This window comes from Burkholderia sp. Bp8986, assembly GCF_003854225.1.
Classification (GTDB): domain Bacteria; phylum Pseudomonadota; class Gammaproteobacteria; order Burkholderiales; family Burkholderiaceae; genus Burkholderia.
Map to the genome: position 1 here is coordinate 56,207 of NZ_QTQM01000009.1, position 57,130 is coordinate 113,336.

Sequence of the window (57,130 nt, forward strand, 5' to 3'; positions counted from 1 at the left end):
GTGCGCGCGGGCCGCGTGGCGCCTGATGAAGGCGCAAACGCCGCAGGGTGGCCGGATCATCAACAACGGCTCGATCTCCGCCTATACGCCGCGCCCGAACACGATCGCGTACACGGCCACCAAGCATGCGGTGGCCGGCATCACCAAGTCGCTCGCGCTCGACGGCCGTGCATACAACATCGCGTGCAGCCAGATCGACATCGGCAACGCGGCGACGTCGCTGACGGATCGCATGACGGAAGGCGTGCTGCAGGCCGACGGCCGCATGGCGCCCGAGGCGCGGATGGACGTCACGCATGTCGCGAATGCGGTCGTTCAGATGGCGACTCTTCCGCTGGACACGAACATCCTGAACATGACGATCATGGCGACGACGATGCCGTTCGTGGGACGGGGATAAAGCCCGGCGCCGCGCCGTTTCTGCCGCGCCGGGCCGCGATGCCGGGCACGTCGCCCGGCTGCCCGGCGCCGCTCGTCCTTGACAAGTTGCGTGTCGCAACTAATATTACTTGCGACACGCAACTTTCCCGGGCTCGCCATGGACCTCATCGATATTCCGTCGAAGACGCGCGAAGCGACGATCCTCGAGCTTCGGGACTTCTCGCGCAAACTGGTTCGCGAACTGGGTTTCATGCGGGCGACATTGGCCGACAGCGATCTGGCGCCGTCTGCCGTTCACGCCGTTCTCGAGATAGGCATGGCGCCCGGCATCAGCGCGAAGGATCTGGGCAGCATTCTGCGTCTGGATAAATCGAACGCGAGCAGGCAGCTTTCGCGGCTCGAAACGGCCGGCTTCGTGACGCGCCGCATCTCGCCCGACGATGCGCGTGCGACGCAGCTGTACCTGACTGCCGACGGGCAGAAACTGCGCAAGAAGATCGACCAGTTTGCGACACGTCAGGTGTCGAATGCGTTACGCCGGATGGTTCCGGCGGACCAGCAAACCCTCGTCCGCGCCCTCGCGCTTTATAGCGATGCGCTCGCGCAAGACAATGCCACCGACGCGCGCACGCCTAAAGCGGACACCACGCAGATCGTCGACGGCTACCAGCCCGGCTGTATCGGCGACATAGCAAGCCTTCACGCGCGGTTCTATTCGGAACACTGGGGGTTCGGCGCTTTCTTCGAGAAAAAGGTGGCGACCGAACTCGCGGAATTTGCCGGCACCCTGCCGGCCGAAGGCAAGGCTCTGTGGCTCCATGCCGAACACGGCCGCGCGCTCGCCTCGGTCGCGATAGACGGGAATAAAGCCACGGGAATCGCACATTTGCGGTGGTTCATCGTCGACGATGGATTGCGTGGCTTCGGGATCGGACGGGAACTGATGACGCGCGCCATGCATTTCGTCGATGAGCAGCAGTTCGACGAGACCTACCTGTGGACGTTCAAGGGGCTGGATTCGGCACACCACCTATATGAATCGTTCGGTTTTGCGCTGACCAGCGAATCGGAGGGCGCGCAATGGGGAACCAACGTCGTCGAGCAGCGCTTCAGCCGGCGGCGGCCAGGTCGATAAGTCGCCGCACGTTTCATCGATCGTGATAGATCGCGAGCCAGACCGACCGTTCTTCAGGATGCGTCCACGCGACACGATGCCGGCAATGCGGTTCGATCAGCACGTAATCGCCGGGGCGCATGTCGTGCAGCGTCGCGTCCGCTTCGAACTCGAGCACCGCGGCGCCTGACAGCAGCACGACCCATTCGGCACGCGAATCGTCGTACCAGAATCCATCGGGACTCGTGTGCCCCATCGACACGATCCGCTCGACGTTCAGGCGCGATCCCGCGACGAGCACGTCGACGCGCTCGTCGTCGCCGCGCGCACCTTCGAGGCTGAACAGGTTGCCGGTCTGGCGTTGCATGGTTCGACTCCGGGTCGGCCTTCGGCTGAAGGCGAATGACGCCAATGTAGCGCGAAGGCCGGCATCGCGGCGAACTTGTTTGCGGGTTCCGGCAAGCGCTGCATTCACGCGGCCGCCTCGGCGTCGATATCGCGCGCCGTCGGTTCATGACGCACGATCAGCAGGAACACGATCGGCGTGGCCGCGCTGACCGCGACGACCCAGAACATGTCCGTGCCGAGACGGGCCTGCAGGATCGGCAGCACGAACAGCGCGAGCGCCTGGCCGATCCCGCACAGCGAGCGTCCGAAGCCGACACCGGTGCCGCGGATCGCTGCCGGATAGGACAGCGTCGGATAGATCATCATCTGCGCACCCGGCCCGAAACCTTCGGCGAACAGCCATGTGCCGAGCATCAGCAGCACGAGGCCGATCGCGAGCGCGCCGTGCGGATGCCCCGCCAGCGCGAGCGCGACGAGTGCGACGAACTGCAGCGCGAAGCCCGCGATCGCGACGTGACGCGACGGATATCGATACGCGAGACGCATGCCCAGCAAGCCGCCCGTCAACGCGAACAGCACGTTCAGCGCAAGCGACGCCGCGATCGTCTCGAACACGCCCGCGCCGAGAAACTGCGACAGGATCGACGGCAGGAAGAACGCGATCGCCGTGTATTCGAACGGAATGCACAGGTTCATCACGCTGGCGACGATCGTTCGGCCGAGATACGGACGCTGGAACAGCACGCGAATCCGCACGGGCGGCGGGCTAGGCTCGCGCGGCGCGTCGTCCGCTTCATGGGCGTGAATGCCGTACGACTCGCGCAGGATGCGCGCGGCATTGGCCAGGTCGCCCTGGTTCGCGGCCCACAACGGCGATTCGTTCATGAAGCGATTCCGGACCAGGATGATGACGAGCGCCGGCACCGCGCCGAAGATCAGCGACGCCCGCCACAGCCAGCCCGCATGCTCGGCCGGCAGCAGGAAATACATGCCGAAGATCAGCAGGAAGCACACCGACGACGCCACGTACCACATCGGGCACCACGCAGCGAGCCGCGACGCCTTGTTGCCACGGCCGTTGAACTTCGAGAATTCCGCGAGAAACGCCATCGCGACGGGCAGGTCGATGCCGACCCCGAGCCCCATCACGAAGCGCGCGGCAATCAGCACCCAGACGTTCGGCGCGAGCCCGGCCGCGATCGCCGCGACGACGAAGAACAGCATGTCGGCCATGAACACCTGATAACGGCCGATCCTGTCGGTCAGCCATCCGCCGATCAGGCTGCCGAAGATCGTGCCGATCATGATCGCCGAGCCGACCAGCCCCGTCAGCGCGGGCGTCAGGCCGAATTCGCGCGCGACGTCGTCGATGCCGTACGACAGTGTCGTCAGGTCGTACGCGTCGAGAAACACGCCGCCGAGCGCGAGCAGCACGATCATCCGCGCGTGGCTGACGGAACTGTCCGTCGTATTGATCAGGCGCGCGACATCGCTCGCGGAGCGGATGGGCGCGGAAACCGGCGTGACTGCGCTCAGATCGATCGAACTCATCGCATTCCCTTGTTCGCCGCATGGCCGGCGATGTCCACATGGAGACAGGAACCCGACACGTGCATGCACGCTCGCCATCACATGAAAAGTGGATGCTGGAGCGTCGACACACAGGCATTCGGGTTCCGGAAGCGACGATTCTGTTCCCGCGATCCGGCATTCCCAACCGATATAAACCGATAAATTATTCGGTGTACGTCATAAAGTTTCGCGGCCGCGTACGCCTGGCAGGCACGCGCAGGTGCAATCGCGACCGCGGCGGGCTCGAGGCAATTCGAGCGCGGCCACGCGCCTGCACGTCGCGCCAAGCGTCATGCCGGCGGCTGAAACGCGACGACCTTGTTCCGGCCGGTCGCCTTCGCGTAGTACAACGCTTCGTCGGCAGCCTTGATCACGGCCTCGGCCTCGGCATCGTGCTCGGGCGTCCAGCTCGCCAGGCCGATACTGGCCGTGACGTGCCCGTGTTCGCTGCCGGCGTGTTCGAGCGGCAGCTCGTCGATCGCCGCGCGAATCCGCTCGGCAATCTGGGCGGCACCCGTCTCGGCGGTATCGGGGAGCAGCACGACGAATTCCTCTCCGCCATAGCGGGCTGCGGTGTCGGCCGGCCGGCGAATGTTGTCGCCGATGCAGCGCGCAACCGCAGCCAGCGCATCGTCTCCCGCCTGGTGGCCGTAGGTATCGTTGTAGGCCTTGAAGCGGTCGACATCGACGAACAGCAACGAGAACACCGATCGCGCGCGCCGCGCGCGACGCCATTCGCGGTCCAGCACTTCCGCGAAGCTGCGGCGATTGTTCAGGCCGGTGAGACCGTCGGTGCGGGCGAGCAGCACGAGTTCCGACTCGGCGCGCATCCGGCGCCGGAGTTGCGTGCCGAGCATGAAGGACACCCCGATGAACGCGGCGCCGAACGTCGCCACCAGCGCGCCGATCGTCACGGCGCGGTGCCGCCAGGCCGCATAGATATCCTGCTCCGCTTCCGCGACCATGATGATCAGCGGGAGCTTGGGTAGATGTTTGAAGTAATAGAGACGGCGCACCCCGTCGATCGACGACGTTTCAGAGAACGAGCCCTCTGGCGCGGTCTGGAATCGCCGGAAGGTCGCGGCTTTGCTGATGTTGCGCCCGATGGTATGCACGTCGTACGGCTGGCGCATCACCATCACGCCGTCGTTGCCGATCAGCGAGATCGAGCCGTGCTGTCCGAGCGACAGGCCGGCGAACAGTTGGTGGAAATACTCGAGGTTGACCGCAATGAGCACGACGCCGGCAAACGAGCCGTCCGGGTTCGAGATCCGCCGCGAGAGCCCGATGCTGGGCGAGCCTCTTCGCAGGCGCGATATGAACGGATCGCTGACGTAGAGCCCTGCGTCCGGATTGTCGCGGTGGATGGTGAAATACTTGCGATCGGCGAAATTGCCGTGACGCGGCTCGTCGCCGGCGGAATCGAGGACGATGTTGCCGCTGGCGTCGAGCACCAGCATCGAGCCGAGAAACTCTGCCGTCATGGCGTGATCGAACAGCACGGCGCGCCGCAAGCTCGCGGGCGCGGTCATCACGTCGTGACGTTGAAGCCCCGCGATGACAGCCTGCAGCGACAGGTCGTAGAGTTCGAAATTGCGTTCGATGTCACGCTCGGCGATCAGGCCGAGATTGCGGGAGGTTTCGCTCGCCCGCGCGAGCGCGTCGTTACGGCTCTGGAACAGCTGCAACACGCACAGACCCATGAGCGCGCACGCAATCACGATACCGATCACGACGATGGTATAGGGCGCCGTCGACCTGAATTGCATGTGTCTCCTCGATGATCACGCTCGTGCGCGGCGCACGACGCGATTACCTCATACTAAATAACGCGCGGGGACATATCAAGCGGGGTTGCCCCGGTCACCGCGCGGCATGGCGCACGATGCCGGGATGCTGCACAACCGTCCCTCACACATCCGGATCCGGAATTCGCGCCGACTGAATCACGACCAGCGTATCCCCCGCCTCGATCCGGCACGGCGGATCCTCGTAGAACGAATGGATCTTCCCGCAGCGATCGAGCCCGACGACGATCGCGCCCGGCACGACGTTCGTCATGCAGCCGATTTCGTGCGGCAATGCCTCGCGCTCCAGCAGCGTCGCGCGCCCGCGCGTCGACAGCATGTCGTTCACGAACGGCACGATGTAGCGGCTATGCACCGCATCCGCGAGCAGCAGCGCGCCGATCTTCGTCGACGACACGATCACGTCCGCGCCCGCCTGCCGCAGCTGCCGCTGATACAGGTTCTCCTGGATCCGCACGACGATCTTCGTCTCGGGCGCGATGCTGCGCACCGACAGCGTCAGCAGGATCGCGGTCGGGTCGTCGGTCACCGAGATGATCACGGCCTTCGCCGAGCGCACTTGCGCCTGCTGCAGCAGATCCTCGTGCGCGGGATCGCCGAGCAGCCCCGTCACGCCGAGCGACGTCGCTGCCTCGAGCGCCTGCTGCTGCGGGTCGATCACGATGACCGTCGACGGATCGATACCGCTCTCGAGCAGCTCGCGCACGGCGATCGACCCCGACAGGCCGTAGCCGCACACGACGATGTGATCGGACAGTTGCTTCTGCAGGCGTTTCATGCGGAATTCCTCGATGACGCGCTGGATCACGAACTGATACGCCGTGCCCAGGAAGATGAACCAGATGCCGATGCGGATCGGCACGATGAAGAACGCATCGATCAGACGCGCGCGCGCGGTGACCGGCACGATGTCGCCGTAGCCGACCGTCGCGACCGTGACCATCGTGAAGTACACGAGATCGGCGACGTTCATCGGCGTGCTCTTGGTCGAATCGCGCAGGCCGTCGCGATCGAGATACAGCACGAGAAACGCGAGCATGCACAGCACCACGACCGCGCCGAGACGGAACAGCAGCGTGCGCCGCGGCGACGTCGCGGGACGCGTGAACAGCGTGCGCGCACGCGGCGCCTGCCACGGATCGCGGGCACGACGCAGGCGTGAGCGCAACGAGCGGCGCTTGTCGGAGGGCGTTGCCAACGGGGAATCTCCTGAAGATTGCGGGCTCGATTCTACGACGGGAACACGCGGGCCCGTCCGCTACAGCATGCTGCGCGGCCGCACCATCGTCCCGTCGGCGAAACGCCCGGCGCGGAACGCCGCCAGGTCGAGCGACGGCGCGCCCGTATCGACCCATTCGGCCAGCAGCCGCCCGACGATCGGCCCCATCGCGAAGCCGTGCCCGCAGAAGCCGGTCGCGATCGCGAGCCCGGACGGCATGCCGGGCGCGTCGATCACCGGAATCCCGTCGGGCAGCACGTCGATCAGGCCGGCCCAGGCCTCGACGATCTGCGCGTCCTTCAGCGCGGGGAAGATCGCCTTCAGCTTCGCGAGCGCGCGCGGCGCATGCGCGCGATTCGGCTGCGGCTGCGGATCGCGCGGCTCGATCGGCCCGCCTCCGCCGCCGATGCGCGCGCAGGCATCGCGCCACGCGGCGCCATTCAGATGCAGCCGGAACTTCTCGCGCTGCGACCAGAATTCCGGCCAGAACAGGCTCAGGCCGCGCAGATGGCCGAGCGTCAGGTCGACGTCGACCTGCATGTCGTCGGCGAGATTGATCGCGCCGTTGCTGCGTTGCCGGATGCCGAGGCCGTGCCCCCAGATCGTCGACGCGGACACGTCGGGCAACACGTTGGTGCGCATGCAGGTGCCGCGCACGGCCTGCTGCGGCAGCCGGATGCCGACGCCGTCGAGCAGCCGGAAGCTGGTCGCGCCGGCCGCGCAGATCACGCGCCGCGTGCGGATCGTGCCGCGCTCGGTCACGACGCCGACGACCGCGCCGCCGGCCGTCTCGATCGCCGTCACGCCGCAGCCTTCGAAGAAACGCGCGCCGGCTTGCGTCGCGCGCGCCGCGAACGCGGCGGCCACGCGGCGCGGTTCGGCCTGCCCGTCGGTCGCCGTATACAGCCCGCCGAGCGTGCGCGCCTGCGTCGACAGCCCGGTCACGCGTTCGTCGATTTCCGCGCGCGTCAGCGTGCGCGTGTCGAGCCCGTGTTCGCGCGCAACGGCGAGCCACGCCTGGAACGACGCCCAGTCATCGTCGTTGTCGGCGATATAGAGGCAACCGCCCTGCCGCCATTCGAGGTCGAAGCCGAGCGCCTGCTCGAGCCCTTCCCAGATCCGCATGCCGGCCATCATCAGCGGCACTTCGGCGGACTCGCGGCCCTGCTGCCGCACGAAGCCCCATGCGCGCGTCGATTGCTGGCCGGCAATGCGCGACTTGTCGAGCACGACGGCCTTCAGGCCGCGCAGGCCGAGGTAGTAGGCGGCCGCGCAGCCCATGATGCCGGCGCCGGCGATCACGATGTCGGCTTCGGCCGGAAACGCCGTGTCGGCGTGCGTCAATGCGTCGTGCAGCGGATAGGTGGTCGTCATTGTTCTCTGTTGGCGTCGATACGCCGGCACACTCATCGGCGTTCGCGATGGCATGCGCCGGACAGGCGCCCGGATTGAGGATCGGGATGGCGAACGTGGGGGAAAGTCGATGAACGATCCGGTGCGCGGCCGCGGCCCCGCCATCGGTGACGGTTGCCCGTCGACCGTCCCTGTTTTTTCGCCTTGACGGCGCTATGTTACCGCGCGATAAACTGTATATCCATACAGTATTTCTTCAGCAGTAACATGATCCTCCCCCCATTCGATCCCCCGAAGCTGAACGACCTCACCGAATGGTGGACGAAGTGCACCTACGCCGACGTCCAGCGCCTGATCCTCGAGGTGCAGCACCTTCGTCTGACGCTGTGGGAACTGAAAGCGCACGTCGCGGATGCATCGCGCGGAATCCGCGTGCTCGATCCGGCCATGCTCGCGCACGGCTCCGCACTGAGACGGCTGACCTACCTGCTCGAAAAGGAAATCGAGCGCGCGAATCCGATCGGCCGCACGCGCGACGTGTATGCACCGTTTTCCGATGAATGGCGCGCGCGTGAAGCGCTGCGATGTGCATTGCGCGCGCAGCCCGAACCCGCGGAAACCGGCACGCTTCCCTGCACGATTCCGGAATTCCAGCGCATCACCTGGGCCGAGCTTCGCGATCGCTGGCGTCACCTGAGCGACAAGCAATCGAGCCGGCAGAACATCGAGCAACGCATGGTGCTCGAGATCGCGCGTCAGCGATCCGTGATCCTCGCGCGCGCGCGAAAACTCGTCGATGCCGCGATCGCCGAAGCGGCGGCGGAAGGCAAGCAGTTGTTCGCGCTCGATCAACTCAAGCGGCTGCTGTCCGTCGAGCGGGAAGACGGAGAGCCGTTCACGTATATGCCGGCGTAAGGCGATTCGAATTCGGCGGTCATTTTTCGAGGGTTCTTCGATGTCATTCGTGTTCCTGATCATGACGACATGACGATACTTTCCCGTGCAATGCGTCGGGCAGGCCATGCTTCATTGATCAATGCCGAAGGCGCGACGACCGCGAGGTCATCGCAACACAAGGACGTTATCGAAGATCGAAAGGCGCGGTTCGCGCCGGGACGATCCCGGTGCAACCGGTACCGGGGTGATCAGTGTGGATAGCTCAACCGACGCGTTTGCGTGCGCGCCGTGCGGTTGTACGGCTGAAGCCGCGCGAGCTGTTCGATCGACATCGTGACGACTTCGAGCACATGCCGTGCGATCTCGTCGTCCGTCATGCCGGCGTCGACGTACTGTTCGATGCTCATCGTTCGGGGCGGATGGCTGCCTGCGTCGTCGTCGACGATGTAAATCCTGGCGGTACGGTGCTCCGACGACAACATGAGCTGGACAGTTTTACCGAGAACGACGATCTGCATGCACAAAGTGGCCATTCGCTGCCTCCAATTGCGTTGCCTTCAATCGAGCATCGAACGATACCTCACAACCCGGGCGATGAATCTACTCGCTTCCCCGGATATTCGAAACCATCAGGAATCAATCGCGGGCCGGCTGTCCATCGCCTTCCGCGAACCTTTCTGCCGGGCGCGACGATCCGGGCGCGTCGCCATGCGGCAACGGCGCCACGCGGCAAAGGCGAGAAGGTGCGCGCGACCCCGCCGCGCCTCCGGGCGTCACTCGTAATTTTCGCTTTGAATGGGGGGCGCCCGTTCGGCGCCCTAATGGCTCACGGTGCATGCACCGGCCGGTCGAGCCGGCGCCCGTCGTGCCCGGGCAAACGACGCGCTACGCGTAGCGGCTCAACCAGGCTTCGGAGAATGCTTTCGCGTAGGCGACGGCGTCCGCTTCGGTATCGAATTCGCCCAGCTTGCGGAAAGCGGCCTCGCGGCTGAAACCCAGCTTCGTGACCTCGACCTGGGCGGCATATTTGCCGTCCTCCGTCACGCGCGGTTCGCAGTTCATTTCGTACCCGCGCATCACAAATTTCTTCTGCATCGCTTCAACACTATTTTGAGACGGGCGAATCGTAGCATGGGGTTCCGCCGCGTTCATGCGCGTGCCCGACCAGAGCATCCCCATCGGTTTCATTAGAGTAAGCCGTCGAACCATCCGCGTGTAAGATCCGGGGCCAGCTGGCCCGACACGGACGCCATGTAAAAATTTGTCGCCGACGCAGCGGCACGATGCCGCGCTTCGGGTCGCCGACACGCCCTGCTCTGGTGCATTTCGTCGGCAGTGCGGTGCGATTACGTGCCGCTCGGCGAGGAATCGTGTCCCGGCGTCTCGCGATCCGCGTCCGAAGGTTGCGAACGGGCCAGTGGTGCCTGACGCACGCCTGTGGATCTAGCGTAACGTCGTGACACACCTTTCACAGAAAGGCACCGATTGCGACATGGAATGACACTCGTTTTGCGGTAAAGTTATCTTTTCCGCGCGTGGCCGGTCGGCTCGCCCCTGGACGTCATAAAGACTGTCCGCCGAGACTGCCGCAAGGCGTCGTTCTGAACGTCACGATCCGTTCCCGTAGCATGACCACTGAAGCAATCACCACGGATTCCCTCGCGGTTGCCGAGCGCGTGCGCGAGCTGATGACCCGCAACGGCATCGGCAAGCGCCAGCAAACCACCGAGCTGTGCCGCATCCTCGACCTGAGCTTTTCGCAGGGTCACCGCAAGCTGCGCGGCAGCAGCCCCTGGACGCTCGCGCAAATCAAGAAAGTCGCCGAAGCCTACGGCGAGCCCGCCGCTCAACTGTTCGGCGCGCAGACGCTCGACCCCGGCATGGTCGGCGCCTATTCGCAGGAGGCCGTCCTGTACGCCGGCGTCGCTGAAATTCCGTGCACCGCCTGGATCGGCGCGCCGCTCGAAGCCGGCGCGCGCCCCGAGTTCGTCGCGTACGAACAGAACGGCCGCTGGCGCGTGCTGCGCCATACGGGCGTGCTGTATCAGAACGCGTACGACGTGCACAAGATCGAGATCTATCCGCGCCGCGCGGAGAGCGACAAGCTCGTCGTCGCGGTGATCGATCCCGATCGCGTCAGCGCGACCGAGTTGTGCCGCTATCTCGAGCGGCAGGGATTCTCGACGGCCGCGTTCGACGGCCTCGCACCGTTCGTCGACGCGCTGCAGGGCCAGGCGTTCGACGCGGTCGTCACCGAATGGCTGTTCGACGACAGCACGGCCGCCACCGCGATCAAGGCGGTGCGCACGTCCGACAATCCGGGCGCGCCGATCTTCGTGCTGACGGGCGACCTGCTCACCGGCCGCGCGAGCGAAGCGGACATCAGCGAAGTGATCCGCGCATTCGACGTCGTCTGCTACGAAAAACCCGCGCGCATGGCGATCCTCAGCGCCGACCTCGCGAAGCGGCTCGCACGCGGGTAATTCCCGCACGCCGTCTACCTCTTTCGCATGGCCGGCGCCCCTGCGGCGCGGCGGTCGTGAACAGGTTCCTCAGTACAATAGCCGGACCCCGTTCACGACCGGCATCCGCCGCCCGACTTCATGGCCCGCCTCATTCCCGACGACTGGAAAAGCCTCGCCGCCACCGGCGCGGCCGAACGCGAGCGCGAGACGCTTGCCGCCCTCGAACACGCGCTGCCGGACAACTACACCGTCTATCACGGCGTGCACTGGACGCGTGCCGACCAGGGTTTCTCGGTGTTCGGCGAAGCGGCGTTCGTCGTCGTGAGCCCGGCCGGCCGCGTGCTGCTGATCGAGCAGAAGGCCGGCTTCCTGCGCGAAACGCCGAAGGGGCTCGTGAAGGTCTACCTGCAGAAGGAGCGCAACGTCCCGATCCAGCTCGCGCGCACGCAGGAGACGCTGCACCGGCGGCTGACCGCCGCGCTCGGCGCGGGCGTCTATGGCGTCGAGGCGCTGCTGTACTGCCCCGACTACGCGATCCGCGAGACGGCGATCGCCGGCGTCGCGGCCGACCGCATCGTCGATGCGTCGCGCAAGGCGCAGCTCGCGCAGGTGATCCTGCAGATCCTGCCCGAGCACGACGAGCAGCTGCCGAACGCAGCGAAGCTGCATCACTTCCTCGCGGACGAACTGGCGCTCACGCCCGACACGAGCGCGCTCGTCGGGCAAGCCGGCACGCTCGTCACGCGGCTGTCGGGCGGGCTTGCCGAGTGGGCGCGCCAGCTCGAGTTCACGCCGTTCCGCTTGCGCGTGACGGGCACCGCGGGTTCGGGCAAGACGCAGCTCGCGGTGCAGGCGATGCGCGACGCGGTCGTGGCCGGCAAGCGCGTGCTCTACGTGTGTTTCAACCGGCCGCTCGCCGACTACATCGCGCGCATCGCGCCGCCCGGCGCGAAGATCGCGAACTACCATCAGCTGTGCGACTGGGTCGCCCGCGATGGCGGCTATACGCCCGACTTCGACACGCCCGGCGCGTTCGAGCGGCTCGAGGCGCGCTTCGCGCAAGCGCCGATTCCGGAACGCTGGCGCTTCGATGTGCTGATCGTCGACGAGGGACAGGACTTCCACGCGCCGTGGGCGGCGGCACTGGAGCGCCTGCTGGCGCCGGACGCCGCGTGGTGGTGGCTGGAAGACCCGCTGCAGAACCTCTATCTGCGCGAGCCCGTCGCGCTGCCCGGCTGGGTCACGCTGAAGGCGCTGACGAACTACCGCAGCCCGCGCGACCTGCTCGAATTCGTGCGCGACGTCGTCGGCCGCGTCGAGCCGCTCGCGGCCGAACTGCGCTCGGGCAGCCCGTTCGACGGTTCCGATCCGTCGGTGTCGTCATACGGGGAAGACGGCGCGTCGGGCGACGCACTCGCCGAAGCGTGCATCGACGCGACCAAGCGCGCGATCACGCACGCGCTGTCGCTCGGCTTCCGCAAGCAGGACATCGCGGTGCTGTCATATCGCGGCCGCGAAAGCTCGGTGCTCGCGCGGCTCGACCAGCTCGGCCCGCACCGGGTCAAGCGCTTCACCGGCAAGTACGACCTGTTCGGCAACCCTGAATATCGCGAAGGCGACGTGCTGCTCGATTCGATCTACCGCTTCAAGGGGCAGTCCGCGCCGTGCGTGATCCTCACCGAGATCGACTTCGACACGCTCGACGCGCGTGCGGCCCGCAAGCTGTTCGTCGGCGCGACGCGCGCGACGATGAAGCTGCTGCTCGTCGCGTCGGCGCGCGCGGCGGCGCAGCTTGCGGGTGGATGACGCGGCGGAACGCATGAACCGCAATTTCATTCACGGGAACGTGACTTATCGAAGCGTGATCGGGCTCGAACAAATACCGTCCTTCCACGATGCCGAACTCGTTACGATCGACCATCGTCCGACCGATCGAGAGTTACGCCTTCGATTCAGTCGAGTCGGCGGTGACGTCAACACCTTCCGCTTCACCGGCGTCATCTGCCAGCGAGTGTTCGATTTTGCAGAACAGAACGTCGTGTCACGCCTTCTGATTTCCCCTGCCTACCCGTTCTCGGCAGCGGAGGTGGGCCAGTGGTTGAAATGGATCAACAGCAGAGAAGATTTCGAGGCGGCGAATATCGACGAGTCTCTGGCAAATCAGTATCTGGCCGATTTCGCCGCAGGTCGAAAGGCTCTGTTCGTACTCGATCCATCATGCGGCGCAGAGGTCGCGGTCTTGTGCGAGGCGATCGGGTTCAGCGCTCATCCCGCCGTCTGAACATCAGACGGCGTCACGTCGACGGTGAAACATGTCGAGGTAACCACCGTTCCTCAAGCTACCCGAAACGCCCCCACCGCCCGCCGCAGCCCATCGGCCTGCTCCTCGAGCGAGGCCGCAGCCGCCGCCGCCTGCTCGACCAGCGCCGCGTTCTGCTGCGACACCTGATCCATCTGCGACACCGCGCGGTTCACCTGCTCGATCCCGTCGCGCTGCTCGTTCGACGCGGCCGCGATCTCGGTCATGATGCCCGTCACACGGCCGATCGCCTGCTGGATGTCCTGCATCGTCGCGCCGGCCACGCCGACCAGCCGCGACCCCGTCGCGACGCGCTCGACCGACTCGCCGATCAGCGTGCGGATCTCCTTCGCGGCCGACGCCGAGCGCTGCGCGAGCGTGCGCACCTCGCCCGCGACCACCGCGAAGCCGCGGCCCTGCTCGCCCGCACGCGCGGCTTCGACCGCCGCATTCAGCGCGAGGATGTTGGTCTGGAACGCGATGCCCTCGATCGTGCCGATGATGTCGGCCACCTTCTGCGAACTCTGGTCGATCTCGTTCATCGTGCCGATCACCTCGCCGACGACCGTCGCGCCGCGCGTCGCGATCTCGCTCGCGTTGTCCGCGCACGCCTGCGCCTCGACCGCGTGATCGGCGTTCTGCTTCACGGTCGCCGTCAGCTGTTCCATGCTCGCGGCCGTCTCCTGCAGCGCGGACGCCTGCTCCTCGGTACGCTGCGACAGGTCGGTGTTGCCGGCCGCGATCTGGTGCGTCGCGGTCGAGATCGCTTCGGAACCCTGGCTGACCTGGCGCACCGTATCGGCAAGGCTGCGCTGCATGCCCGTCACGCCCTTGACCAGCTCGGCCATCTCGTCACGCGACGACCAGCGCACTTCCGACGTCAGGTCGCCGTCCGACAGGCGGCGGAAATGCGACAGCAGGCGGTTCACCGGTTGCGTGATCGCGAAATGCAGGCCGACCGCGCAGCCGAGACACGCGGCGAGACCGAACGCGATGCCGGCGATCGCGCCCGCGCGCATCCAGCCGTAATAGGTCTGCGCGGTGTCGTAGACGTCCTTGCCGCGCGCGGCCTGGTACGCGTCGAGCGCGTCGGTCGCCTGCGTGAGCGCGACCGACAGCGGCGGCGCGACCGTCATCAGCAGGCGGTCGGCGTCGTCGCGGCGTCCCGCGCGGATCGCGTCGATCATCGGCTTCAACGCCTGTCCGATCAGCGCCTGGCGCGCGGCGTCGAGCCGGGTCGCGAGCGGGCCTTCGTCGCCGTCGTGCGGCATCGTCGCGTAGGTGCGCCACGCGGCGTCGGCTTTCGCGAGATAGCCCTCGGCCTTGTTGACGATCTCGGGCACTTCCGGCGCCTCCGGATGCAGCATCGCGCGGTCGAGCGTGGTGCGCACGATCGTCAGATTCAGGCTCGCGGCGGACAGCGCGGTCTTCGCGGCCAGCTCGCGCGTATAGGCTTCGTCGAGCGCGCGGTTCGAGCGCTGCATGCCGGTCAGGCCGATCAGGCCCGACACGACGAGCAGCACGGCGACGAGCCCGAGCGTGGAAAAAATCCGCGTACGGATCGAGAAACGGGAAAACAGGGCGTTCAGGTTCATGACGGGACGGGAGCGATAAAGGGTGCCGCGGCAATCGGTCCGCGGCACTCTGGATTACGGTTTGCCTGCAAAAAACTTGAGTCCGGTCCGCCGTCGGGCTGATCGCGATCAATTTTCCCGGCCGGCAATCTCCTGTTACCGATGCAACAAATCGAGGCCCGGCAGAAATTGACCAGGCAATAAATTATCTCTATATTTCGCTCAATTCCCTGCCATGGCAGATATCTCGATGAGAACCGATACCCTCCTTGCCCCGCCAGCCGCCGACGCGGCCCGCCGCGACGCGCCGACCGGGCTGATCGTCGCCGCGCTGCTGCTCGTCATGCTGCTGTCCGCGCTCGACCAGACGATCGTGTCGACCGCGCTGCCGACCATCGTCGGCGAGCTCGGCGGCCTCGACCAGTTGTCATGGGTCGTCACCGCGTACCTGCTGTCGTCGACGGTCGTGCTGCCGCTGTACGGCAAGCTCGGCGACCTGTACGGCCGCAAGATCGTGCTGCAGGCCGCGATCGTGCTGTTTCTCGCCGGCTCCGCGCTGTGCGGCATCGCGCAGGACATGACGCAACTGATCGTGCTGCGCGCGCTGCAGGGGCTCGGCGGCGGCGGGCTGATGGTCGTCACGATGGCCGCGATCGGCGATCTCGTGCCGCCCGACCGACGCGCGCGCTATCAGGGGATGTTCGGCGGCGTGTACGGCCTTGCGACGATCGTCGGGCCGCTGCTCGGCGGCTTCCTGGTCGAACACCTGTCATGGCGCTGGATCTTCACGATCAACCTGCCGCTCGGCCTGCTCGCGCTCGCGGTGATCGGCATCGCGTTCCGGCCGCACACCGCCCACGTGAAGCACCGGATCGACTACATGGGCGCCGCGTTCCTCGCGACGGCCCTCACCTGCGTGATCCTGTTCACGAGCGAAGGCGGTTCGCTGCTGCCGTGGTCGTCGCCGCAACTATGGATGACGCTGGTGCTCGGCGTGGTCGCGGTCGGCGGCTTCATCTACGAGGAGCGGCTCGCGGCCGAGCCGATCATGCCGCTCGAACTGTTCCGCCAGCGCACCTTCGTGCTGATGAGCCTGATCGGCTTCGTCGTCGGCATCGCGCTGTTCGGTTCGGTCACGTTCATTCCGCTCTATCTGCAGGTCGTGAAAGGCTCGACGCCGTCGCAGGCCGGGATGCAGCTGCTGCCGATGATGGGCGGGATGCTCGCGATGTCGGTGGTCAGCGGTCGGCTGATCTCGCGGCTCGGCACGTATCGGCCGTTTCCGATCGCGGGCACGCTGATCGGCGGTGTCGCGATGGCGCTGCTGTCGACGCTGTCGCTCGACACACCGCTGCACACGATGTACGCGTACATGGCGCTGCTCGGGATCGGGCTCGGCATGGTGATGCCGGTGCTGACGCTCGCGGTGCAGAACACGGTCGAATTCCGGCACATGGGGGTCGCGACGTCGGGCGCGACGCTGTTCCGCTCGATCGGCGGTTCGCTCGGCGTCGCCGCGTTCGGCGCACTGTTCTCGCACGGGCTGCAGTCGCGGATCGTGCAGGCGCTGCCGGCCGGCACCGAGCTGCCGCCCGCGCTCGGCCCGGCGGCCGTGCACCAGTTGCCGGATGCGGTGCGCGATGCTTACCTGCATGCGTTCGCCGGGTCGCTGCACGTGGTGTATCTCGCGGCGGCCGGCGTGATCGCGATCGCGTTCGTGCTCGCCTGGTTCGTCGAGAGCGCGCCGCTGCGCAAGCACAACTGATTCGCAGGCCGGCGGCAGCGATCGCCGGCCGATCGAAGCCACGAGGCGACCGTTCTCCCGATTTGCGATCGCCGTGCCGCCCCGCCCGCCGTCACGGCACCAGCACCACCCCGCCCGTCGTCTGCCGCGACTCCAGCAAGCGATGCGCGTCGGCCGCCTGTTCGAGCGGCAGCCGCGCGCCGATCTCCACGTGCATCCCGCCCGCGAGCCGCTCGAGCGTCGCGCGCGCCGCTTCCCGATACCCCGCCACGTCACGCGCGATGAAACCCAGCACGCTCGGCCGCGCCAGCGCGATCGAGCGGGCCGGCCCGAGTTCGTCGAGATCGATCGTCTGCCGCGCGCCGATCGCGGCGACCTGCCCAATGCTCGCGACCATCCCGAACGGCCGGACCGCGCCGAGCGTACGCGTCAGCACGTCGCCGCCGATTCCGTCGATCGCGTAGTCGACGCCCGCGCCGCCGCCGAACGCGCGGGCCGCCGCGACGAAATCCGCCTCGCGATAATCGACCACCGCTTCCGCCCCGTGCGCGCGCACCAGCGCCGCCTTCGCGGCCGAGCCGACCGTGCCGATCACCCGTGCGCCGAGCGCGCGCGCCCACTGCGTCGCCAGCAAGCCGACGCCGCCGGCCGCCGCATGCACGAGCACGGTCTCGCCGGCGCCGACCTGCCGCACGCGGTGCAGCAGCATGTAAACAGTAATGCCTTTCAGCAGCCCGGCCGCGGCCGCGTCGTCGCTCACGCCGTCGGGCACGGGCACCACGCGCTCGGCAGGCAGCGTGCGCAGGCTCGCATAGCTGCCGGTCGGCAATCCCGCATAGGCAACGCGCTGGCCCGGGACGAGCGCCGTCACGCCGGGCCCGACCGCCTCGACCACGCCGGCCGCCTCCACGCCGAGCGCGTCCGGCAATGCCGGCAACGGGTGCGCGCCGGTCCTGAAATAAATGTCGACGAAATTCACGCCGACGGCGGTCTGGCGAATCCGCACCTCGCCGGCACCGGGCGGCACGACGAGCGCATCGACACGGCGCAGCACGCCGGCGTCGCCGTAGCGGTCGATCCCGATCCGGGTGGCGGTGGCAGTTTGGGTCATGGCGTTCCTCTCGATCGAATGAAGTGACACGATCATCCCATCGTGCATAATCGAACGGAATTCCCGTTACGCGCCCATCTACTGTGCAAAATTCGACCGAACCAACGGCAGTGTCCGCGCCGCCGATGAGCTGGGACGACCTCCGCTATTTCCTCGCGGTGATGCGCGGCGGCAGCCTGTCGGCCGCGGCGCGGGCGCTGCAGGTCCAGCATTCGACGGTTGCCCGGCGCATCGACGCGCTGGAGTCCGCGCTCGGCATCCGGCTGTTCGACCGGCTGCCGCGCGGCTGGCCGCCGACCGACGAAGGGCTGCATCTCGCCGAACATGCGGCGCGCGTCGAAACCGACGTACATGCGTTCGCGCGCACCGCGCAGGGGGCGGCGGCGCTCGAGGGGGTGGTGCGCGTGTCCGCGTCGCCGGTGTTCGCGAGCCACTTCCTCGCGCCGCGGCTCGCCCGCGCGCAGCGCGCGTGGCCCGCGCTGCGGATCGACCTGATGGGCGAAATGCACGCGGCCAACCTGTATGCGCGCGAAGCCGACCTCGCCGTGCGCTTGTCACGACCGAACGAGCCGGGGCTGGCCGCGCGCCGGCTCGGCACGATGCGCTTCGCGCTGTGCGCGTCGCCCGACTGGGCCGCCGCGCCGCCCGACACCTGGGCATTCCTCGGTTACGACGACGCGCTCGCGCAAATGCCGCAGCAGCAATGGCTCGAGCGCTTCGCGGCCGGGCGCCGCTTCGCGTTCGTCGCCAACGACCTGGCCGCGCTGCATCGTGCGTGCGTGGCCGGTGCGGGAATCGCGTTGCTGCCGCGCTTTCTCGTCGACGATCCAGCACTCGACGCCCTGCCGGCAGCGTCCCGGTCGCCCGGCGAATCCGAAACCGGCGGTCCCCGCGACGCGGCCGGTGCCCGCGCCAACGCCCACCAACCCGCCCGTGCCGCCGCGGCAACCGACGCAGCCGCCCCCGCGGCGCTCGTCGAACTCACTGCCGCACCACGCTGCGACATCGAGCGCGAAATCTGGCTCGTCGTTCATCCTGACGTGCGCCGGTCGCCGCGCGTGCAACGCGTCGCGGATGCAATCGCCGACGCGGTGCATGCGGCCGACGGGCGGCTCTGACGCCCCGGCCCCGTCAGAACTTCTGCTGCAACCCGGCCATGATTCCCAACTGGTCACGCCCCGCGTCGACCGTCCCGCCGGCGGCGACGGCCTTGGCCGCCGTCGGGCCGTTCAGCATGTAGCCGACCGACGTATAGACGCGCGTGCGCTTCGACAGCAGGTAACTGGCACGCCCGACCAGCAGGGTCGCGCTCGCGCCGGTATTGCGCGCCGACCCGCGTTGCAGGTAGCGCGTGCCTTGCGCGTCGAACGATACCGCCGGCGTCCGCGCGTAGGTCACCCCGGCGAACAGGATATCGGTCTGCACATGGGCCGAGGCCGCGACGTTGTTTCGTATCCACCCCGCGCCGAGCTTCGCTCGCCCCACCAACGCGTAGCCGTCGACGACGGTGTGCGTGCTCGTATGGGCGCTGCTGCCTAGCGGCGGCGCCGCGCCCGGTCCGCCGCGCTTGACATCGCCGGACGCGGCGAAACCGAAACGCGGCGTGTCGTATGCGACCAGCGCCGTATATTGCCGGCACGCGAGCGGACTGCCGGGCACCTGCCCCGCGCAGCCAGTGGCGGAGGGGCCGGCCGGCCCGGCGGCGTCGCGCCCGAAGCTGTAGGTGCCGCCGATCGTGAATCGGCCGAACTTGCCCAGGTAGCCGATCGCATTGTCGCTTCGAGCATTCGGCAGATACGCGTCGAAGTTGCTCGGGGAATGGATCGACGGCCCGATCACGTCGGCGTTGGCGAGCGCATGGGCCGTCATGTTCATCTGCCTGCCGAGCGTGAGCGTTCCATAGGCGCCGCCCAGCCCGACGTTCGCCTGCCGGCCGAACAATCGCCCGCCGCCACCGAGCCGGCCCGTGCCGGGCTGGAAGCCGCTTTCCAGCACGAAGAACACCCGGTATCCGCCGCCGAGCTCCTCGACGCCCTTCACGCCCCACCGCGACGGCATTGCGCCCGTCAGGTGCGGCATGTCCACCGTCGATCCGCCCTTCGCCGCGCGGTTGTAATAGGAAATGCCTGTATCGACAATGCCGTACAACGTCGTGCCGCCTTGCGCATGCGCGATGCCGGATGCCGCCGTCAGCGCCCATGCAAGCGCTCGCCGCTTCGCAACCGTCCGCCTCTCAGCGGAGCCGATCCGCATGACCGGGGCTTTCCATGCGCCACACGACGCAGCGCCCCGTCGCGCCGCATTTGCGCCGGCGCACTGCTCAGGATTGCTTGACATATGCCTGCTGCCGTTCGCCGGGGCTGCCCGCCTGATCTCGATGCGAAGCCGAGCGTCGATGATCGATCAGGCCGACCGCGAGCGCCGCCGCCAGCGCGGGCAGCCCGATCGCCATGAAGTTGCGCTCCAGCGGCAGATCAATGCCGACCAGCACGCCGATGACGATCGGCGCCAGGATCGCCCCGCCGCGGCCGATGCCCAGCGTCCAGCCGATGCCGGTCGAGCGGATCGCGACCGGGTAGAACTGCCCCGCATACGCGCAGTTGACGATCTGCGTGCCGATGGTCGACGCGCCGGCCAGCCCGACCAGCACGAACAGCAGCGCAGTCGGCATCCTGTAGCCGAGCAGCGTGATCGAGATCGCCGCGAGCAGATACATCGAAACGAGCACCGTCTTGATCGGAAAGCGATCGGCCAGCCAGCCGCCGCCGATCGCGCCGACCATCGCGCCGGCGTTCAGCACCAGCACGAACGTCAACGCGGAACCGAGGCTGTAGCCCGCCCCGGCCATCAGCCGGGTCAGCCACGAACTGAGCGCGTACACCATGAACAGGCACATGAAGCAGGCAATCCAGAACATGACCGTGCTGATCCCGCGACCGTCGTCGAACAGCCGGCGCACCGGCGCGTTGCCCGCCTGTTCCTCCCGCGGCAAGACATGGCAGTCGTCCGGTCGGGGCCGGTAAGCGGGATCGAGCCGGCACGCGATGCGCGCGAGCTCGCCCGTCCTGCCGCGCCTGATCAGGAACGACATCGATTCCGGCATCCATTTCATGAGCAGCGGGACAAGCAGCACCGGCGCGCCCGCGGCGACGAACACCGACCGCCATCCGTACGCCTCGATCATCCCCTTGCCCATCACGGCCGCCAGCATGCCGCCCACCGAATAGCCACTGAACATCAGCGTCACCAGCGTGCTGCGCATGCGGCGCGGCGCGTACTCGGTCATGTGGGCGATCACGTTCGGCATCACGCCGCCGATGCCGATCCCCGCCAGAAAGCGGGCGGCGCCGAACAACGCGGGCGTCGGCGCCAGCCCGGCCGCCGCGGTAAAGACGCTGAACAGCGTCAGGCAGGCCGCGATGGCCCGCCGGCGCCCGATCCGCTCGGCGACGGTCCCGAACACGATGTTGCCGAACATCATGCCGAACAGCGCCGAACTCACCATGAAGCCGGCATGCGCGGGGCTGACGCCCATGTTCTTCATGATCGCCGGCAGCGCGATGCCGGCCACCGCGAGATCGTAGCCGTCGAACACGATGATCAGCGCGCACCAGAACAGCACGACACCGTGCAGCGGGCCCAGCCGCGCATCGTCCGAGAGCGCCTGCAGATTGATTTGACGCATGGAGTTCCTTCCTTTTCCAGTGGGGAGGCTTCGAATCAGTACGATCGGCCGGCCCGCATATTTAGTAGTTATCCGAATTTATTTACGAGATGCACCGGCTTCCGGTCGAACGTCGACGCAGTGTAGGAAGCCACAATGATTCCCACTATCCGGAATTTGCATGCCGCGCACGAATTCAATCCGTTTTTTTCTCACGCCGGGCTCTATCCGGATTTTTCCTGAGCGGGAACAGGACTGTCCGATTCTTGCAACCCCGTGCGATACCTTAGACAAGCCTGACGAAGATCAATATCATCCATTCAGGAGATTTCGCGCACGCAAGAAAAACCGATGCGGCACGACGCGCATCCGCGGCCCAGCCGGATGCACTGCACGGAAATGCCGCACAGGAGACGCCCCATGCCCCTCACGCCGAATGCGGACGTGCTGTCCGCGCTGTACCGGAATTGCCTGTTCCGATCCGGATCGCGCACGGATGCGCACGAGCAGGTTTCGGCGGAACTGGCCGAGCATGTGCTGCGCTGGAAGCACGGCGTGCCCGACGCCGCGCTTTTCAAGGGGCGACTGAATCGTCTGAGCGTCTACGCGCTGCAGTACGGCGCCGAAGTCGAGGTCGTGCCGCGCCCGTTCGACGGCTTTTCGCTCGTCCACACGTCGCTCGCCGGCGGCGCCGAAATCGACTGCGACGGACATGTGATGGACGTGCTCGAAGGACGGACCGCCGTGCTCGCGCCCAGGACGCGCGTGCGCCTGCGCTGGCGGCCCGGCACCCGGCAACTGATCGTCAAGGTCCCCGATGCGCTGCTGCGGGCGGTTTCCGGCCACCCGCCCGACGACGGACCGCCCGCCCTCGCGCCGGGATTTCTGTTGCCGCCTGCACTGGCCTCGCAATGGGACCTGATCGCACAGTTGCTGCTCAACGTCCTCGCGCTGGCCGGCGACGGCGGCATTCGGGCCGAGTGGCGCGACCACTTCGAACGCAGCCTCGCGTTATTCCTGCTCGTACATTGCCCGCCGCCGTCGGCAACCGGGAATGCCCTCGCGTCACCGGAAGCGTGCAACCCACCGGTGACATCCGGATCCCCGGGCGGCATCCGACAAATGGACGCGCTCCTCGAATTCATCCATGCGCGACTCTGCGCGCCCATTTCGCTCGAGGATCTCGCCAGGGCGGCCGGCGTCAGCTTCCGGACGCTGAACGTGCTGTGCCGCAGCTACCACGGCGCAACCCCGATGGAACTGCTGCGCAACATCCGGCTCGACGCCGCCCGCGTGCAACTGCTGACCGACCCGATGGCCAGCATTACCGATACGGCGCTGACGTTCGGTTTCGGCCACCTTGGCCGCTTTTCGGGCTATTACTTCGCCCGCTTCAACGAGTTGCCGCGCGATACGCAGAGGAAGCGGCTGCCGAACTGAATGCGACGACGCGCGACGTCCGGCCGTCGCCCGGCCGTCGCTTTACGCGCCGGGCAATCGCCCGCATAGTAAGGGTTTGCCCATGCCTCCGCCCGTTGCCATGTCCGCCACCCCCGCCGCCTGCGTCGTCCGCGACGCGACCGATACCGATCTCGACGCCATTCACGCGATCTACGCGCACCACGTGCGCCACAGCGTCGCGTCGTTCGAGGAGGCGCCGCCCGACATCGACGAACTGCGCGCGCGCCGCGACGCAGTGCTGCGTCACGGGCTGCCCTATCTCGTCGCGGAATGCGACGGCCGCATCGCCGGCTACGCGTACGCAACGCCGTATCGCACGCGCAGCGCGTACCGCCACACGATCGAGGATTCGATCTACATCGACGACACGCAGCGCGGCCGCGGCATCGGCCGCGCGCTGCTCGCGGCACTGATCGCGCGCTGCGAAACCGGCCCGTGGCGGCAGATGATCGCGGTGATCGCCGACGGCGGCACCGGCGGGTCGACGTCGCTGCACCGCGCGTTCGGTTTCGAGCCGGCCGGCGTGCTGAAGGCGGTCGGTTTCAAGCACGGCCGCTGGATCGACACCGCGCTGATGCAGCGCGCGCTCGGCGACGGCGCACGCACGCTCCCCGCCGCGCCCGAGCCTGTCGCGTCGCGCTAGAATGGCCGCATGTCAAAACAGACTCCAACCATGCCAGACGAGGCCGCGCCGGATTCCCGCAACGAGTACACGGTCGATGAACTCGCTCGCGTGTCCGACACGACCGTGCGCAACGTCCGCGCGTACCAGGATCGCGGGCTGCTCGCGCCGCCCGAGAAGCGCGGGCGCGTCGGCATCTACGACGACACGCACGTCGCGCGCCTGAAGCTGATCAACCACCTGCTCGCGCGCGGCTACACGCTGTCGAACATCCAGGACCTGATCATGGCGATCGACGAGGGTCACGACCTGCGCTCGATCCTCGGCCTGGAAAACGCGATCGGCGGCCGCTGGTCGCACGAACTGCCGAAAACCTATTCGCTCGCGCAACTCGCGCAGATGTTCGGCCCGCAGACGGCGTCGCAACTGTCGCGCGTGACTGAACTCGGGCTGCTCGAACGGCGCGGCCTGTCGTTCGTCGCGAAAAGCCCCGCGCTGCTCGAGGCGGCAGCCGCGATGACGAAGGAAGGCATCCCGCCGCGCGAGCTGCTCGACGTGATCAGCCTCGCGCGGCCGCACTTCGACGCGATCGCGCGGCTGCTCGTCGATCTCGTCGTGAAGCGGCTTGACCGCTATGACGAAGGCACGCTGCCGCCCGTCACCGACGTGCCCGCGCTCGTCGATGCGATCTGGCGCCTGCGCCCGCTCGCGGCCGTGTTCGTCGAGGGCGAGACGAACCGCGCGCTCGAGAACGCCGCCAGTGCGTATCTGGGCGGCCGTGTCGCGACGATCCTCGACCGGAAACTCAGTGACGAAGCGGCACGCCAGGCCGGCACGTCGGATAGGTCCGATGCGTCCGGCCCGCAAGGCGACGGCGACAAAGCATAGGACCGCCGCCGTCATATTCATATCGGCATTGCTTGGTTTGCGGGCCCGACCGCCCATGCGACGATTCTTCCAACCGAGCGGCACACGCCGCTCCCCGAAGACGTTTCGCATGGAGTCCGTTCGATGATTCGTTTCACCCGCTGGATCACCCGCACCGCCGCGACGGCGCTCGTCGCCGTCGCCGCCACATCGGCCTTCGCGCAAGGCAGCGCCGACAAGGTCGTGCGCATCGGCTACCAGAAGGCCGGCCTGCTGTCGGTCGTCAAGACGCAGGGCTCGCTCGAGACGCGGCTCAAGCCGCTCGGCTACACCGTCCAGTGGTTCGAATTCCCGGCCGGCCCGCAACTGCTCGAGGCGCTGAACGCGAACAGCATCGACTTCGGCTACACGGGCGCGCCGCCGCCGGTGTTCGCGCAGGCGGCCGGCGTGCGCTTCGTGTACGTCGCCGCGGAACCGCCGTCGCCGCACAACGAGGCCGTGTTCGTGAAGGCCGATTCGCCGGTCCGCTCGCTCGCCGACCTGCGCGGCAAGAAGGTCGCGCTGCAGAAGGGTTCGAGCGCGAACTACCTGTTGCTCGAAGCGCTGAAAAAGGCCGGCGTACGCTACGACGAAATTCACCCGGTGTACCTGCCGCCCGCCGACGCGCGCGCCGCGTTCGAGAGCGGCAACGTCGACGCGTGGGCCGTGTGGGATCCGTACTACGCGGCCGCGCAGAATTCGCTGAAGATCCGCACGCTGTCCGACTACACGGGCCTCACGCCCGCGAACAACTTCTACGAGGCAACGCGTGGCTTCGCGGAGCAACATGCCGACGTGGTCGGCACGATCCTGAAGCAATTGCGCGAGACGGGCCTTTGGGTCAACGGGCACCCGGCCGAGACGGCCGCGCTGATCGCGCCGAAGGTCGGCCTGCCGCAGCCGCTCGTGGAAACGTGGATCAAGCGTGTGCCGTTCGGCGCGGTGCCGGTCGATGAGAAGATCGTCGCGGTTCAGCAGGGCGTGGCCGATGCGTTCCATGCGGCGAAGCTGATTCCGCAGAAGCTGAACGTGGCCGATAACGCGTGGACCGACAAGGGCGTGGCAAGCGCGCTCGCGGCGAAGTAACGCACGGTTCGCACTCGTTTCGAACAGGCTGACGGGTACCCTGCCCGTCGGCCTGTTTTGGTTCCGTTCGAATTTTCGGGGAACGTCGGGCGCGCTGGCGGCGTTCGGCCATCTGCCCGTACTTCGAACCGCCATTCACACATCGCTTCCATGCGGTCAATTGACCTTCGCGTGCGGACCGTCGAACGACGGCACTCTGTCAACGACGTATTTGGGTCGACCGTAGCTGCACATCCCTGCCGAAATCTTCTTCTGCGCGTAGCCCGGCGGGCAACTGCAGAAGCTCGGTCATCGTGACAATACCTCGCTGACGGGCCGGACTCGTACTTCCGGGTTCGGCCAACAAGCGTCATTCGCACATGCCAATTCGAAGTCTGGTCGCAGACTTTATTCGGTCGACGCGAAATCCTCTTCTCTTGAATTCAGGATTCCGCTCAGTGTGAGCAGACCCGCATCGAGCTGCCCCATGGTTGGCGCAGCAAGCGCAAGCCTGACGGCGTTCGGCGCATGGCCTGGCGAGGCCGCGAAGGTGGTCGACGGCGTCAACGCGATGTCTCGTCGGGCTGCGGCTGCGACTAACGCCTGCGAGCGCCAATGGGCTGGAAGCTTCAACCACAGATGAAAGCACTTTCCGTTCGTCTGAATGTCGAAATCCGACAGACGGTCGGCGGCCAGCTTCTGACGGGCCACGGCGTCGAGGCGTTTCAGTCGTGCGAGTTCGGCAACCGTACCGTCGCTCATCAAGCGCTGCGTGGCCGCAAAGGCAAATCCCGATGCCGTCCATCCGCCCGAGCGCACCGACGCCATCACGGTTTCACGTAACCTACGCGGCGCCACGACGAATCCCAGCGTCAATCCCGGCGCTACCTTCTTCGACAGGCTGTCGATCACAACGCAATTCTCGGGTGAAAGCGCCGCAAGCGGCGGCTCGTCGTCGAGGAAACCGTACACATTGTCCTCGATGATCGGAATGCCGAGCTTTTCTGCGACACGCAAAAGATCTTCTCGTCGCGCAGCATTCATCGTCATGCCCAACGGATTCTGGATTGCGGGCTGAATATAGATCGCCGAAAGATTTGCCTCCCGGTGCGCTTTGAGTATGGCGTCGGGGCGCACGCCGCCTTCGTCCATCGCGAGTGGAACCAATGTGATACCGAGCCGAACCGCGATACCTTTGATAAACGGGTAGGTCAGGGATTCGACGCCGCAGCGCCCGCCCGTCGGAACAATGGCGCCGACCGCGGCGGCAATGCTTTGTCGTCCATTCCCCGTGAAGACCAATTGCTCAGGAGAAGGCGCCCAACCGTCGCGTGTCAGGCATGCGGCCGCGACGTTCCTCAGAGCGGGCGTTCCACTGCTTGTTGCCTGACTCAGGGCGCTCGCGAGTTCGGTAGCCCTTTCGAGCCCGCTCAGGCTTCTCGCGATGAGTGTCGCTTGGTCGGGAAGTATCGGGTAATTGAACTCCAGATCGATCCGGACGTCCCGCGGTTCGCTTGGCGCCGCCGCTCCGCGCCTTGCGTCGCCCGAAACGAACGTTCCTCTCCCTACCTCACCGACGGCGAGCCCTCGTCGCAACAACTCTGCATAGACCCTGCTGGCCGTCGACACGGCGATCTTGCGCTGGTCCGCGAAATTCCGCTGCGGAGGAAGCCGGTCGCCCGGCCTGAGCGTTCCGTCAGCAATGTCCGCGGCGATCGCGTCGGCCAACTTCAGGTATTCCGACTTTGACATTCAATGCACCGAGTTCAATGAATATTGCACCGAGATCAATGTATTTATTGCACCGATATATCATCCGGTGCATTCTGTCTTCACCCCAGATTGTACCGGGATTGCAACGCTTCCACGGCCTATCTGCACGCGCCTTGTTTCGACGAAATCCGCGCAGGCGTCGCATTGACCTCGGAGCATTCATGGAGATGCAATATGCCTTTCACCGCTTCGTTTGCCGCCCGCCCCGCGCATGCGGGAAGGACGACGGGACCTTCACACCTGTTGGGCGGGTGTGACGTCGATCGCGCGAGGTCATCGGGATGATCTCGTCGACCGGCATGGATCTGCAACTGACATTCATGACGATACTGATCGCCTTTGCGGGTGTGTTCGTGATCTCGTTCATGAAAGGGGCGTTCGGCGGCGGCTTTTCGATCGTCGGTATTCCACTGCTGTCGTTGGTGATGGATCCGGTTACCGCGGGCGGAATGCTCGCGCCGTTGTTCATCGCAATGGACCTGTTCGCATTGCGCTACTGGAAGCCTTCGACATGGTCGAAGCCGGACCTGTTGCTGCTTTTGCCGGGACTGGTGACCGGGATCGGCGCCGGCTATCTGACCTTCCGACTGCTCGACCACCGCGCGATTGCAATTGTGATGGCGGCGATTACGCTGATCTTCGTCGGACTATGGTTGGTCGGAGGCGCAGCGTTGACGGTCCGTCCGCGTTCCAGGCCAAAGGCGATCACAGCGGGTCTCGCCTCGGGCGTGACCACGATGGTCGCGCATTCGGGCGGCCCGCCGCTCGCAATGTATCTGCTGCCTCTTGGCCTCAGCAAGGAAGTGTATGCGGGGACGACGAGCATGTTCTTTACCGTGGGGAACGCGACCAAGGCAGTGCCATGGCTGCTGCTGGCCAGGCCGACCGGTAATGTCTGGATCGTGATGGCGGTCTGCCTCTGCGCAATTCCTGCTGGTATCGTGACCGGTTGGCGACTTCACGCGAAACTGGATCAACGTCAGGTTTATCGAGCCTGCTACGGACTGCTGGTGGTGGCCGCGATGAAACTGCTTTGGGATGGCGTAACAGGGTATCTCGCATAAGCGTGGCAAACGAGTCTGTATCTTTGGTTCATATCAATAAGCAGTACTGATATATAGGGCGATCGACAAACGCACTCGTCGTGTTGGTTGATTCACCGACTTTCTGTACTGAACACTGGAGTTTGTATGTCAATTGATGTTTCTCCGACGACCGCATCGCGCCGTCATTTCATGGGCGTCGCAGTGGCAGCCGCCGTGGCAGGCTCGTTCAATGCGGCCGCTTTCGCCGGGGCGGATCGACCCGTCGGCGACATCGCCACGTCGGCCGGCGGCGACGAAACCGCGATCCGGCCGTTGCACGTGCATGCGCCGGAGTCTCGGCTCGTCGAATTGCGGCGACGCATCAAGGCAACTCGGTGGCCCGAGCGCGAGACCGTGCACGATGCTTCGCAGGGTGTGCAGCTTGCAACGATGCAAAAGCTCGCCGACTACTGGGCGACGAGATACGACTGGCGCAAGATCGAGGCAAGGCTCAACGCGTTGCCACAATTCGTTACCGAGATCGACGGGCTCGACATTCACTTCATTCATGTGCGGTCGAAACATCAAAACGCGCTACCGATCATTGTCACGCACGGCTGGCCGGGTTCGATCGTCGAACAGTTGAAAATTATCGATCCACTCACCAATCCGACAGCGCATGGCGGGTCGCTGTCGGATGCTTTCAACGTCGTGATTCCCTCGTTGCCCGGGTATGGTTTCTCGGGCAAACCAACGACGACTGGCTGGGATCCGCAGCGCATCGCTCGCGCGTGGGTCGCTCTGATGCAACGTCTCGGGTACGAGCGATACGTCGCGCAAGGCGGTGACTGGGGAAACGCGGTCACGGAGCAAATGGCCCTGCTGAAGCCACCGGGGCTGCTCGGCATCCACACCAACATGCCGGCAACCGTGCCGGACAACATCGCGACGGCACTGAAATTCGGCGATCCGGCACCGTCCGGACTCTCATCCGATGAAAAACACGCGTTCGACCAGCTCGATTTCTTCTACAAGCACGGGCTCGGTTATGCGCAGGAAATGGCAAACCGACCGCAGACGTTGTATGCGATCGAAGATTCGCCCGTCGGGCTCGCAGCGTGGATGCTGGACCACGACGCCTCGGGCCTCGCACTCATTACACGCGTATTCAATGGCGAGTCTGAAGGGCTGACACGGGACGACGTTCTCGACAACGTCACGTTGTACTGGCTGACGAACACGGCCGTCTCATCGGCGCGATTGTACTGGGAGAGCAAGCTGAGCTTCTTTGCCCCGAAACATGTTGCGATTCCGGTGGCCGTCAGCGTTTTTCCCGACGAGATCTACGCTGCGCCGCAGAGTTGGGCGGAAGCCGCCTATCCCAGGCTGGTTCACTTCAATCGTTTGTCGAAAGGTGGGCACTTTCCAGCGTGGGAGCAGCCTCAGGCACTATCGGAAGAGCTTCGTGTGAGTTTCCGAGCGCTGCGCTAACCGCAGTGAATGACGCAGCACGGCGCGCTGACGCCCATGCATTGACGCATGCAGCTCGCCGTGTTGGTGGCGACATGACAGGCCGGCCGCGTGCCCGGTCGACGACGTGCACGCCGGGCGCGGTAAGGGATTGCCGACCGACCTTGGGGGCATCTGTGACCGTCGGCCGGTGCTCTCCTGAGAGCGGCCGTTGAGGTGGCGACTGATCGATGGTCGGTAATGGGTCGATCTGCGTCTGTCGCGGGCGCCGGGTGGCGGCCGGCCGAGTTCGGCCACAAAGAGACGTTTACCTGTTTCTCTACCGAGACATCTGGACGTCCGGTCCTAGCTCAGCCTCCGCCACTGCCATCGCCCTGCGCGTGACCAGCTCGCCGAGTGCAACGTCGGCAAGCGCAATCCCAAGCGATTTGAAGACCGTTATATCGGCTTGCGAGCGCGTCCCGGCAACTCCATTGGCGATGACATCGCCGAGTTCCGCAACGGTGCTCCAGTCAACGACACCCGGCGCCGCCATCAGCAGATCCCCCGCCTCTTTCTCTGCCTGCTCTAGTGATTCGACAACAATCATGCCGGCCCGGGAAAGCGTCGTATCGTCCACTTCGCGTGCGCTTGGCTTGCTGGAGCCGATCGCTGCGACGAAGGTTCCTGGTTTGAGGTCGGCGCCGTCGAAGAGCGGGACCGTGCTGCGGGTTGCAGTGACAACGACGTCGGCCACCTGCACCGCTGTTTCTGCGGTTGAGGCCTCAAAGCGTACGCCAGCGTAACGCGCCTGCATTTGCGCAATCGCTTCCTGCACGCCCTCGATGCCGACCACCAGTACGCGCTTGATGCCCGAATTCTCGACAAGCGCCCGGATGTGGGCTCTCGCCTGGACGCCAGTTCCGAACACGGCCAGAGCCTCAGCATCGGTGCGGCCAAACGTATCAAACGCGACGCGGGTTACCGCCGCTGTGCGGTATTCCGTGAGTGCGCCGCCGTGGATAATGGAGAGCAACCTGCCGTCACGAGTGGAAAACAACGGAATCACGAAGTCGAAGACGCCGTTGTGCGTCGAGTAGACCTTCGCACCGCACACGCCGGCAGCGGGCAGAATTGCCCCCATCGTGCTCAACGACACGTTTTCGCCGAGCGTGCGCACGCGTGACTGAATCTTTGCGTGCCGGCGGCCTTGTTCAGCAAGCGCAAAGCGCATTGTTTCAATGGCGTCGCCCATGGTGATCAGCCGTTGAACCTGATCGTCGGTAATGATGTACATGGTATTTCCTGGCAGGGTTCAGAAGCGGTAGAAGGCTGCCTGCAATGCGCGGCGGTCATCCGGATGGCTGAGCATCGCCAGCATCAGGAGAATGCGAGCCTTTTGAGGCGCCTGATCGTCGACGACGATCCAGTCATAGTCGTCGTCAGGCTGCGCGCCGTTGCGCACGACTATGCCACTGCCTGTGCGCGAAGCCCTCACCACGTGCATGCCGCCGCGCGTTGCCTCCCGCAGCGGCCCGACCATATGCTCCGCGATGTTGCCGTTGCCGGTGCCAGCGAAGACAAGGCCGCGCGCATCCGCTGCAATGGCGCGGACGAGACTACTGCCAAGCGCGCCGTAGGCGTAGACGACGTCGACTTTTGGCAACGCCTTGATGTCGTCGATGGACCACGGGGTGGAAACAGTATGATCGCGCGATGGCATGCGGTAGTAGCGAGGCTTGCCTTGGGTCACGTAACCAAGCGCGCCGTAGGGCGAGCGGAATGCCTCGAGCTTGAAGCTGTTTGTCTTCGTAACGTCTCGAGCAGTGTGGATTTCTTCGTTTGCGACGACAAGCGTTCCCTTTCCATGCGAGGACGGATGAATGGCTACCGCAATCGCGTCGTAGAGATTCAGCGATGCGTCGGAGCTCATCGCCGATGGCGGCCTCATCGAACCAACTACAACGACGGGCTTCACGCTCTTCAACGTCAGATGCAGAAAGTACGCGGTTTCCTCGATGGTGTCAGTGCCGTGCGTGAGAATGACACCGTCTACTGTGTCGTCCTTGAGCACCTCGGACACCCGCTTCCCGATCATGAGCAGGTGCTGTTCGTTGAAGTTCTCTGAGCCCGCCTGCAGCAGCTGTTCTGCGCTCAGGTTTGCGAGCGACGACGCTTCTGGAATGGCCGACAAGATTTCATCAATCGGGAGCACTGAGCACGCGTATGCTGAAGTGTCGACAGCGCTTGCGCCACGGCCGGCAATCGTACCGCCCGTGCCGATGACCACAATATTGGGTTTGTCTTTCATTCGGTATCGACTCGAGGAATTTTTGATTGAGGACAGCCGTGCGCCACAGGCTGCACGGCTCATTGGGCGAGCGCGAAAAAGCTGGACAGCGACGAGTCAGGCTTGCCGTCGATCCAACCCGTGAGCAACGCAGCTGAACCGGAGGCCAACGTAAAACCGAGCGCACCATGCCCGATGTTGAGCCAGAGATTCGGATAACGCGTGGGCCCGATAATCGGCTTGCCGCGTGGCGTGGCGGGACGCAGCCCGGTCCACTCAGTGGCGTCAGCGTGATTGGCTACAACCTGAGGGAACAGCGCGGCGGCCTCCGCATGTAGCGCGGCAACGCGTGATGGATCGGACTTCAGGGAGTACCCGTCTAGGTCGGCCATACCTGCCACGCGCAACCGGTCGCCAAGTCGCGCATAGACCACTTTGCGGGCGAAATCGGTAACACTCAACATCGGTGCTATTGCCTGAGGTCCCAGCGAGTAGGTCAGGCTGTAGCCCTTGAGAGGATAGACGGGCACACGAACGCCCAATGGCTGGAGCAGGTGCGCAGCGCTTGCCCCGGCAGCTACGACGACATGGTCCGCTTCGAGTGTCCCGCCGCCGCTGCGCGCTACGATGTGTCCGCCTTTGGCGACCTCCAGTGCGTCGATGCGCGTATTCATCGCAAACTGCACGCCGCGTGCCCTCAAAATGGCTTCAAGACCTTTGCTAAAGCGATGGCAATCGGCTGTATCTTCGCTACGCGTATAGATACCGCCGACAATCAGCTCGCGCACATCAGTCAGTGCGGGTTCGAGCGCGACGCATTCGGCGGCAGACAGTGCCTCCTGCTCGCAGCCGAGCGAGCGCTGGAAATCAAGCAAATCGATGGCACCCTTCATGGCGGCAGCGTCGCGGTGCAGGACGAGCTTTCCAGAGTGTTGAAAGTCGAAGTCGAGCGTGGGTTCGTCGCGCAGGAGTTGGTGCATGAGCGCGCGGCTCGCAAATGAGAGCGAGAGCAACTCGCGCGTGGTGAGATTGCTACGCCGGTGCGTGCAGGCGAACACGAATTTCAGGCACCAGAGCCACTGCTCGGTGCTCACCGACGGCCGGAAGCGCACTGGCGAATCCCGTCGAGCGAGCCACGCGGGCAGCTTCGACAGCACGCCCGGCCCGGCAAGCGGCGCGACGTAGCTATACGACAACTGGCCGCCATTACCGAAGCTGGTCTCGGCGGCCACATCACCATGCCGGTCGATAACGATGACCTGATGTCCGGCCCGGTTCAGATAGTAGGCGCTCGCCAGACCGACGACACCTGCACCCAATACGGCAATCTGCATGTCGCTTGTTTCCCTGTTTCACGGTGCACTCACACGAGACAGGATGTTGAGCCAGGCGACACCAGCGGGATTGCACTGAAGAGCAAAAAAACAGAAGAAACGCGACAACGAATCTCCGCCGGACAGGGTGCGCGCAGCGATGGCGTCGCCCCCCCCCCTCGGCCGCACAGCTTCAGTCCTCGGTTGGACCTGCGCGCGAACCACGCAGCTTGCCAGGGGTCACGCCGTAGGTCTCGCGGAACACCCTGATGAAATGCGCGGAATCGGCAAAACCACACTCATATGCGATGTCAGTGACCTTGCGCCCGGTGTTCAGCAGCATCCAGCGCGCGTAGCGTAGCCGCATACCTCGATAGAACTCATTCGGCGACACCTTCATCTCGGCCATGAATGCCCGCTCGAGCTGGCGCACGCTCGTGCCAATCATCTTCGCGATCACCGCGATGTTAAGCGGCGCTTCGAGGTTTTCCTCCATGAGCAGCGCAGCATGGCGTACGTTTGCATCGTCCACCGACAGGTAGCCCAGTGCGCGGCGGCGCTCGATGAACGAGGCGCCGGCCTGCCGACTTACGGTCATCTGGTGAATCACCTTCGATGCGCGGTCAGGTCCGCAATGCAGATTGATGAGCCGCGCGGCGAGCTCGATGACCGAGATGCCGCCCGCACACGTGATGCGATCGCCGTCAATAAAGTAGTCGGCATGCGTGACGACGCGTAGCCCGGGGAACATGTTGCGATAGTCGTCGAAGTGAAAGCTGTGCACGCATGCGACGTGATCCTGCATGAGCCCGGCATGGGCGAGGACAAAGCTACCAGTGCAGATGCCTACCAGCGGAACGCCCGCCTGTGCGGCGGCGCTCAGGTAGTCCCAGTAGCGCCTGTCCACCTTCTCGAGATGCGGCAGCAGGCCGCCGATGACGACGATGTAGTCGAACTGCCCGACTTCCGGAAAGGCCGCCTGCACCGGTACAGCGATACCGCAGCTCGATTCGACGGTGGTGTCGTGCACGCCAATCGTCGTCCAGAGACAGCGCAACTGACGACTCTGGTCGCTGCGATCGGCAGCGTGACGTAACGCGTCACAGAGCCCGCCAAGCGACAAGAGCGGAAAGCGCGGCCATAGCAGGATTCCGACATTGAGCTCCGCGCCGGAACGCCCCAGAAGCGACTCGGGTGCCGTAGAAAGCGAGTCAAGCCGGCCCACCAGTTCGTGGGCCGGCGGCGCTTTGGCCGGGGGATCGTCGGAGGAAAACATGGGCAGCGCGAGTAATCGGTGTCACGCCATTATAAGACCGCACGGTACGCATCGCCGCTGTCGCATTTCTTCTGTTTTCTGGCAAATCGGTGCAATGCCGCTGGTTTGTGTCTGCATAAATTTGTCTCGCCAGCGCAGACCACCTGCCGCGCGGTACAAGGACAGAGGCGACGGGGACAATCCAGCGGATCGCCCTCGATGCAGATAACTATCGATGAGGTAATGCAATGACCAAGAGCAAAATATTGGGTCGCCGTGCGACGACCTTTGGCATTCTGGGGGCGCTGGCTGCCGTTTCTGCCGGGGTGGCGCATGCCGACGAAACCGTGAAAGTCGGTGAAGTTGCGCCTCTCACCGGTCCGGCTTCATATCTGGGCAAGGACACTGAGAACGGTGCAAGGCTCGCGGTCGAGGAAATCAACGAAAAGGGGCTTGTCGTCGGCGGAAAGAAGGTCACGCTGGTTCTCGACACCGAAGACGATGCTGGCGATCCGCGCCAGGCCACGCAGGTCGCACAAAAGCTTGTCGACGCCAAAGTAGTGGCGATAGTCGGTCACATGAATTCTGGAACGACGATTCCGGCCTCCAAGATCTATCGTGACGCCGGTATCGTTCAGGTCTCACCGTCGGCTACGAATCCGGCGTACACGCTCCAGGGCTTCAAGACCGCATACCGCGTGGTGGCAACTGATGCCCAGCAAGGGCCGGCCCTCGCCGATTACGCGATGCGGAAGTTAAAAGTCAGGACAGTTGCCATCGTCGACGACGCCACCGCATATGGGCAGGGTCTGGCCAATGAATTCGAGAAACGTGCGAAGGCAGATGGCCTTTCGGTGGTTTCGCACGACGCGACCAACGATAAGGCTATCGACTTCCGCGCTATCCTGACAAAAATCAAGGGCGCGCATCCGGACGTAATCATGTATGGGGGCCTCGACGCAACGGGCGGCCCGTTTGCGAAGCAGGCCAAGCAGCTCGGCATGACGCAGAAGATTCTTGCAGGCGACGGCCTGTGTGCCGACGACCTTTCGAAACTCGCCGGGGACGCGGCCGATGATGTGATCTGCTCCGTCGCAGGCTCGCCGCTCGAGAAGATGCCCAAGGGCCCGGCCTTCATGCAGCGCTACGAAAAGCGCTTCGGTACACACCCCGTCCTCAACTCGCCATTCGCTTACGACGCTGTATACGTCATCGCCGAAGCGATGAAGCGCGCCGGCTCGACGGCCCCCGACAAGATTCTTGCCGCAATGCCAGCGACGAACTACGAGGGTGTGCTCGGCCAGACACAGTTCGATTCGAAGGGCGACCTGGTCCACGGGACGATTTCCCTCTACAAGTATGTCGGTGGAAAGCAAACCCTCCTTGACTACGTGAAGAACTAACCCGGCAGGGCCGGTTGTTCAACCCGGCACAACTTCAGTGATGCGGTTGTGTCGGTCGTACACCTCCTCTTTTTCCCTCACTCCCGCCGTCTTGATAGCGAAAACGCTGACTGCCGACGCATCCTGTCGTGCGGGGCGTAATTTCCGTAAGCGCACAACGGCCGGACGCTCTAAACCGGATATGGATATCTTCCTGCAGCAGTTAATCAACGGGCTGGTACTTGGCAGCATTTACGCCATCATCGCGCTCGGCTACACCATGGTGTACGGGATTCTGGGCATCATCAACTTCGCGCACGGCGACGTGCTCATGATGGGCGCCATGGTCGCGCTCTCCGCGATCAACGTGCTCCACAATCACTTCCCGGGCCTCGGGAACATCCCCACGCTGTGCATCGCGCTCGCGGTCGCCGCGGTCGTGTGTGCGGTCATCGGGTACGCGATTGAAAAGGTCGCGTACCGGCCACTGCGCCGCGCGCCGCGTCTCGCCCCGTTGATTACCGCGATCGGCGTGTCGATCCTACTGCAGACGCTCGCGATGATCATCTGGGGCCGCAATCCGCTCGCGTTCCCCCAGCTCATCTCGACCGATCCCATCAACGTCATCAAGCCGACTGAAACCGGCGTCGGCGCCGTGATCTCGCCCACCGAGATCGTGATCATCGTCGTCGCGTTCCTCGTGATGGCGGGCCTGCTGCTGCTCGTGCACAACACCAAGCTCGGCCGCGCGATGCGCGCCATCGCCGAGAACTCCAGCGTCGCGAGCCTGATGGGCGTGAATCCGAACTTCGTGATTTCGGCCACCTTCATGATCGGCTCGGCGCTTGCCGCGCTGGCCGGCGTGATGATCGCCTCCGAATACGGCAACGCCCACTTCTATATGGGCTTCATCCCGGGCATGAAGGCGTTCACCGCGGCGGTGCTTGGTGGCATCGGCAACCTGGGCGGCGCGATGGTGGGCGGCGTGCTGCTCGGCCTCATCGAGCAGCTTGGCGCCGGCTACATCGGCAGCCTCACGGGCGGCGTGTTCGGCAGTAACTATCAGGACGTGTTTGCGTTCGTCGTGCTGATCGTCGTGCTCGTGTTCCGTCCGTCGGGGCTGTTGGGCGAACGGGTCGCGGACCGCGCATAAAGAGGGGAACACAACATGACATCCATTCAACCGATCGAGCCGCCGACGACGCTCATCCCTGAAAAAAACACCGCGAAAACGCTCACGGTGGGCATCGTGACCGCCATCGTCGTGGCCTCGCTGCCCTTCGTGGTCGGCGCCACGGGCGGCAACTACTGGGTCCGCGTGCTCGACTTCGCGATGCTCTACGTGATGCTCGCGCTGGGCCTGAACGTGGTGGTCGGCTTCGCCGGCCTGCTGGACTTGGGCTACATCGCGTTCTATGCGGTGGGCGCCTACACCGCCGCGTTGCTGACTTCCCCGCACCTCGCCACGCAATTCGCCTGGATCGCCAACATGTTCCCGGGCGGGATGCACACGCCGTACTGGATCGTGGTGCCGGCGGCGATGGGGCTCGCCGCGCTAGCGGGCGTCCTGCTCGGCGCGCCGACACTGCGTCTGCGCGGCGACTACCTCGCGATCGTGACCCTCGGCTTCGGGGAAATCGTCCGCATCTTCATGAACAACCTCGACCGTCCGGTGAACATCACCAACGGGCCGCAGGGCATTACGGGGGTCGCGCCGCTGCATGTTGCGGGTATGGATCTCTCGCAGCCGCACACGCTGTTCGGCTTCACGTTTACCGCGGTGTACTGCTACTACTACGTGTTCGTGCTCTGCGCATTGATCGTGATCTGGGTGTGCACGCGTTTGCAGCACTCGCGCATCGGCCGCGCATGGGCCGCGATCCGCGAAGACGAAATCGCCGCGAAGGCCATGGGCATCAACACCCGTAACGTGAAACTGCTCGCGTTTGCGATGGGCGCGTCGTTCGGCGGCCTCTCGGGCGCGATGTTCGGTGCGTTCCAGGGCTTCGTCTCGCCGGAATCGTTCACGTTCTGGGAATCGGTCGTGGTGCTCGCCTGCGTGGTGCTGGGCGGCATGGGCCATATTCCGGGCGTGATTCTCGGCGCGGTGCTGCTGGCCATTTTTCCCGAGTTCCTGCGCTCGTCCATGGGCCCGCTGCAGCACATGCTGTTCGGCCATGAAGTCGTCGATACCGAAGTCATTCGTCAGCTGCTCTACGGCCTCGCGATGGTCATCATCATGCTCTACCGCTCGGAAGGCTTGTGGCCTGCCGCGAAGCACGAAGACAAGATCGCGAAGATCGCGAAGCGCACGAGCAAGAAGCCGGTGCGCGCATAAACGACCGGACGGAGAACAGACTATGAGCGACAAACCAATCCGCCTGTCGGTGAAGGGCGTGAGCAAACGCTTCGGCGGCCTGCAGGCACTCTCCGAAGTGGGCCTGCAGATCGAGGCAGGCACCATCTACGGCCTGATCGGCCCGAACGGCGCGGGCAAGACCACGTTCTTCAACGTGATCACGGGCCTCTATACGCCAGACTCGGGCGAGTTCCGGCTCGACGGTGACACCTATACGCCGACCGCCGTGTATCAGGTGGCGAAGGCGGGCATCGCGCGCACCTTCCAGAATATTCGCCTGTTCGGCGGTATGACCGCGCTGGAAAACGTGATGGTGGGCCGCCACGTGCGCACGAAGCACGGCCTGTTGGGCGCGGTGTTCCAGACGCCGGCTGAGCGCAAGGAAGAGCGCGACATCAAGGAGCGCGCGCTCGAACTGCTCGAATACGTGGGCATTGCGCAGTACGCCGACTACACCTCGCGCAATCTCTCGTACGGCCACCAGCGCCGTTTGGAAATCGCGCGCGCGCTCGCGACCGATCCGAAGCTGCTTGCGCTCGATGAGCCGGCAGCGGGCATGAACGCGACCGAGAAGGTCGAACTCACGCGCCTGCTCGACAAGATCCGCGCCGATGGCAGGACCATCCTGCTAATCGAGCACGACGTGAAACTGGTGATGGGCCTGTGCAACCGCATGACAGTGCTCGACTATGGGAAGGTGATTGCGCAGGGTTTGCCGCAGGACGTGCAGAAGGATGCGAAGGTGATCGAAGCTTATCTGGGTGCGGGGGTCCACTGATGTCCACGACGCAAGCAATGTTGAAAATCAAGGGCCTGCAGGTCAACTACGGCGGCATTCAGGCGGTCAAGGGTGTCGACCTCGAGGTCGGGCAGGGCGAACTCGTCACGCTGATCGGCGCGAACGGCGCGGGCAAGACCACGACGATGAAGGCGATCACGGGCCTGAAGGCGTACGCGGCCGGCGACATCGAGTACATGGGTCAGTCCATCAAAGGGCTGCCCGCGCACGAGCTGCTCAAGCGCGGTCTCGCGATGGTGCCGGAAGGGCGCGGCATCTTCGCGCGCATGTCGATCGTCGAGAACATGCAGATGGGCGCGTATCTGTGCACCGACAAGGACGCCATCCAGAAGGACGTCGACCGCATGTTCGGCTTCTTTCCGCGTCTGAAAGAGCGCGCATCACAATACGCGGGCACGCTGTCGGGGGGCGAACAGCAGATGCTGGCGATGGCGCGCGCGATCATCTCGCGGCCGAAGCTGCTGCTGCTCGATGAGCCGTCGATGGGTCTGTCGCCGATCATGGTCGAGAAGATCTTCGAAGTGGTGCGGTTGATTTCGTCCGAAGGCATGACCGTCCTGCTGGTCGAGCAGAACGCGCGTCTTGCGCTGCAGGCGGCGAATCGCGGCTACGTGATGGACTCGGGTCTCGTCACGATGTCGGGTGATGCGAAGCAGATGCTCGATGATCCGAAGGTGCGGGCGGCGTATCTGGGCGAGTGAATCAGCGATACCAGCGAGGACTGAATCCTTGGAAAAGCTTCACTACGGTAGACGGCTATCTGGGCGACCAGCAATACGAGGGTAGTCTCAAGTGGATGGCGCCTTCGCCACCGAAAGCCGCCATCCAGCGCTGGACGATCCGATGACCGGAAGGGGTCGGGAAGCGCCATCCACGTGAAACGCGCGGCGAGCAATCCCCCCACCGCCATCGATCGTCGACGCTGCGTGCAGCGCATGAAAAAAGGCCGGCGGCCACCCGGCCCGCCAGCCTTTTGCATTGCATGTCCGCGCCCACCGGCCTACCCCCACTTCAACGCCCCGCCACCTTCTTCTGCCGCCACAGACACAGCAAATCGCACGCAACATGCGCACCGGCGATCGCGGTGATGTCCGCGTGATCGTAAGCAGGCGCAACCTCGACGACATCCGCGCCGACCAGATTCACCGCCCCGAGCGCACGCACGATCGCGAGCGCCTGTGCGGACGACAACCCGCCCGCGACCGGCGTCCCCGTGCCGGGCGCGAACGCCGGATCGAGACAGTCGATATCGAACGTCAGGTACGCGGGCCGCGCGCCGACGATGTCGACAATCCGCTCCACCGCCGCGCGCGGACCATGCTCATGCACCCACGCGGCATCGAGCCGCTCGATCCCGAGGAAATCGTCGTTCCACGTACGGATGCCGACCTGCACCGACGTCGCCGGATCGATCAGCCCTTCCTTCACCGCCTTGTAGAACATCGTGCCGTGATTGAGGCTGTCCGGCTCGTCGTCGGCCCACGTATCGCAGTGCGCATCGAAGTGGATCAGCGACAGCGGCTTGCCGTAGCGCTCCGCGTGCGCGACCAGCAGCGGATACGTGATGTAGTGATCGCCGCCGAGCGTCAGCATCTTCGCGCCCGAGCGCAGGATCGTGCGCGCATGTTCGACGATCGCCGGCTTGATCGACAACGGGTTGTGCGCATCGAACCAGCAATCGCCGTAATCGACGGTCGCGAGATCCTCGAACGGATCGAAGCCCCACGGATACGGCTTGAGCTCCGCGAGCTGCACGCTCGCCGCGCGGATCGCGGCCGGCCCGAGCCGCGCGCCCGAGCGATAGGTCGTCGCGAGGTCGAGCGGCACGCCGGAAATCGCGACGTCGACGCCGTCGAGCGCGCGCGAATAGTTGCGACGCATGAACGACAGCACGCCCGCATAGGTGTTTTCGATCGAGGAGCCGTATGGCGTCGTGCGACGGATCGCGCCGTCGCCGTGGAGCAGTTCGGTCATGTCGAACCTGTTGGTCAGGAGGACTGGCCCCTGCCACTGCATCGGGTGCGCTGGCGGGACTCGGCACGGATTCAATGAAAACGCGGCGGCATGCCCTCGCCGGGCGCGGCCGTCGCGCCGGCCTGCGAACCCTGTAGCGCGGCCGGGCGGGACAACGTCGATACGCGGCGATGATAGCAAGCCGAAACCGCCGTGTTGCCCCGGTTCGACCGGGGCAAACGCATCGAAACGATCGGCGCGGCGGCAGGCGCACCGGCGCCGCATCGCCCGATCCCGTACCGCCGGACCGCCGCACCGCCGCCCCCGTCGCCCCCGTCGCCATGCCGCGCCTAGAAGGATTCGCCGGTTTTCGCCCGCCCTTTCTTCCGGATAATGGCCGCAGCCGCGCCACCGACGGCGCGCCGTCCGCCGCAGACGACGACAACCCTGGAGACACCCGCCTTGATCGCCACGCTTCCCGCCCCCTATCGCCGGCTCTGGCCGCTCGCCATCGCCGCCGCGCTGCTGTACGGGCTGTCGCTCGCCGCCGCGCCCTATCCCGGCCAGGCCGCCGCGAAAGCCGCGATGGGCATCCTGCTGCTCGCGGCCGGCAGCGCCTGCGCGGCACCGCGCGAACGCGCGTGGCTGTGCGCGGCGCTCGTCACGGCCGTGCTCGGCGACGTGCTGCTCGCGCTGCCCGAGTGGCCGCTGTCGTTCGTCCTCGGCCTCGGTGCGTTCCTGCTCACGCACCTGTGCTACTGCGCGATCTTCGTGCGCTGGCGCGCGCGGCCGCACGGCTGGCGCTTCCTCGCACTGATCGGGCTGTGGATCGCCGCGCCGGCGTTCTATGCAGCGTTCCTTCCGCATCTGGGCGAACTACTCGTACCCGTCGCCGTCTACATGCTCGTGCTGTGCGCGATGGCGAGCTTCGCGCTCGCGGCCCGCACGCGCGGCCCGCTGGTCGCCGTCGGCAGCCTGATCTTCGTCGGCTCCGACACGCTGATCGGCGTCGGACGCTTCCTCGGCGGCTTTCCCGGCATCGACTACCTGATCTGGGGCCTCTACGCGCTCGCGCAGATCACGATCGTCGCCGGGGTTTTCCATGAGACGGCCGCCCGCCCGATCCGTCCCTGATAGCGTTTCAAACAGGTCGCCGCGTGTCGGCGGCCTTCGTCTCCCGCCTCTCCAGCCCTGCCGGCGGCCGTTTCCGCACATTCCGCAATGCGGAAAGCAGACCGTTCCAAACCCCGCTCAGCCTTTTCCCGCGCGGCTTCCGGCCCTTAGAGCGCCGCTTCTAGCCTCTTGCGGTTTCCGGGTTCACCCACTATCGTTACATCAACCAATGTAACATTAAAAAATGAGCCAAATCGGAGACACCCGGATGAATGCTCGCACGTTGCCTTTCGGCCCGCCCGGCCACGACGGCCCGGACGAAACCACCGACATCGCCATCATCGGCACCGGCTTCGCCGGTCTCGGGATGGCCATTCGCCTGCGGCAGACCGGCGTGACCGACTTCGTCGTGCTCGAGAAGGCCGCGTCGGTCGGCGGCACGTGGCGCGACAATCATTACCCCGGGTGTGCCTGCGACGTGCAATCGCACGTCTATTCGTTCTCGTTCGCGCCGAACCCGCGCTGGACGCGCATGTTCGCGCCCCAGCCGGAGATCCGCGCGTACCTGGAAGACTGCGTGCAGCGCTTCGGCGTCGGCCCGCACCTGCGCCTGAACCATGAGCTGCAGCGCGCCGAATACGACGAGGCCGCACGACGCTGGCGCCTCACGTTCGCGAACGGCAAGCGGCTGTCGGCGCGCGTGCTGGTGTCGGGGATGGGCGGGCTGTCGCGCGCCGCGCTGCCGGCGATTCCCGGCGTCGAGACCTTCAAGGGCCGCGCGTTCCATTCGCAGCAGTGGGATCACGACTACCCACTCGAAGGCAAGCGCGTCGCGGTGATCGGCACCGGCGCGAGCGCGATCCAGTTCGTGCCGCAGATCGCGCCGCGCGTGAAGGCACTCGCGCTGTTCCAGCGCACGCCGCCGTGGATCATGCCGAAGCCCGACCGCAACCTGAGCGGCTTCGAGAAGTGGCTGTTCCGCACGCTGCCGTTCACGCAGAAGGCGGTGCGCAGCGGCATCTACTGGATGCTCGAATCGCGCGTGCTCGGCTTCGCGATCCATCCGTCGCTGATGAAGAACGTGCAGAAGCTCGCGCTGCGCCATATCCGCAAGCAGGTTCCCGATCCGGAGCTGCGCCGTGCGGTCACGCCCGACTACACGCTCGGCTGCAAGCGCGTGCTGATCTCGAACGACTACTACCCGGCGCTGTCGCGCAAGAACGTCGACGTGATCACGACCGGCATCGAGCGCATCGAAGCCGACGCGGTCGTGACGACCGACGGCAAGCGTCATGAAGTCGACTGCCTGATCTACGGCACGGGCTTCCAGGTCGCCGATCCGTTTCCGCGCGGCGCGATCATCGGCCGCGGCGGCCTCGACATCGTCGATGCGTGGCGCGACGGCGCGCACGCGTATCTCGGCACGACGCTGCCGGGCTACCCGAACTTCTTCATGATCGTCGGCCCGAACACCGGCCTCGGCCACAACTCGATGGTGTTCATGATCGAGTCGCAGATCGAATACATCCTCGGCGCGCTGAACGCGATGCAGCGCGAACGCGCGGATGCGATCGAGGTGCGCCCGCTCGTCGAGGCGCAGTTCAACACCGACCTGCAGGGCCGGCTCCAAAAGGCGATCTGGTCGACGGGCGGCTGCAAGAGCTGGTACCTCGACCCGCGCACCGGCAAGAACACGACGCTGTGGCCAGGCTTCACCTGGCGCTTCCGCCAGGCGACCGCGCACTTCTCGATCGCCGATTACCACGCGTATCGCGCGCCGCACCACGACACGAGCGGGCGGCCCGTCGCCGCGCCCGCCGCGTCCGCCGCTTCCGCTTCCACGTCCGCCGAAGCGGCCTGAGCCAGACAAGGAGCCAACGACATGAGAGATTTCGCCAACAAGGTCGCCGCGATCACGGGCGCCGGCTCGGGCATGGGCCGCTCGCTCGCGGTCCAGCTCGCACAGGCCGGCTGCCACGTGTCGCTCGCCGACAAGAACGGCGTCGGCCTCGCCGAAACCGAGCGGATCGTCCGCGCGATCGCGCCGAACGTGCGCGTGTCGACGCGCGTGCTCGACGTCGGCGACCGCGACGCGATGTTCGCGTGGGCGGACGACACCGCGCAGGAACACGGCAAGGTCAACCTGATCTTCAACAACGCGGGCGTCGCGCTGTCGAGCACGATCGAAGGGATGGAATACGGCGATCTCGAGTGGATCGTGAACATCAACTTCTGGGGCGTCGTGCATGGCACGAAGGCGTTCCTGCCGCACCTGAAGGCGAGCGGCGACGGTCACGTGATCAACACGTCCAGCATCTTCGGGATCTTCGCGCAGCCGGGCATGAGCGGCTACAACGCGACCAAGTTCGCGGTGCGCGGCTTCACCGAATCGCTGCGCCAGGAACTGGACATGATGAAGTGCGGCGTGTCGGCCACCTGCGTGCATCCGGGCGGCATCCGCACCAACATCGCGCAGTCGAGCCGCGTCGCGAAGAACATGGTCGGCTTCATCGTCGAAAGCGAGCAGCAAGGCAAGGACAGCTTCGAGAAGTTCTTCATCACGACCGCCGACGACGCCGCGCGCACGATCCTCGCCGGCGTGCGCCGCAACAAGCGGCGTGTGCTGATCGGCCGCGACGCGAAGGCCGCGGACTGGATGGCGCGCATTCTGCCGGCCGCGTACCAGGCGCTCGTCGTGCTCACGACGCGCCGCGAGGCCGCGAAGGCCCGCCGCGCGGCCGCCCGCTACGGCACGCCGGCCGCCGCGCCGCTTCACGCCACCTACAACAACGCAGGCAATCAGGGAGGAGAACAATCATGACGACCCCGAACATGATGCCGGTGCGGCGCGACATCCGTTTCGCGCTGCCGCCCGAACGCGCGAAGGACTGGCACGTCCAGGGCGTGCCGGTCACGCACTTCATGAACGCGCTGTCGCTGCTGTTCCCGGCCGGCGAGCGCTTTTTCATGGATTCGGTGCGCCACTACCGCGACCGCATCGAGGATCCGGAGCTGAAGAAGCAGGTGCTCGGCTTCATCGGCCAGGAAGCGATGCACACGCGCGAGCACATCGAGTACAACGACCTGCTGCAGTCGTCCGGCCTGCCCGCGCACAAGCTCGACAAGCGGCTCTGGACGATCCTCGGCTTCTTCAAGAAGACGCTGCCGCATTCGATGCAGCTCGCGATCACGATCGCGCTCGAGCACTACACGGCGATCCTCGCGAACCAGCTGCTGGCGGGCCACGAGCACCGGATCGACGGGTCGGTCGAAGGCTATCAGCAGATGTGGATGTGGCACGCGATGGAGGAAACCGAGCACAAGGCGGTGTCGTACGACGTATGGAACGCCGTGATGAAGCCGGGCCTCGGCAGCTACCTGCTGCGCACCAGCACGATGCTGCTCACGACCCTGATGTTCTGGACGATCGTGTTCGACTTCCACGTGCGGCTGATGCGCGCGCACCGTCGCGAACACGGCAGGTTCGGCGGCATGTGGCGGCTCGTGAAGTATCTGTACAGCCCGCGGACCGGCGTGTTCCCGAGCATCGCGCGCGAATGGCTCGACTACTTCCGTCCGGGCTTCCATCCGTGGGACCACGACAACCATCAGTACCTGCAAGGGCTCGACACGCTGCTCGCGAACATCGACGCGACCAACGCGCGCCATGCGGCCCAGGCCGCCCCGCGCCGCGTGCCGCTGCATCCGGTTCCGCAGGCATGACGTCATGGCGCGCACGCACGAGATGCTGACCGTCCGCTCCGGCGACGTGAAACTCGCCGTCCATGTCAGCGGCCCGCGCCGCGCGCCGCCGCTGATCCTCGTGCACGGCTATCCCGATTCGTCGGCCGTGTGGGCGCCGGTCCGCGCGCGGCTCGCGAAGCGCTACCGCGTGATCGCGTACGACGTGCGCGGCGCCGGCGCATCCGATGCGCCGCGCCGCCGCGCGGACTACACGCTGGCGCGGCTCGCCGACGACCTGAAGGCCGTCGCCGACGCGACCTGCGGCGCGCGGCCGTTCCATCTGGTCGGTCACGACTGGGGGTCGATCCAGTGCTGGGAGGCCGTGACCGACCCTGCGTTGCGCGGCCGGATCGCGTCGTACACGTCGATCTCCGGCCCGTGCCTCGACCACGTGTTCCGCGCGAAGATGCGGCTCAGGCAGAGCCTGAAATCGTGGTACATCGCGTTCTTCCACCTGCCGGTCGTGCCGTCGCTGGTGTGGCGCCTCGGCGGCGCCGCACTGTGGCCGCGCTGGCTGCAGTTGACCGAACGCGTGCGGCCCGAGCGCGATCCCGCGCAATTGAAGAACGCGCTGAACGGGTTGCAGCTCTACCGCGCGAATTTCCTCGCGCGGGCGAGAAAGCCGCGCGAGCGGTATGCGCAGGCGCCGGTGCAGATCCTCGTGCCGGTGCACGACCGCTACGTGACGCCCGAAATGTCGGTCGATCTCGAGCGCTGGCTCGGCGAGCACGTGCGCGAGGAAATCGACGGCGGGCACTGGGTCGTGGTGCACAATCCCGACCTGATCGCGGCGCGGATCGACCGGTTTGCCTCGACGCATGAACGACGGGCGGTCGCGGCAGCACCCGCGGCACCGCGAGCGGCGGTTCAGCGCAACGGCGGCAGGCGCTTGAACAGCGTTTCGTAGTCGATCACGAGCCCGTCGGGGTCGACGTCCATCTCGGCCGTGAAATTCCGGAAGATGCCTTCGTAGCGGTAGCGCCGGCCCGGCTCGATGCACGCGTAAGCCTGCTTGACCGGCGTCACCTTCAGGTCCGGCGTCGAGATGTATGCGACGTCGATCGGTCGCCGCTCGCCGCGTGCGAGCCCGAGGCGGCCGATCGGCAGCGCGTTCGTGAACGGCGTCGCCGCGATGTCGATGTCGACGCAGCCATCCAGCTCCGGCAGCGCGCTGCCTGAACCGTCGCGCCAGTGCCCGGCCCCGTCGCCGTGCAGTTCCAGCGTGCCGCCGCCCATCACCTTGAGCACCGCATACCTGACCCGCCATTGCGGATCGCACTCGACCCGGTACGCAAGCCCGTACGCGCGGCCGTACCGCTGGCCGACCACGGCACTTTCGACGACGATGCCGGCGTCCCCCCGGTCGAACGTCAGGTGTTCGATTCCGTCGCCCTCGAGCGACGCCCAGCGCAGTTCACGCATTCGTTCCTCCTCGAAAACGCCGACGCGTCAGCGTACGCACGAAAAATCCGGCTGCGGCCAAAATTTCGCTTCCGGGCCCGGCAATCCCGCGAAAGCGCCATTGCCCCGGGCAGACAAGACGCCGAAACTCGCGCCCCGCCCCAACTCAGGGCATGCGCCACAAATCCTGACTATCCAGAATTCCCTATTCCGGTGCACGGCATTGTGTCCTATGCTCGCGGCTCGTCCTGTTCCACCGCCGCCATGCCTACCGCCCGCCCCGCCTCGCCGTCGATCGACCTGCGCATCCTGCTGCGCGGCATCGGGCAGATCGTGCTGCAGGCGCGTGCCGTCACCGGCGCGCTGCTGCTCGCCGCGCTGGCGCTGACCGACCTGCGGCTCGCGTCCGCGGCGCTGGTCGGCTCGGCCGCCGCCAGCATGACGGCGGTGCTGACGGGTGCCGAGCGCCGCGACGTCGAACAGGGGCTGCACGGCTTCAACGGTGCGCTCGCCGCGCTGATCGCCGTGCTGTTCGCGCCTGCCTCGCTCGCCGCCGTCGCGCTGGTACCGCTGGTCGCGATTGGCGCGGCGCTCGTGCAGCGCGTGATGCGTGTGCCGCTCGCCCGCTGGCGCCAGTGCGCGTATTCGAGCCCGTGCCTCGCCGTCACCGCGCTGTGGCTGCCGTTTGTCGCGCCGCAGCATGCGGGCGACGCGACAGTAGGTGCGCCCCTGACGCTGCCTTCCGTCGCCGACGCGCTGCTGTCGGGCGTCGCGCAAACCACCTTTGCGCAAGGCCCGTGGGCCGGCGCGCTGATCGTCGCCGGCCTCGCCGTCGCGTCGCGCCGCGCGGCGGCGTTCGCGCTCGGCGGCGCGATCGTGTCGACCGTGCTGCTGATCGCGGCCGGCGCGAACGGCGCGTCGTTCACCGACGGCCTGCTCGGCTTCAACGGCGCGCTCGCCGCACTCGCGCTGATGCCGCGCGGGCCGCGCGCGGCGTTCGCGGCCGCCGCGCTCGCCGCGCTGATCCAGTGGCTCGCGACGCGCGCGGGCCTCCCCGCGTTCACGGCCCCGTTCGCGATCGCTGCGTGGATCACGGTGATCGTCGCGCGCCGCTTCACCCTCGGAGAACCCGATGTCGTCATTCGCACACCGTCCTGACACCGTGAAGCCCGGCGGCCCGATCTCGGACGCCGAGCGCCGGTTGCGCGTCGATCTCGCCGCCGCCTATCGCCTCGTCGCGCTGAACGGCTGGGACGACCTGATCTACACGCATCTTTCCGTGACCGTGCCCGGCGAACCCGGGCACTTCCTGATCAACCCGTTCGGCCTCGCGTTCGACGAGGTTCGCGCATCGAATCTCGTGAAGATCGACCTGGCCGGCAACCGCATCGGCGAGAGCGAATACGCAGTCAACGTGACCGGTTTCGCACTGCACGCGGCCGTGCATGCCGCGCGGCCGGACGCCGTCTGCGTGATGCACCTGCACAATACGGCCGGCATCGCCGTGTCGATCCAGCGCGACGGGCTGCTGCCCGCGTCGCAGCACGCGCTGCGGTTTCACGGCGACCTCGCATACCACGACTACGAGGCGCTCGCGTTCTCGCCGGCCGAAGGCACGCGGCTGACCGCCAGCCTCGGCGCGAAATCCGCGATGCTGCTGCGCAACCATGGCACGCTGACGGTCGGCCGGACCGTCGCCGAGGCATATGTGCTGATGGATACGCTGATCAAGGCCTGCGACATCCAGGTGCGCGCGCAGGCAGGCGGCGGGCCGCTCGTGCTACCCGAGCCGGCCGTCGCCGAGCGCACCGCCGCGCAGTTGCGCGACGGCGGCGCGATCGAGGGCGAACTGGAATGGCCGGCGCTGCTGCGCCGCCTCGACCGGATCGATCCGTCGTATCGCGACTGACGCCGCTCGCGTCCCGACTTCCCTACCCCAACCATCGGAGCATCCAATCATGCCGACTTTCAATATCCAGTTGTTCGAAGGCCGCACGGTCGAGCAGAAACGCGCGTTCGTCGAAGCGATCACGCGCGTCACGTGCGAGACGCTCGGCTGCGACCCGGGCTCGGTCGACATCATCCTCGCCGACGTGAAGAAAGAGAACTGGGCGACGGGCGGCAAGCTGTGGAGCGACGAACGCTGACGCCCCCCGGAATTGGTGTGCGTCCGGCCCTTGGACGCATGCCACTTGGCGCCAGTTTGTCATCTCTGCGTCAACAGTTGTAACGCGTTGGCGGGATGCTAAAAAGGCAAAAAATGGTCTCTGACAAGCAAATCGCAAGTGTCCTTAACGACATGATCTTGCAAATGGGAGCCGATCTGGATCGCTCCCTGCTGACCGTCAAGGCGTCGTGTCCGGATTCGGAATTCGTCGCCTACCGCGAATTCGTGTCGCAACTGCTGACCACGATGCTGCTCGATTTCATGAATCCGCTCTACGCGCGGCACCCCGACCTGAAGCCGCCGGACCTCGCCTGACCCGCCCGTGCGACGCCGGCCACCGGCGTCGCACGCGGCCTTCGTTCCCTGCGCCGCGTTGTGCGCCCGCACATCGCGTTGTCACGCAATCGGCGCATATAATGCGGCACAGACGCAGCAGCCAATGGCCACCCGACCAGGAGACCGCCATGGAAGCGAAGAACGAAGAAGTCGTCGCACACCTGCTCTCCGATGTCGTCGAATTCGCGCGCGGACGCCTGCCCGAAGCCACGTTCCGGATCGTCGAACCGTTCCTGCGTCATTACTACGATTTCGTCGACGCCGATGATCTGCAGAATCGCGGCATCGCCGACCTCTACGGCGCCGCGATGGCGCACTGGCAGACCGCCCAGAAATTCGTGCCCGGCAGCGAGCGGCTGCGCGTGTACAACCCGATCCTCGAACAGCACGGCTGGCACTCCGACCACACGGTGATCGAGATCGTCAACGACGACATGCCGTTCCTCGTCGACTCGGTGACGATGGCCGTCAACCGCCTCGGGCTCGCGCTGCACTCGGCGCTGCACCCGGTGTTCCGCATCTGGCGCGGCGGCGACGGCGCGATCGAGCGCGTCGACGCCGGCGGCGCGACGGCCGGCGACGGCCAGTCGCAACTCGCGTCGTTCATCCACTTCGAAGTCGACCGCTGCGGCGACGCCGCGCTGCTCAACACGCTGCGCAACGACATCGCGCGCGTGCTCGGCGACGTGCGCGCATCGGTGGAGGACTGGCCGAAGATCGTCGACATCGCGCGCGCGACGATCAAGGACATGAAGGCCCGCGAATCCACCGCGGAAGACATCGAGGCGCGCGCGTTCCTCGAATGGATGGTCGCCGACCACTTCACCTTCCTCGGCCAGCGCGACTACGCACTCGTGTCGGACGGCACGGGTTTCGGCCTGCGCGGCGTCGAAGGCTCCGGCTGCGGCCTGCTGCGCGAATCGCTGCGCGCACCCGGCGCGCCGGACGTGACGCCGCTGCCGCCGGCCGCCGCCGAGATCATCACCGGCCCCTGGCCGATCTTCCTGACGAAAGCGAACTCGCGCGCGACCGTGCACCGGCCCGGCTATCTCGACTACGTCGGCGTGAAACTCGTCGGCGCCGACGGCAAGGTGACCGGCGAACGGCGCTTCATCGGACTCTACACGTCGACGTCCTATTTCGGTTCGTACACCGAGATACCGATCGTGCGCCGCAAATGCGCGAACATCGTGCGGCGCGCGGGCTTCCTGCCGAAGGGGCATCTCGGCAAGTCGCTGGTGACGGTGCTCGAAACCTATCCGCGCGACGAACTGTTCCAGGCCGACGAAGACCAGCTTTACGACATCGCGTTGGGCATCCTGCGCCTGCAGGAACACCAGCGCACGCGCCTGTTCGTACGGCGCGACCGTTTCGACCGCTTCGTGTCGTGCCTCGCGTTCGTGCCGCGCGACAAGTACAACACCGACCTGCGCCGCCGCATCGCGAAGCTGCTCGTCGATGCGTACAACGGCGTGAACGTCGAGTTCACGCCGCTGCTGTCGGAATCGGCGATCGCGCGGATTCATTTCGTCGTCCATGCGGAACCGGGCACGATGCCCGACGTCGACACGCGCGAGCTCGAAACGCGGCTCGTGCAGGTGGCACGCCGCTGGCAGGACGATCTCGCCGACGCGCTGCTCGACGCGTTCGGCGAAGAACAAGGCAACCGCCTGCTGCAGCACTATGCGGACTCGTTCCCGGCCGGCTATCGCGACGACTATCCGGCGCGCACGGCCGTGCGCGACATCGAGTTGATCGAACGCGTGAAGGCGTCGGGCCAGCTGGCGATGAACCTGTACCGCCCGATCGAGGCCGACGCGCGCGCGTTCCGCTTCAAGGTGTATCGCGCGGGCGACCCGATCGCGCTGTCGCGCAGCCTGCCGATGCTCGAGCATCTCGGCGTGCGCGTCGACGAGGAGCGGCCGTACCGGATCCAGACGCAGGATGCCGCACCCGCCTGGGTGCACGACTTCGGCCTCGAACTCGCCGACGATACCGAGTTCGACATCGAGCGTGTGAAGGGCCTGTTCGAGGATGCGTTCGACCGGATCTGGAGCGGCCGGATCGAGAACGACGACTTCAACCGCCTCGTGCTGCGCGCGCACCTGAGCGCGCGCGAAGTCACGATCCTGCGCGCGTATGCGAAATACCTGCGACAGGTCGGCTCGACGTTCAGCGACGCCTATATCGAGCGCGCGCTGACCGGCAACCCGGCGATCGCAAGGCAGCTCGTCGAGCTGTTCCTGGTGCGCTTCGACCCGGCCACGGGCGGCACGCGCGACGTGCAGGCCGAACGCCTGCTGAAGGCGATCGAGACGGCGCTCGACCAGGTGCCGAACCTCGACGAGGACCGGATCCTGCGCCAGTTTCTCGGCGTGATCAACGCGACCGAGCGCACCAACTATTTCCTGCACGACGCGAACGGCGAATCGAAGCCGTACCTGTCGTTCAAGTTCAATCCGGCGAAGGTGCCCGGCCTGCCCGAGCCGAAGCCGATGTTCGAGATCTGGGTGTACTCGCCGCGCGTCGAGGGCGTGCACCTGCGCGGCGGGCGCGTCGCGCGCGGCGGGCTGCGCTGGTCCGACCGTCGCGAGGATTTCCGCACCGAGGTGCTCGGGCTGATGAAGGCGCAGATGGTGAAGAACGTCGTGATCGTGCCGGTCGGCTCCAAAGGCGGCTTCGTCGTGAAGAACCCGCCGCCGCCGAGCGATCGCGAAGCATGGATGCGCGAAGGCATCGCGTGCTATCAGACCTTCCTGCGCGGCCTGCTCGACCTGACCGACAATCTCGCCGGCAACGCGATCGTGCCGCCGCCCGACGTGGTGCGCCACGACGCCGACGATCCGTATCTCGTCGTCGCGGCCGACAAGGGCACGGCCACCTTCTCCGACTACGCGAACGCGATCTCGCACGAATACGGTTTCTGGCTCGACGACGCGTTCGCGTCCGGCGGCTCGGTCGGCTACGACCACAAGAAGATGGCGATCACCGCGCGCGGCGCGTGGGAATCGGTGAAGCGGCACTTCCGCGAGATGGGCATCGATACGCAGACGACCGACTTCACGGTGGTCGGCGTCGGCGACATGTCGGGCGACGTGTTCGGCAACGGGATGCTGCTGTCGCCGCATATCCGGCTCGTCGCGGCGTTCGATCATCGCCACGTGTTCCTCGACCCGAACCCCGACCCGGCGACGAGCTTCGCGGAGCGCCAGCGGATGTTCGCGCTCGAACGCTCGAGCTGGGCCGACTACGACACGTCGGTGATTTCGGCGGGCGGCGGCGTCTACCCGCGCACCGCGAAGACGATCCCGCTGTCGCCGGCCGTGCAGGCCGCGCTCGGCATCGACGCGCAGGCGCTGCCGCCGACCGAGCTGATCCGCGCGATCCTGCAGGCGCCGGTCGACCTGCTGTACAACGGCGGCATCGGCACCTACGTGAAGGCCGCGCGCGAAACCCACCAGCAGGTCGGCGATCGCGCGAACGACGCGGTACGCGTGAACGGCGCGGACCTGCGCTGCAAGGTCGTCGGCGAAGGCGGCAACCTCGGCTGCACGCAGTTCGGCCGCATCGAGTTCGCGCAGCGCGGCGGGCGTATCAACACCGACGCGATCGACAACTCGGCCGGCGTCGATTGTTCGGATCACGAAGTCAACATCAAGATCCTGCTCGGGCTCGTCGTCGGCGACGGCGAGATGACCGAGAAGCAGCGCAACGCGCTGCTCGCGGAAATGACCGACGAAGTCGGGCTGCTCGTGCTGCGCGACAACTACTACCAGACGCAGGCGCTGTCGATCGCGGGCCGCTACGGCGTCGAGCTGCTCGACGCCGAGGCGCGCCTGATGCGCTGGCTCGAACGCGCGGGCCGCCTGAACCGCGTGATCGAGTTCCTGCCGACCGACGACGAGATCGCCGAACGGCAGGCCGCGAAACAGGGCCTCACGTCGCCTGAGCGTGCGGTGCTGCTCGCGTACAGCAAGATGTGGCTGTACGACGCGCTGCTCGAATCCGACGTGCCCGAGGATCCGCTCGTCGCCGCGATGCTCGTCGACTATTTCCCGAAGCCGCTGCAACAGCGCTTCAGCGAACCGATGCAGCGCCACCCGCTGCGCCGCGAGATTCTCGCGACGCACCTGACCAACGCGCTCGTCAACCGGGTCGGCTGCGCGTTCGTGCACCGGCTGATGGAGGAAACCGACGCGAAGCCGGGCGACATCGTGCGCGCCTGCATCATGGCGCGCGACGTGTTCGATCTCGATGCGGTGTGGCGCGACATCGACGCACTCGACAACCGCGTCGCCGACGACGTGCAGGCGCGCATGTTCGTCGACGTCGCGCGGCTGCTGGAGCGCGCGGCGCTGTGGTTCCTGCGGCAGTTGCAGTCGGGCACGGTGGCCGACGGCGGCGTCGCCGGCCTGATCGCGCGGTGCCGCGACGCGGTGCAGCGCATCGCGCCGCAATTGCCGTCGTTGCTGCCAACCGCCGATCTGGAGGCGCTGTCCGAGCGGCAGCGCGCGCTGGTCGAAGCCGGCGTCGAGAGCGCGCTCGCGGTACGCGTCGCGAGCGGCGACATCTCGGCCGCGCTGCTCGACATCGCCGAAGTGGCCGCGACCTGCGATCGCAGCCTCGAGCTGGTCGCGGGCGTCTACTTCTCGCTCGGCACGCTGTTGAACTACGGGTGGATCGGCGAACGCGCGGCCTCGCTGCCGACCCCGACGCACTGGGACATGCTGGCGCGCGCGGCCGCGCTCGCGGAAGTCGCGCGGCTCAAGCGCACGCTCGCCACCAGCGCGCTCGCGGAATCGGCCGACTCGACGGCGCCCGAGACGATCGTCCACGCGTGGCGCGAACGCCGCGAAGCCGCGCTGCAACGCTACGAGCACCTGCTCGCCGACCTGCGCGCCTCGGGCGGCGCGAGCCTCGCGGTGCTGCTCGTGATCGTGCGCGAGATGGCCGTGCTCGAACGCGCGTGATGGAAGGTCGCGACGTCACACCGTCGCGACCAGCAGCTCTTCCGCGTTGTCCGGCGGGCGCAGGCCGTCGGTCCGATCGGCGAAGTAGCGGCGCGCGAGATCCGCGGCCGACACATGCTCGGCCCGCGCGAAGCCGGCCCCGGTCGCGAGCGCACGAATCTCCGCCGGCATGAAGAAGCTGATGAACGGCGTGCCGCTCGCGCGCGCGCCCTTCGCGGCCATTTCGAGCCCCGGGCGCACGTCCGGATCGGCATGCTCGAGCGGCAGCAGGAACGTCATCGCGAACGTCGAGCCCGGCGCGAGCGACGCGACTTCGCGCAGCGCCGCCGCGTTCGCGTCGCGCGTCAGGTACATGCTGACGCCGGTGGACACGACGACCGCCGGCTTGCCTGCATCGAAGCCCGCGCGCACGAGCGCGTCGCGCCACGACTGCTTCGCTTCGAAATCGACCGGCACGAACCGCAGCCAGTCCGGCACGCCGAAGCCGAGCTCGGTCAGCCGGCGGCGCTTCCACGCCTGCGGCGCGGGCGGATCGACCTCGAAGACGGTCAGGCGCGACGCCATCTCGGGCCGGCGCTGCGCGAAGCTGTCGAGGCCCGCGCCGAGGATCACGTACTGGCTCACGCCCCGCGCGGCCTGCTCGACGACGAGATCCTCGATGAAGCGCGCCCGCGCGACGATCGACGCGCGAAACGGCCGCGTGAACTGCGGATCCATGTCGCCGCGCTGCTGCCAGCCGGGCGCCGGCGCGAGCAGGCGCAGTCCGATTTCGTCCACGAGCACGTGCGGCGGCGCATCGAGCTCGACGTGCAGCGCGCGCCACAGCGCGACGCGCGCGGCGGTGCTGTCAGGGGCGTCCGGATGAAGGTCGGTCATCGTCTCGTCCTCATGCGCGCGGCTGGTGCGGCGCCCGCAGGCGCCACGCACGGCCGTCGGGATTGCGTACGCTCATGTCGCGGCCCGCGACGCATTACATCGTGTTCGCCCGCGCCGCCACCCGCGCGAACAACGCGTCGAGGTCGAAGCCGGTCGTATCGATGCCGATCGTGTCGCGCAGGCACGCGCCCCACGCGGCCGCGTCGTCGAACGTGACGGTGCGCCCCGCGCCCGCCGCGTCGCGCAGCGTCAGCACGGTGTTGAACAGCGCCGCGCGGCCGTCCGGCAGCACGCGGCAGGCGATCAGGTCGTTGACGAAGATCGACTCGGGATAGGTCGACGTGAACCAGTTCGCGGCGTCGTAATCGATCCACTCGGCCGGCTTCAGCGAAAAGCGGTAGGTCGTCTGCCAGCCGTCGGGGATCTGGAACTGCATGTCGAATTCGCCGTCGACCGGCGCGTCGACGACGCGAAACGCCCCATGCGGCGTCAGCTGCCGCTCGCCCGGCACGAAGCGCAGCGGCGCGGTGAGCGTCGCGCTGCCGAAGCCGATGTCGGCGAGCCACGCCGCGCCGTCGAGATCGATGCGCAGCAGCATGTGGGTCTGCGCGGTGACGAGCTCGGGCGGCCGCATCCAGCGCACGCGCGCGATCAGCGGCGTCACGCGAAAGCCGATCGTCGTGAGCGCGGTGTAGAAGAGCTTGTTGAGTTCGAAGCAGTAGCCGCCGCGGCGGCGCCCGACCACCTTGTCGACGATCGCGGGCAGGTCGAGCGCGACGCGCGCGCCGGTCAGCGGATTGAGGTTTTCGAACGGAATGGCCTGCGGCTGCAGCAGGTGCAGCCGTCGCAGCACGTCGAGCGTCGGCTCGGCCGGGCCGTCGTAGCCGATGCGGGCGAAGTAGCGCGAGAGGTCGAACGAGTCAGTCATGAACCGGCACCGGAAACGGGGAACACGCCACGATAGCATCGAGCGATATCCCCATGTTGCGCGGGGCCATCCCGGATCGCCGCTCGCGCGGCCGGCGCCGCAGCGGGTGCGGCCGCGTTACGGCAGCAGCTTCAGCGCGGACGACGCGACCGACGGCACCGCAATGCCCTGGCTCGTCGCGAACTGCACGGCCTGGCTGAGCGTCGACGCGAGCGACTGCAACTGGCCCGGCGCGCTTTGCGCGATATACGACGCGGCCTGCATGTTCTGCGGATTCAGGCCCGACTGCAGCAGCGATGCCGCGCTGGTCGAACCGAGATTACCGAGCCCCGACTGCAGCTGCGAGTACTGCGTCAGACCCTGGCCGAGCGATGCCAGACCGTTGCTGAACGCC

50 protein-coding genes (2 of these 50 cut by a window edge) are annotated in these 57,130 nt (G+C 66.2%); 29 read left to right on the plus strand and 21 right to left on the minus strand.

The features are described from left to right. Both DID99_RS11405 and DID99_RS11410 read left to right on the plus strand, forming a co-directional pair. Window positions 1–400, plus strand: partial view of an SDR family oxidoreductase gene (locus DID99_RS11405; RefSeq protein ID WP_124666703.1) — the 3' portion only. Its footprint begins 359 nt before the window's first position; 400 of the gene's 759 nt are visible here — the last part of the coding sequence; its start codon lies off the left edge, out of view; the stop codon is at window positions 398–400. Window positions 401–538: 138 nt separating this feature from the next. Next, window positions 539–1,516, plus strand: coding sequence for a helix-turn-helix domain-containing GNAT family N-acetyltransferase (locus DID99_RS11410; protein WP_124666704.1), 978 nt, complete (start codon window positions 539–541; stop codon window positions 1,514–1,516). 13 nt (window positions 1,517–1,529) lie between these two features. Here the strand turns inward: DID99_RS11410 and DID99_RS11415 are convergent, their stop codons facing one another. The 5 genes from DID99_RS11415 to DID99_RS11435 all read right to left on the minus strand — a co-directional run bounded on the left by DID99_RS11415 (window position 1,530) and on the right by DID99_RS11435 (window position 7,816). Next, complete coding sequence (locus DID99_RS11415; protein WP_044843221.1) at window positions 1,530–1,862, minus strand: cupin domain-containing protein; 333 nt, start codon at window positions 1,860–1,862, stop codon at window positions 1,530–1,532. 104 nt (window positions 1,863–1,966) lie between these two features. Then, the gene (locus tag DID99_RS11420) at window positions 1,967–3,394 is read right to left on the minus strand and encodes an MFS transporter (protein ID WP_124666705.1); all 1,428 of its coding nucleotides are present in this window, start codon (window positions 3,392–3,394) and stop codon (window positions 1,967–1,969) included. Between the two features lie 311 nt (window positions 3,395–3,705). Next, on the minus strand, window positions 3,706–5,184 hold the full coding sequence (locus DID99_RS11425) for a sensor domain-containing diguanylate cyclase (RefSeq protein ID WP_124488138.1): 1,479 nt from the start codon (window positions 5,182–5,184) through the stop codon (window positions 3,706–3,708). A 142-nt stretch (window positions 5,185–5,326) separates the two neighbouring features. After that, window positions 5,327–6,421, minus strand: coding sequence for a TrkA family potassium uptake protein (locus DID99_RS11430; protein ID WP_124666706.1), 1,095 nt, complete (start codon window positions 6,419–6,421; stop codon window positions 5,327–5,329). Between the two features lie 60 nt (window positions 6,422–6,481). Next, window positions 6,482–7,816 (minus strand): FAD-binding oxidoreductase, encoded by a 1,335-nt coding sequence (locus DID99_RS11435; protein ID WP_124666707.1) that lies wholly within the window; start codon window positions 7,814–7,816, stop codon window positions 6,482–6,484. A gap of 246 nt (window positions 7,817–8,062) precedes the next feature. Here DID99_RS11435 and DID99_RS11440 point away from each other — a divergent pair, with 246 nt between their 5' ends. Next, the gene (locus tag DID99_RS11440; protein WP_124666767.1) at window positions 8,063–8,710 is read left to right on the plus strand and encodes a hypothetical protein; all 648 of its coding nucleotides are present in this window, start codon (window positions 8,063–8,065) and stop codon (window positions 8,708–8,710) included. Window positions 8,711–8,940: 230 nt separating this feature from the next. On the opposite strand, the gene DID99_RS11445 is transcribed toward DID99_RS11440, so the two are convergent. Together DID99_RS11445 and DID99_RS11450 are read right to left on the minus strand one after the other, a co-directional pair. Further along, window positions 8,941–9,225, minus strand: coding sequence for a hypothetical protein (locus DID99_RS11445; protein WP_124666708.1), 285 nt, complete (start codon window positions 9,223–9,225; stop codon window positions 8,941–8,943). A 352-nt stretch (window positions 9,226–9,577) separates the two neighbouring features. Then, on the minus strand, window positions 9,578–9,787 hold the full coding sequence (locus DID99_RS11450) for a hypothetical protein (RefSeq protein ID WP_044843214.1): 210 nt from the start codon (window positions 9,785–9,787) through the stop codon (window positions 9,578–9,580). Between the two features lie 533 nt (window positions 9,788–10,320). On the opposite strand from DID99_RS11450, the gene DID99_RS11455 reads away from it, so the two are divergent. The 3 genes from DID99_RS11455 (at window position 10,321) to DID99_RS11465 (ending at window position 13,438) form a co-directional block, all read left to right on the plus strand. After that, window positions 10,321–11,175, plus strand: coding sequence for a helix-turn-helix domain-containing protein (locus tag DID99_RS11455; RefSeq protein ID WP_044843213.1), 855 nt, complete (start codon window positions 10,321–10,323; stop codon window positions 11,173–11,175). 120 nt (window positions 11,176–11,295) lie between these two features. Continuing rightward, a complete protein-coding gene (locus DID99_RS11460; RefSeq protein WP_124666709.1) occupies window positions 11,296–12,963 on the plus strand; it encodes an ATP-dependent helicase in 1,668 nt (555 codons plus the stop codon). A gap of 13 nt (window positions 12,964–12,976) precedes the next feature. Beyond that, window positions 12,977–13,438: a hypothetical protein gene (locus tag DID99_RS11465; RefSeq protein ID WP_124666710.1), complete on the plus strand. Its 462-nt coding sequence runs from the start codon at window positions 12,977–12,979 to the stop codon at window positions 13,436–13,438. Window positions 13,439–13,491: 53 nt separating this feature from the next. Here the strand turns inward: DID99_RS11465 and DID99_RS11470 are convergent, their stop codons facing one another. Further along, complete coding sequence (locus DID99_RS11470; protein ID WP_124666711.1) at window positions 13,492–15,051, minus strand: methyl-accepting chemotaxis protein; 1,560 nt, start codon at window positions 15,049–15,051, stop codon at window positions 13,492–13,494. Between the two features lie 229 nt (window positions 15,052–15,280). On the opposite strand from DID99_RS11470, the gene DID99_RS11475 reads away from it, so the two are divergent. After that, the gene (locus tag DID99_RS11475) at window positions 15,281–16,795 is read left to right on the plus strand and encodes an MDR family MFS transporter (RefSeq protein WP_124646320.1); all 1,515 of its coding nucleotides are present in this window, start codon (window positions 15,281–15,283) and stop codon (window positions 16,793–16,795) included. A 91-nt stretch (window positions 16,796–16,886) separates the two neighbouring features. Here the strand turns inward: DID99_RS11475 and DID99_RS11480 are convergent, their stop codons facing one another. Then, on the minus strand, window positions 16,887–17,885 hold the full coding sequence (locus DID99_RS11480; RefSeq protein ID WP_124666712.1) for a quinone oxidoreductase: 999 nt from the start codon (window positions 17,883–17,885) through the stop codon (window positions 16,887–16,889). A gap of 125 nt (window positions 17,886–18,010) precedes the next feature. Here DID99_RS11480 and DID99_RS11485 point away from each other — a divergent pair, with 125 nt between their 5' ends. Next, entirely contained in the window at window positions 18,011–19,003 is a 993-nt protein-coding gene (locus DID99_RS11485) for a LysR family transcriptional regulator (protein ID WP_124666713.1), read from the plus strand. Window positions 19,004–19,016: 13 nt separating this feature from the next. Here DID99_RS11485 and DID99_RS11490 read toward each other — a convergent pair whose 3' ends face one another. Both DID99_RS11490 and DID99_RS11495 read right to left on the minus strand, forming a co-directional pair. After that, entirely contained in the window at window positions 19,017–20,138 is a 1,122-nt protein-coding gene (locus DID99_RS11490) for a porin (protein WP_124666714.1), read from the minus strand. Between the two features lie 67 nt (window positions 20,139–20,205). Further along, window positions 20,206–21,570 carry an MFS transporter gene (locus tag DID99_RS11495; RefSeq protein ID WP_124666715.1) on the minus strand — a complete coding sequence of 455 codons (1,365 nt, stop codon included), beginning with the start codon at window positions 21,568–21,570 and terminating at the stop codon, window positions 20,206–20,208. Between the two features lie 399 nt (window positions 21,571–21,969). On the opposite strand from DID99_RS11495, the gene DID99_RS11500 reads away from it, so the two are divergent. From DID99_RS11500 to DID99_RS11515, 4 genes are all read left to right on the plus strand, one after another. Further along, complete coding sequence (locus tag DID99_RS11500) at window positions 21,970–22,989, plus strand: AraC family transcriptional regulator (protein ID WP_124666716.1); 1,020 nt, start codon at window positions 21,970–21,972, stop codon at window positions 22,987–22,989. A gap of 100 nt (window positions 22,990–23,089) precedes the next feature. Then, window positions 23,090–23,653 carry a GNAT family N-acetyltransferase gene (locus DID99_RS11505; protein WP_124666717.1) on the plus strand — a complete coding sequence of 188 codons (564 nt, stop codon included), beginning with the start codon at window positions 23,090–23,092 and terminating at the stop codon, window positions 23,651–23,653. A 9-nt stretch (window positions 23,654–23,662) separates the two neighbouring features. Further along, window positions 23,663–24,520 carry a MerR family transcriptional regulator gene (locus tag DID99_RS11510; protein ID WP_124521827.1) on the plus strand — a complete coding sequence of 286 codons (858 nt, stop codon included), beginning with the start codon at window positions 23,663–23,665 and terminating at the stop codon, window positions 24,518–24,520. Window positions 24,521–24,643: 123 nt separating this feature from the next. After that, complete coding sequence (locus tag DID99_RS11515; protein ID WP_124520741.1) at window positions 24,644–25,624, plus strand: sulfonate ABC transporter substrate-binding protein; 981 nt, start codon at window positions 24,644–24,646, stop codon at window positions 25,622–25,624. A 387-nt stretch (window positions 25,625–26,011) separates the two neighbouring features. On the opposite strand, the gene DID99_RS11520 is transcribed toward DID99_RS11515, so the two are convergent. After that, window positions 26,012–27,355, minus strand: coding sequence for a PLP-dependent aminotransferase family protein (locus DID99_RS11520; RefSeq protein ID WP_124666718.1), 1,344 nt, complete (start codon window positions 27,353–27,355; stop codon window positions 26,012–26,014). A gap of 302 nt (window positions 27,356–27,657) precedes the next feature. On the opposite strand from DID99_RS11520, the gene DID99_RS11525 reads away from it, so the two are divergent. After that, complete coding sequence (locus DID99_RS11525; protein WP_124666719.1) at window positions 27,658–28,440, plus strand: sulfite exporter TauE/SafE family protein; 783 nt, start codon at window positions 27,658–27,660, stop codon at window positions 28,438–28,440. A 126-nt stretch (window positions 28,441–28,566) separates the two neighbouring features. Next, window positions 28,567–29,892 (plus strand): epoxide hydrolase family protein, encoded by a 1,326-nt coding sequence (locus DID99_RS11530; protein ID WP_124666720.1) that lies wholly within the window; start codon window positions 28,567–28,569, stop codon window positions 29,890–29,892. Window positions 29,893–30,190: 298 nt separating this feature from the next. Here the strand turns inward: DID99_RS11530 and DID99_RS11535 are convergent, their stop codons facing one another. From DID99_RS11535 to DID99_RS11550, 4 genes are all read right to left on the minus strand, one after another. Next, entirely contained in the window at window positions 30,191–31,147 is a 957-nt protein-coding gene (locus DID99_RS11535; RefSeq protein ID WP_124485192.1) for an ornithine cyclodeaminase family protein, read from the minus strand. Window positions 31,148–31,165: 18 nt separating this feature from the next. Then, window positions 31,166–32,224 (minus strand): asparaginase, encoded by a 1,059-nt coding sequence (locus DID99_RS11540; protein ID WP_124485193.1) that lies wholly within the window; start codon window positions 32,222–32,224, stop codon window positions 31,166–31,168. Next, window positions 32,221–33,474: a D-amino acid dehydrogenase gene (locus DID99_RS11545; protein WP_124666721.1), complete on the minus strand. Its 1,254-nt coding sequence runs from the start codon at window positions 33,472–33,474 to the stop codon at window positions 32,221–32,223. The genes DID99_RS11540 and DID99_RS11545 overlap by 4 nt, the downstream gene beginning before the upstream one ends. Before the next feature lie 172 nt (window positions 33,475–33,646). Then, entirely contained in the window at window positions 33,647–34,729 is a 1,083-nt protein-coding gene (locus DID99_RS11550; RefSeq protein ID WP_124666722.1) for a GlxA family transcriptional regulator, read from the minus strand. 227 nt (window positions 34,730–34,956) lie between these two features. Between DID99_RS11550 and DID99_RS11555 the strand changes: the two genes are divergently transcribed. The 5 genes from DID99_RS11555 (at window position 34,957) to DID99_RS11575 (ending at window position 39,949) form a co-directional block, all read left to right on the plus strand. Further along, window positions 34,957–36,111 (plus strand): branched-chain amino acid ABC transporter substrate-binding protein, encoded by a 1,155-nt coding sequence (locus tag DID99_RS11555; protein WP_124485196.1) that lies wholly within the window; start codon window positions 34,957–34,959, stop codon window positions 36,109–36,111. A 181-nt stretch (window positions 36,112–36,292) separates the two neighbouring features. Continuing rightward, on the plus strand, window positions 36,293–37,243 hold the full coding sequence (locus DID99_RS11560) for a branched-chain amino acid ABC transporter permease (RefSeq protein WP_124666768.1): 951 nt from the start codon (window positions 36,293–36,295) through the stop codon (window positions 37,241–37,243). A 15-nt stretch (window positions 37,244–37,258) separates the two neighbouring features. Beyond that, window positions 37,259–38,428, plus strand: a complete 1,170-nt coding sequence (locus DID99_RS11565) for an ABC transporter permease subunit (protein ID WP_124485197.1) — start codon at window positions 37,259–37,261, stop codon at window positions 38,426–38,428. A 22-nt stretch (window positions 38,429–38,450) separates the two neighbouring features. Beyond that, a complete protein-coding gene (locus DID99_RS11570; protein WP_124666723.1) occupies window positions 38,451–39,227 on the plus strand; it encodes an ABC transporter ATP-binding protein in 777 nt (258 codons plus the stop codon). 17 nt (window positions 39,228–39,244) lie between these two features. Next, complete coding sequence (locus tag DID99_RS11575) at window positions 39,245–39,949, plus strand: ABC transporter ATP-binding protein (protein WP_124666724.1); 705 nt, start codon at window positions 39,245–39,247, stop codon at window positions 39,947–39,949. Window positions 39,950–40,259: 310 nt separating this feature from the next. Here the strand turns inward: DID99_RS11575 and speB are convergent, their stop codons facing one another. After that, complete coding sequence (speB, locus tag DID99_RS11580; RefSeq protein ID WP_124666725.1) at window positions 40,260–41,222, minus strand: agmatinase; 963 nt, start codon at window positions 41,220–41,222, stop codon at window positions 40,260–40,262. Between the two features lie 441 nt (window positions 41,223–41,663). Here speB and DID99_RS11585 point away from each other — a divergent pair, with 441 nt between their 5' ends. From DID99_RS11585 to DID99_RS11605, 5 genes are all read left to right on the plus strand, one after another. Next, window positions 41,664–42,335, plus strand: coding sequence for a lysoplasmalogenase (locus tag DID99_RS11585; protein WP_124520747.1), 672 nt, complete (start codon window positions 41,664–41,666; stop codon window positions 42,333–42,335). 247 nt (window positions 42,336–42,582) lie between these two features. Further along, a complete protein-coding gene (locus tag DID99_RS11590) occupies window positions 42,583–44,175 on the plus strand; it encodes an NAD(P)/FAD-dependent oxidoreductase (RefSeq protein WP_124666726.1) in 1,593 nt (530 codons plus the stop codon). 21 nt (window positions 44,176–44,196) lie between these two features. Next, complete coding sequence (locus DID99_RS11595) at window positions 44,197–45,135, plus strand: SDR family oxidoreductase (RefSeq protein ID WP_124520751.1); 939 nt, start codon at window positions 44,197–44,199, stop codon at window positions 45,133–45,135. Then, complete coding sequence (locus DID99_RS11600; protein ID WP_124666727.1) at window positions 45,132–46,037, plus strand: metal-dependent hydrolase; 906 nt, start codon at window positions 45,132–45,134, stop codon at window positions 46,035–46,037. The genes DID99_RS11595 and DID99_RS11600 overlap by 4 nt, the downstream gene beginning before the upstream one ends. A 4-nt stretch (window positions 46,038–46,041) precedes the next feature. Beyond that, window positions 46,042–46,965 carry an alpha/beta fold hydrolase gene (locus DID99_RS11605; RefSeq protein WP_124666728.1) on the plus strand — a complete coding sequence of 308 codons (924 nt, stop codon included), beginning with the start codon at window positions 46,042–46,044 and terminating at the stop codon, window positions 46,963–46,965. Here DID99_RS11605 and DID99_RS11610 read toward each other — a convergent pair. Further along, a complete protein-coding gene (locus DID99_RS11610; protein ID WP_124666729.1) occupies window positions 46,926–47,480 on the minus strand; it encodes a putative glycolipid-binding domain-containing protein in 555 nt (184 codons plus the stop codon). The two genes, DID99_RS11605 and DID99_RS11610, sit on opposite strands and share 40 nt — an antisense overlap. A 243-nt stretch (window positions 47,481–47,723) precedes the next feature. On the opposite strand from DID99_RS11610, the gene DID99_RS11615 reads away from it, so the two are divergent. From DID99_RS11615 to DID99_RS11635, 5 genes are all read left to right on the plus strand, one after another. After that, complete coding sequence (locus DID99_RS11615) at window positions 47,724–48,617, plus strand: urea transporter (RefSeq protein ID WP_124666730.1); 894 nt, start codon at window positions 47,724–47,726, stop codon at window positions 48,615–48,617. Continuing rightward, window positions 48,592–49,368, plus strand: a complete 777-nt coding sequence (locus tag DID99_RS11620; protein ID WP_124666731.1) for a class II aldolase/adducin family protein — start codon at window positions 48,592–48,594, stop codon at window positions 49,366–49,368. Before DID99_RS11615 ends, DID99_RS11620 begins: the two co-directional genes overlap by 26 nt. A 49-nt stretch (window positions 49,369–49,417) precedes the next feature. After that, window positions 49,418–49,606, plus strand: a complete 189-nt coding sequence (locus DID99_RS11625; RefSeq protein ID WP_044843193.1) for a 4-oxalocrotonate tautomerase — start codon at window positions 49,418–49,420, stop codon at window positions 49,604–49,606. A 113-nt stretch (window positions 49,607–49,719) separates the two neighbouring features. Beyond that, window positions 49,720–49,941 (plus strand): hypothetical protein, encoded by a 222-nt coding sequence (locus DID99_RS11630; RefSeq protein ID WP_124666732.1) that lies wholly within the window; start codon window positions 49,720–49,722, stop codon window positions 49,939–49,941. Window positions 49,942–50,090: 149 nt separating this feature from the next. Then, window positions 50,091–54,932, plus strand: coding sequence for an NAD-glutamate dehydrogenase (locus tag DID99_RS11635; RefSeq protein ID WP_124666733.1), 4,842 nt, complete (start codon window positions 50,091–50,093; stop codon window positions 54,930–54,932). A gap of 15 nt (window positions 54,933–54,947) precedes the next feature. On the opposite strand, the gene DID99_RS11640 is transcribed toward DID99_RS11635, so the two are convergent. The 3 genes from DID99_RS11640 to DID99_RS11650 form a co-directional block, all read right to left on the minus strand. After that, a complete protein-coding gene (locus DID99_RS11640; RefSeq protein ID WP_124666734.1) occupies window positions 54,948–55,808 on the minus strand; it encodes a class I SAM-dependent methyltransferase in 861 nt (286 codons plus the stop codon). A 94-nt stretch (window positions 55,809–55,902) separates the two neighbouring features. After that, window positions 55,903–56,736, minus strand: coding sequence for an arylamine N-acetyltransferase (locus DID99_RS11645; protein ID WP_124488167.1), 834 nt, complete (start codon window positions 56,734–56,736; stop codon window positions 55,903–55,905). A gap of 117 nt (window positions 56,737–56,853) precedes the next feature. Beyond that, window positions 56,854–57,130, minus strand: partial view of a hypothetical protein gene (locus DID99_RS11650; RefSeq protein WP_124666735.1) — the 3' end only. 416 nt of this gene lie beyond the right edge of the window; 277 of the gene's 693 nt are visible here — the last part of the coding sequence; the start codon falls outside the window, past its right edge — the gene reads right to left on this strand; its stop codon occupies window positions 56,854–56,856.

What these genes read in the sequence shown, in the direction of transcription:
- DID99_RS11410 (WP_124666704.1), top strand. Translation starts at nt 539, where the DNA reads ATGGACCTCATCGATATTCCGTCGAAGACGCGCGAAGCGACGATCCTC.
- DID99_RS11415 (WP_044843221.1), bottom strand. Translation starts at nt 1,862, where the DNA reads ATGCAACGCCAGACCGGCAACCTGTTCAGCCTCGAAGGTGCGCGCGGC.
- DID99_RS11420 (WP_124666705.1), bottom strand. Translation starts at nt 3,394, where the DNA reads ATGAGTTCGATCGATCTGAGCGCAGTCACGCCGGTTTCCGCGCCCATC.
- DID99_RS11425 (WP_124488138.1), bottom strand. Translation starts at nt 5,184, where the DNA reads ATGCAATTCAGGTCGACGGCGCCCTATACCATCGTCGTGATCGGTATC.
- DID99_RS11435 (WP_124666707.1), bottom strand. Translation starts at nt 7,816, where the DNA reads ATGACGACCACCTATCCGCTGCACGACGCATTGACGCACGCCGACACG.
- DID99_RS11440 (WP_124666767.1), top strand. Translation starts at nt 8,063, where the DNA reads ATGATCCTCCCCCCATTCGATCCCCCGAAGCTGAACGACCTCACCGAA.
- DID99_RS11445 (WP_124666708.1), bottom strand. Translation starts at nt 9,225, where the DNA reads ATGGCCACTTTGTGCATGCAGATCGTCGTTCTCGGTAAAACTGTCCAG.
- DID99_RS11450 (WP_044843214.1), bottom strand. Translation starts at nt 9,787, where the DNA reads ATGCAGAAGAAATTTGTGATGCGCGGGTACGAAATGAACTGCGAACCG.
- DID99_RS11455 (WP_044843213.1), top strand. Translation starts at nt 10,321, where the DNA reads ATGACCACTGAAGCAATCACCACGGATTCCCTCGCGGTTGCCGAGCGC.
- DID99_RS11460 (WP_124666709.1), top strand. Translation starts at nt 11,296, where the DNA reads ATGGCCCGCCTCATTCCCGACGACTGGAAAAGCCTCGCCGCCACCGGC.
- DID99_RS11465 (WP_124666710.1), top strand. Translation starts at nt 12,977, where the DNA reads ATGAACCGCAATTTCATTCACGGGAACGTGACTTATCGAAGCGTGATC.
- DID99_RS11470 (WP_124666711.1), bottom strand. Translation starts at nt 15,051, where the DNA reads ATGAACCTGAACGCCCTGTTTTCCCGTTTCTCGATCCGTACGCGGATT.
- DID99_RS11475 (WP_124646320.1), top strand. Translation starts at nt 15,281, where the DNA reads ATGAGAACCGATACCCTCCTTGCCCCGCCAGCCGCCGACGCGGCCCGC.
- DID99_RS11480 (WP_124666712.1), bottom strand. Translation starts at nt 17,885, where the DNA reads ATGACCCAAACTGCCACCGCCACCCGGATCGGGATCGACCGCTACGGC.
- DID99_RS11485 (WP_124666713.1), top strand. Translation starts at nt 18,011, where the DNA reads ATGAGCTGGGACGACCTCCGCTATTTCCTCGCGGTGATGCGCGGCGGC.
- DID99_RS11490 (WP_124666714.1), bottom strand. Translation starts at nt 20,138, where the DNA reads ATGCGGATCGGCTCCGCTGAGAGGCGGACGGTTGCGAAGCGGCGAGCG.
- DID99_RS11495 (WP_124666715.1), bottom strand. Translation starts at nt 21,570, where the DNA reads ATGCGTCAAATCAATCTGCAGGCGCTCTCGGACGATGCGCGGCTGGGC.
- DID99_RS11500 (WP_124666716.1), top strand. Translation starts at nt 21,970, where the DNA reads ATGCCCCTCACGCCGAATGCGGACGTGCTGTCCGCGCTGTACCGGAAT.
- DID99_RS11505 (WP_124666717.1), top strand. Translation starts at nt 23,090, where the DNA reads ATGTCCGCCACCCCCGCCGCCTGCGTCGTCCGCGACGCGACCGATACC.
- DID99_RS11510 (WP_124521827.1), top strand. Translation starts at nt 23,663, where the DNA reads ATGTCAAAACAGACTCCAACCATGCCAGACGAGGCCGCGCCGGATTCC.
- DID99_RS11515 (WP_124520741.1), top strand. Translation starts at nt 24,644, where the DNA reads ATGATTCGTTTCACCCGCTGGATCACCCGCACCGCCGCGACGGCGCTC.
- DID99_RS11520 (WP_124666718.1), bottom strand. Translation starts at nt 27,355, where the DNA reads ATGTCAAAGTCGGAATACCTGAAGTTGGCCGACGCGATCGCCGCGGAC.
- DID99_RS11525 (WP_124666719.1), top strand. Translation starts at nt 27,658, where the DNA reads ATGATCTCGTCGACCGGCATGGATCTGCAACTGACATTCATGACGATA.
- DID99_RS11530 (WP_124666720.1), top strand. Translation starts at nt 28,567, where the DNA reads ATGTCAATTGATGTTTCTCCGACGACCGCATCGCGCCGTCATTTCATG.
- DID99_RS11535 (WP_124485192.1), bottom strand. Translation starts at nt 31,147, where the DNA reads ATGTACATCATTACCGACGATCAGGTTCAACGGCTGATCACCATGGGC.
- DID99_RS11540 (WP_124485193.1), bottom strand. Translation starts at nt 32,224, where the DNA reads ATGAGCCGTGCAGCCTGTGGCGCACGGCTGTCCTCAATCAAAAATTCC.
- DID99_RS11545 (WP_124666721.1), bottom strand. Translation starts at nt 33,474, where the DNA reads ATGCAGATTGCCGTATTGGGTGCAGGTGTCGTCGGTCTGGCGAGCGCC.
- DID99_RS11550 (WP_124666722.1), bottom strand. Translation starts at nt 34,729, where the DNA reads ATGTTTTCCTCCGACGATCCCCCGGCCAAAGCGCCGCCGGCCCACGAA.
- DID99_RS11555 (WP_124485196.1), top strand. Translation starts at nt 34,957, where the DNA reads ATGACCAAGAGCAAAATATTGGGTCGCCGTGCGACGACCTTTGGCATT.
- DID99_RS11560 (WP_124666768.1), top strand. Translation starts at nt 36,293, where the DNA reads ATGGATATCTTCCTGCAGCAGTTAATCAACGGGCTGGTACTTGGCAGC.
- DID99_RS11565 (WP_124485197.1), top strand. Translation starts at nt 37,259, where the DNA reads ATGACATCCATTCAACCGATCGAGCCGCCGACGACGCTCATCCCTGAA.
- DID99_RS11570 (WP_124666723.1), top strand. Translation starts at nt 38,451, where the DNA reads ATGAGCGACAAACCAATCCGCCTGTCGGTGAAGGGCGTGAGCAAACGC.
- DID99_RS11575 (WP_124666724.1), top strand. Translation starts at nt 39,245, where the DNA reads ATGTTGAAAATCAAGGGCCTGCAGGTCAACTACGGCGGCATTCAGGCG.
- speB (WP_124666725.1), bottom strand. Translation starts at nt 41,222, where the DNA reads ATGACCGAACTGCTCCACGGCGACGGCGCGATCCGTCGCACGACGCCA.
- DID99_RS11590 (WP_124666726.1), top strand. Translation starts at nt 42,583, where the DNA reads ATGAATGCTCGCACGTTGCCTTTCGGCCCGCCCGGCCACGACGGCCCG.
- DID99_RS11595 (WP_124520751.1), top strand. Translation starts at nt 44,197, where the DNA reads ATGAGAGATTTCGCCAACAAGGTCGCCGCGATCACGGGCGCCGGCTCG.
- DID99_RS11600 (WP_124666727.1), top strand. Translation starts at nt 45,132, where the DNA reads ATGACGACCCCGAACATGATGCCGGTGCGGCGCGACATCCGTTTCGCG.
- DID99_RS11605 (WP_124666728.1), top strand. Translation starts at nt 46,042, where the DNA reads ATGGCGCGCACGCACGAGATGCTGACCGTCCGCTCCGGCGACGTGAAA.
- DID99_RS11610 (WP_124666729.1), bottom strand. Translation starts at nt 47,480, where the DNA reads ATGCGTGAACTGCGCTGGGCGTCGCTCGAGGGCGACGGAATCGAACAC.
- DID99_RS11615 (WP_124666730.1), top strand. Translation starts at nt 47,724, where the DNA reads ATGCCTACCGCCCGCCCCGCCTCGCCGTCGATCGACCTGCGCATCCTG.
- DID99_RS11620 (WP_124666731.1), top strand. Translation starts at nt 48,592, where the DNA reads ATGTCGTCATTCGCACACCGTCCTGACACCGTGAAGCCCGGCGGCCCG.
- DID99_RS11625 (WP_044843193.1), top strand. Translation starts at nt 49,418, where the DNA reads ATGCCGACTTTCAATATCCAGTTGTTCGAAGGCCGCACGGTCGAGCAG.
- DID99_RS11630 (WP_124666732.1), top strand. Translation starts at nt 49,720, where the DNA reads ATGGTCTCTGACAAGCAAATCGCAAGTGTCCTTAACGACATGATCTTG.
- DID99_RS11635 (WP_124666733.1), top strand. Translation starts at nt 50,091, where the DNA reads ATGGAAGCGAAGAACGAAGAAGTCGTCGCACACCTGCTCTCCGATGTC.
- DID99_RS11640 (WP_124666734.1), bottom strand. Translation starts at nt 55,808, where the DNA reads ATGACCGACCTTCATCCGGACGCCCCTGACAGCACCGCCGCGCGCGTC.
- DID99_RS11645 (WP_124488167.1), bottom strand. Translation starts at nt 56,736, where the DNA reads ATGACTGACTCGTTCGACCTCTCGCGCTACTTCGCCCGCATCGGCTAC.